This window comes from Azorhizobium sp. AG788 (assembly GCF_004364705.1).
Lineage (GTDB): Bacteria > Pseudomonadota > Alphaproteobacteria > Rhizobiales > Xanthobacteraceae > Azorhizobium > Azorhizobium caulinodans.
Genome location: NZ_SOBM01000003.1, coordinates 559,895 through 616,126 on the forward strand (window position 1 = coordinate 559,895; position 56,232 = coordinate 616,126).

Annotated in this window: 51 protein-coding genes (1 of these 51 running past the window's edge); 39 read left to right on the forward strand and 12 right to left on the reverse strand. The window is 67.5% G+C overall.

What is annotated here, in order from left to right:
- Nucleotides 1-146 precede the first annotated feature (146 nt).
- Complete coding sequence (gene murD, locus DFO45_RS10380) at nucleotides 147-1,547, forward strand: UDP-N-acetylmuramoyl-L-alanine--D-glutamate ligase (protein ID WP_133864776.1); 1,401 nt, start codon at nucleotides 147-149, stop codon at nucleotides 1,545-1,547.
- Nucleotides 1,548-1,591: 44 nt separating this feature from the next.
- On the opposite strand, the gene DFO45_RS10385 is transcribed toward murD, so the two are convergent.
- The gene (locus tag DFO45_RS10385; RefSeq protein ID WP_133864777.1) at nucleotides 1,592-2,332 is read right to left on the reverse strand and encodes a hypothetical protein; all 741 of its coding nucleotides are present in this window, start codon (nucleotides 2,330-2,332) and stop codon (nucleotides 1,592-1,594) included.
- A gap of 316 nt (nucleotides 2,333-2,648) precedes the next feature.
- Here DFO45_RS10385 and DFO45_RS10390 point away from each other — a divergent pair, with 316 nt between their 5' ends.
- The 7 genes from DFO45_RS10390 to DFO45_RS10420 all read left to right on the forward strand — a co-directional run bounded on the left by DFO45_RS10390 (nucleotide 2,649) and on the right by DFO45_RS10420 (nucleotide 11,033).
- Entirely contained in the window at nucleotides 2,649-3,536 is an 888-nt protein-coding gene (locus DFO45_RS10390; RefSeq protein ID WP_133864778.1) for a TIGR01459 family HAD-type hydrolase, read from the forward strand.
- A gap of 95 nt (nucleotides 3,537-3,631) precedes the next feature.
- On the forward strand, nucleotides 3,632-4,585 hold the full coding sequence (locus DFO45_RS10395) for a bifunctional riboflavin kinase/FAD synthetase (protein ID WP_133864779.1): 954 nt from the start codon (nucleotides 3,632-3,634) through the stop codon (nucleotides 4,583-4,585).
- Between the two features lie 197 nt (nucleotides 4,586-4,782).
- Nucleotides 4,783-5,991, forward strand: a complete 1,209-nt coding sequence (locus tag DFO45_RS10400; RefSeq protein WP_133864780.1) for an aminotransferase class I/II-fold pyridoxal phosphate-dependent enzyme — start codon at nucleotides 4,783-4,785, stop codon at nucleotides 5,989-5,991.
- Nucleotides 5,992-6,040: 49 nt separating this feature from the next.
- Nucleotides 6,041-8,449: a DNA translocase FtsK gene (locus DFO45_RS10405; RefSeq protein ID WP_245518026.1), complete on the forward strand. Its 2,409-nt coding sequence runs from the start codon at nucleotides 6,041-6,043 to the stop codon at nucleotides 8,447-8,449.
- A 246-nt stretch (nucleotides 8,450-8,695) separates the two neighbouring features.
- Nucleotides 8,696-9,682 (forward strand): outer-membrane lipoprotein carrier protein LolA, encoded by a 987-nt coding sequence (locus DFO45_RS10410; RefSeq protein WP_133864782.1) that lies wholly within the window; start codon nucleotides 8,696-8,698, stop codon nucleotides 9,680-9,682.
- A gap of 40 nt (nucleotides 9,683-9,722) precedes the next feature.
- The gene (locus tag DFO45_RS10415) at nucleotides 9,723-10,118 is read left to right on the forward strand and encodes a GFA family protein (protein ID WP_012168625.1); all 396 of its coding nucleotides are present in this window, start codon (nucleotides 9,723-9,725) and stop codon (nucleotides 10,116-10,118) included.
- A 90-nt stretch (nucleotides 10,119-10,208) separates the two neighbouring features.
- Nucleotides 10,209-11,033 carry an exodeoxyribonuclease III gene (locus DFO45_RS10420; RefSeq protein WP_043879862.1) on the forward strand — a complete coding sequence of 275 codons (825 nt, stop codon included), beginning with the start codon at nucleotides 10,209-10,211 and terminating at the stop codon, nucleotides 11,031-11,033.
- Nucleotides 11,034-11,054: 21 nt separating this feature from the next.
- Here the strand turns inward: DFO45_RS10420 and DFO45_RS10425 are convergent, their stop codons facing one another.
- The 3 genes from DFO45_RS10425 to DFO45_RS10435 form a co-directional block, all read right to left on the reverse strand.
- Nucleotides 11,055-11,492, reverse strand: a complete 438-nt coding sequence (locus DFO45_RS10425) for a DUF2267 domain-containing protein (protein ID WP_133864783.1) — start codon at nucleotides 11,490-11,492, stop codon at nucleotides 11,055-11,057.
- 15 nt (nucleotides 11,493-11,507) lie between these two features.
- Nucleotides 11,508-11,990, reverse strand: coding sequence for a cyclic nucleotide-binding domain-containing protein (locus tag DFO45_RS10430; RefSeq protein ID WP_133864784.1), 483 nt, complete (start codon nucleotides 11,988-11,990; stop codon nucleotides 11,508-11,510).
- A gap of 78 nt (nucleotides 11,991-12,068) precedes the next feature.
- Complete coding sequence (locus tag DFO45_RS10435; RefSeq protein ID WP_012168621.1) at nucleotides 12,069-12,755, reverse strand: response regulator transcription factor; 687 nt, start codon at nucleotides 12,753-12,755, stop codon at nucleotides 12,069-12,071.
- A gap of 128 nt (nucleotides 12,756-12,883) precedes the next feature.
- On the opposite strand from DFO45_RS10435, the gene DFO45_RS10440 reads away from it, so the two are divergent.
- The 3 genes from DFO45_RS10440 to DFO45_RS24920 all read left to right on the forward strand — a co-directional run bounded on the left by DFO45_RS10440 (nucleotide 12,884) and on the right by DFO45_RS24920 (nucleotide 15,287).
- Nucleotides 12,884-13,423, forward strand: a complete 540-nt coding sequence (locus DFO45_RS10440; protein ID WP_133864785.1) for a L,D-transpeptidase family protein — start codon at nucleotides 12,884-12,886, stop codon at nucleotides 13,421-13,423.
- A gap of 341 nt (nucleotides 13,424-13,764) precedes the next feature.
- A complete protein-coding gene (locus DFO45_RS10445) occupies nucleotides 13,765-14,406 on the forward strand; it encodes a hypothetical protein (RefSeq protein WP_043878704.1) in 642 nt (213 codons plus the stop codon).
- 149 nt (nucleotides 14,407-14,555) lie between these two features.
- Nucleotides 14,556-15,287 (forward strand): thioesterase domain-containing protein, encoded by a 732-nt coding sequence (locus DFO45_RS24920; RefSeq protein ID WP_166657096.1) that lies wholly within the window; start codon nucleotides 14,556-14,558, stop codon nucleotides 15,285-15,287.
- Between the two features lie 14 nt (nucleotides 15,288-15,301).
- Here DFO45_RS24920 and DFO45_RS10460 read toward each other — a convergent pair whose 3' ends face one another.
- The 3 genes from DFO45_RS10460 to DFO45_RS10470 form a co-directional block, all read right to left on the reverse strand.
- A complete protein-coding gene (locus DFO45_RS10460; protein ID WP_133864786.1) occupies nucleotides 15,302-15,610 on the reverse strand; it encodes an AzlD domain-containing protein in 309 nt (102 codons plus the stop codon).
- A complete protein-coding gene (locus DFO45_RS10465) occupies nucleotides 15,597-16,313 on the reverse strand; it encodes an AzlC family ABC transporter permease (RefSeq protein ID WP_133864787.1) in 717 nt (238 codons plus the stop codon). The genes DFO45_RS10460 and DFO45_RS10465 overlap by 14 nt, the downstream gene beginning before the upstream one ends.
- A gap of 65 nt (nucleotides 16,314-16,378) precedes the next feature.
- Nucleotides 16,379-17,314 (reverse strand): LysR family transcriptional regulator, encoded by a 936-nt coding sequence (locus DFO45_RS10470; protein ID WP_133864788.1) that lies wholly within the window; start codon nucleotides 17,312-17,314, stop codon nucleotides 16,379-16,381.
- Nucleotides 17,315-17,475: 161 nt separating this feature from the next.
- Here DFO45_RS10470 and DFO45_RS10475 point away from each other — a divergent pair, with 161 nt between their 5' ends.
- The 7 genes from DFO45_RS10475 (at nucleotide 17,476) to DFO45_RS10505 (ending at nucleotide 25,749) form a co-directional block, all read left to right on the forward strand.
- Nucleotides 17,476-18,969, forward strand: a complete 1,494-nt coding sequence (locus DFO45_RS10475; RefSeq protein ID WP_133864789.1) for an FAD-linked oxidase C-terminal domain-containing protein — start codon at nucleotides 17,476-17,478, stop codon at nucleotides 18,967-18,969.
- Nucleotides 18,970-18,984: 15 nt separating this feature from the next.
- A complete protein-coding gene (gene glcE / locus DFO45_RS10480; RefSeq protein ID WP_133864790.1) occupies nucleotides 18,985-20,196 on the forward strand; it encodes a glycolate oxidase subunit GlcE in 1,212 nt (403 codons plus the stop codon).
- Nucleotides 20,197-20,429: 233 nt separating this feature from the next.
- Nucleotides 20,430-21,050, forward strand: a complete 621-nt coding sequence (locus DFO45_RS10485) for an endonuclease domain-containing protein (RefSeq protein WP_133864791.1) — start codon at nucleotides 20,430-20,432, stop codon at nucleotides 21,048-21,050.
- The gene (gene glcF / locus DFO45_RS10490) at nucleotides 21,047-22,372 is read left to right on the forward strand and encodes a glycolate oxidase subunit GlcF (RefSeq protein WP_133864792.1); all 1,326 of its coding nucleotides are present in this window, start codon (nucleotides 21,047-21,049) and stop codon (nucleotides 22,370-22,372) included. The genes DFO45_RS10485 and glcF overlap by 4 nt, the downstream gene beginning before the upstream one ends.
- A gap of 119 nt (nucleotides 22,373-22,491) precedes the next feature.
- The gene (thiE, locus tag DFO45_RS10495; RefSeq protein WP_133864793.1) at nucleotides 22,492-23,130 is read left to right on the forward strand and encodes a thiamine phosphate synthase; all 639 of its coding nucleotides are present in this window, start codon (nucleotides 22,492-22,494) and stop codon (nucleotides 23,128-23,130) included.
- Nucleotides 23,131-23,201: 71 nt separating this feature from the next.
- Nucleotides 23,202-24,800: a malate synthase A gene (gene aceB / locus DFO45_RS10500; RefSeq protein ID WP_133864794.1), complete on the forward strand. Its 1,599-nt coding sequence runs from the start codon at nucleotides 23,202-23,204 to the stop codon at nucleotides 24,798-24,800.
- A gap of 160 nt (nucleotides 24,801-24,960) precedes the next feature.
- The gene (locus DFO45_RS10505; protein WP_133864795.1) at nucleotides 24,961-25,749 is read left to right on the forward strand and encodes a DUF2076 domain-containing protein; all 789 of its coding nucleotides are present in this window, start codon (nucleotides 24,961-24,963) and stop codon (nucleotides 25,747-25,749) included.
- Between the two features lie 143 nt (nucleotides 25,750-25,892).
- Here DFO45_RS10505 and DFO45_RS10510 read toward each other — a convergent pair whose 3' ends face one another.
- Complete coding sequence (locus DFO45_RS10510; RefSeq protein ID WP_280960281.1) at nucleotides 25,893-26,954, reverse strand: GNAT family N-acetyltransferase; 1,062 nt, start codon at nucleotides 26,952-26,954, stop codon at nucleotides 25,893-25,895.
- A 408-nt stretch (nucleotides 26,955-27,362) separates the two neighbouring features.
- Here DFO45_RS10510 and DFO45_RS10515 point away from each other — a divergent pair, with 408 nt between their 5' ends.
- Nucleotides 27,363-27,971, forward strand: coding sequence for a hypothetical protein (locus DFO45_RS10515; RefSeq protein WP_012168606.1), 609 nt, complete (start codon nucleotides 27,363-27,365; stop codon nucleotides 27,969-27,971).
- 33 nt (nucleotides 27,972-28,004) lie between these two features.
- On the opposite strand, the gene DFO45_RS10520 is transcribed toward DFO45_RS10515, so the two are convergent.
- On the reverse strand, nucleotides 28,005-29,387 hold the full coding sequence (locus DFO45_RS10520; protein ID WP_133864851.1) for a PLP-dependent aminotransferase family protein: 1,383 nt from the start codon (nucleotides 29,385-29,387) through the stop codon (nucleotides 28,005-28,007).
- A gap of 347 nt (nucleotides 29,388-29,734) precedes the next feature.
- On the opposite strand from DFO45_RS10520, the gene DFO45_RS10525 reads away from it, so the two are divergent.
- The 11 genes from DFO45_RS10525 (at nucleotide 29,735) to pnp (ending at nucleotide 40,789) form a co-directional block, all read left to right on the forward strand.
- Entirely contained in the window at nucleotides 29,735-30,217 is a 483-nt protein-coding gene (locus DFO45_RS10525; protein ID WP_012168604.1) for an MSMEG_0572/Sll0783 family nitrogen starvation response protein, read from the forward strand.
- Nucleotides 30,218-30,405: 188 nt separating this feature from the next.
- Nucleotides 30,406-31,476, forward strand: a complete 1,071-nt coding sequence (locus DFO45_RS10530) for a Nit6803 family nitrilase (protein ID WP_133864796.1) — start codon at nucleotides 30,406-30,408, stop codon at nucleotides 31,474-31,476.
- Entirely contained in the window at nucleotides 31,382-32,518 is a 1,137-nt protein-coding gene (locus tag DFO45_RS10535; RefSeq protein ID WP_133864797.1) for an MSMEG_0568 family radical SAM protein, read from the forward strand. The genes DFO45_RS10530 and DFO45_RS10535 overlap by 95 nt, the downstream gene beginning before the upstream one ends.
- Nucleotides 32,515-33,057, forward strand: a complete 543-nt coding sequence (locus DFO45_RS10540) for an MSMEG_0567/Sll0786 family nitrogen starvation N-acetyltransferase (RefSeq protein ID WP_208299775.1) — start codon at nucleotides 32,515-32,517, stop codon at nucleotides 33,055-33,057. The genes DFO45_RS10535 and DFO45_RS10540 overlap by 4 nt, the downstream gene beginning before the upstream one ends.
- A complete protein-coding gene (locus DFO45_RS10545) occupies nucleotides 33,057-34,031 on the forward strand; it encodes a sll0787 family AIR synthase-like protein (protein ID WP_133864799.1) in 975 nt (324 codons plus the stop codon). Before DFO45_RS10540 ends, DFO45_RS10545 begins: the two co-directional genes overlap by 1 nt.
- Nucleotides 34,028-35,203, forward strand: a complete 1,176-nt coding sequence (locus DFO45_RS10550) for an MSMEG_0565 family glycosyltransferase (protein WP_133864800.1) — start codon at nucleotides 34,028-34,030, stop codon at nucleotides 35,201-35,203. The genes DFO45_RS10545 and DFO45_RS10550 overlap by 4 nt, the downstream gene beginning before the upstream one ends.
- Nucleotides 35,196-35,483 carry an MSMEG_0570 family nitrogen starvation response protein gene (locus DFO45_RS10555; protein ID WP_133864801.1) on the forward strand — a complete coding sequence of 96 codons (288 nt, stop codon included), beginning with the start codon at nucleotides 35,196-35,198 and terminating at the stop codon, nucleotides 35,481-35,483. The genes DFO45_RS10550 and DFO45_RS10555 overlap by 8 nt, the downstream gene beginning before the upstream one ends.
- A 37-nt stretch (nucleotides 35,484-35,520) precedes the next feature.
- Entirely contained in the window at nucleotides 35,521-36,801 is a 1,281-nt protein-coding gene (locus tag DFO45_RS10560) for an MSMEG_0569 family flavin-dependent oxidoreductase (protein WP_133864802.1), read from the forward strand.
- Between the two features lie 3 nt (nucleotides 36,802-36,804).
- Complete coding sequence (locus DFO45_RS10565; protein WP_133864803.1) at nucleotides 36,805-37,686, forward strand: Pnap_2097 family protein; 882 nt, start codon at nucleotides 36,805-36,807, stop codon at nucleotides 37,684-37,686.
- Nucleotides 37,687-37,916: 230 nt separating this feature from the next.
- Entirely contained in the window at nucleotides 37,917-38,186 is a 270-nt protein-coding gene (gene rpsO, locus DFO45_RS10570) for a 30S ribosomal protein S15 (RefSeq protein ID WP_012168595.1), read from the forward strand.
- A gap of 428 nt (nucleotides 38,187-38,614) precedes the next feature.
- A complete protein-coding gene (gene pnp, locus DFO45_RS10575) occupies nucleotides 38,615-40,789 on the forward strand; it encodes a polyribonucleotide nucleotidyltransferase (RefSeq protein WP_133864804.1) in 2,175 nt (724 codons plus the stop codon).
- Nucleotides 40,790-40,924: 135 nt separating this feature from the next.
- On the opposite strand, the gene DFO45_RS10580 is transcribed toward pnp, so the two are convergent.
- The 3 genes from DFO45_RS10580 to DFO45_RS10590 form a co-directional block, all read right to left on the reverse strand.
- Nucleotides 40,925-42,949, reverse strand: a complete 2,025-nt coding sequence (locus tag DFO45_RS10580; RefSeq protein ID WP_133864805.1) for a methyl-accepting chemotaxis protein — start codon at nucleotides 42,947-42,949, stop codon at nucleotides 40,925-40,927.
- A gap of 198 nt (nucleotides 42,950-43,147) precedes the next feature.
- The gene (locus DFO45_RS10585) at nucleotides 43,148-45,181 is read right to left on the reverse strand and encodes a HAMP domain-containing methyl-accepting chemotaxis protein (RefSeq protein ID WP_133864806.1); all 2,034 of its coding nucleotides are present in this window, start codon (nucleotides 45,179-45,181) and stop codon (nucleotides 43,148-43,150) included.
- A gap of 276 nt (nucleotides 45,182-45,457) precedes the next feature.
- Nucleotides 45,458-46,792 carry an MFS transporter gene (locus DFO45_RS10590; RefSeq protein ID WP_133864807.1) on the reverse strand — a complete coding sequence of 445 codons (1,335 nt, stop codon included), beginning with the start codon at nucleotides 46,790-46,792 and terminating at the stop codon, nucleotides 45,458-45,460.
- Between the two features lie 241 nt (nucleotides 46,793-47,033).
- On the opposite strand from DFO45_RS10590, the gene DFO45_RS10595 reads away from it, so the two are divergent.
- From DFO45_RS10595 to DFO45_RS10635, 9 genes are all read left to right on the forward strand, one after another.
- Nucleotides 47,034-47,228 carry a twin transmembrane helix small protein gene (locus DFO45_RS10595; RefSeq protein ID WP_012168590.1) on the forward strand — a complete coding sequence of 65 codons (195 nt, stop codon included), beginning with the start codon at nucleotides 47,034-47,036 and terminating at the stop codon, nucleotides 47,226-47,228.
- An 18-nt stretch (nucleotides 47,229-47,246) separates the two neighbouring features.
- The gene (locus tag DFO45_RS10600) at nucleotides 47,247-47,831 is read left to right on the forward strand and encodes a cob(I)yrinic acid a,c-diamide adenosyltransferase (protein ID WP_133864808.1); all 585 of its coding nucleotides are present in this window, start codon (nucleotides 47,247-47,249) and stop codon (nucleotides 47,829-47,831) included.
- Between the two features lie 177 nt (nucleotides 47,832-48,008).
- Nucleotides 48,009-49,433 (forward strand): mannose-1-phosphate guanylyltransferase/mannose-6-phosphate isomerase, encoded by a 1,425-nt coding sequence (locus DFO45_RS10605; RefSeq protein ID WP_043878693.1) that lies wholly within the window; start codon nucleotides 48,009-48,011, stop codon nucleotides 49,431-49,433.
- Between the two features lie 92 nt (nucleotides 49,434-49,525).
- Nucleotides 49,526-50,932, forward strand: coding sequence for a cytochrome P450 (locus DFO45_RS10610; RefSeq protein ID WP_133864809.1), 1,407 nt, complete (start codon nucleotides 49,526-49,528; stop codon nucleotides 50,930-50,932).
- A gap of 134 nt (nucleotides 50,933-51,066) precedes the next feature.
- Entirely contained in the window at nucleotides 51,067-52,281 is a 1,215-nt protein-coding gene (locus tag DFO45_RS10615) for a glycosyltransferase (RefSeq protein WP_133864810.1), read from the forward strand.
- A gap of 53 nt (nucleotides 52,282-52,334) precedes the next feature.
- Complete coding sequence (locus tag DFO45_RS10620) at nucleotides 52,335-52,907, forward strand: SIS domain-containing protein (protein WP_133864811.1); 573 nt, start codon at nucleotides 52,335-52,337, stop codon at nucleotides 52,905-52,907.
- Nucleotides 52,908-52,911: 4 nt separating this feature from the next.
- Complete coding sequence (locus DFO45_RS10625; protein ID WP_245518015.1) at nucleotides 52,912-54,141, forward strand: HAD-IIIA family hydrolase; 1,230 nt, start codon at nucleotides 52,912-52,914, stop codon at nucleotides 54,139-54,141.
- A gap of 90 nt (nucleotides 54,142-54,231) precedes the next feature.
- The gene (locus tag DFO45_RS10630; protein ID WP_133864812.1) at nucleotides 54,232-55,164 is read left to right on the forward strand and encodes an NAD(P)-dependent oxidoreductase; all 933 of its coding nucleotides are present in this window, start codon (nucleotides 54,232-54,234) and stop codon (nucleotides 55,162-55,164) included.
- Between the two features lie 40 nt (nucleotides 55,165-55,204).
- Nucleotides 55,205-56,232, forward strand: partial view of a class I SAM-dependent methyltransferase gene (locus tag DFO45_RS10635; RefSeq protein WP_245518016.1) — the 5' portion only. Its footprint extends 226 nt past the window's final position; the window shows 1,028 of its 1,254 coding nt (coding positions 1-1,028); it begins with the start codon at nucleotides 55,205-55,207; the stop codon falls past the right edge of the window.

Below are 56,232 nucleotides of genomic sequence, written 5' to 3' on the forward strand. Positions count from 1 at the left end.
GGCTCCGTCATCCTGCGAACTCGACGGCGGCGCGCAAGACGGTATTCTCCCGGCCGCTTCGCACGGTGGCCCGCGCCCCGCTGCACCACGACACTCACCGGCGCCGCATCCCGCGCGGGGCCGTCAGCTTTCGGATGTTCGGCGTCATGATTCCCGTCAGCACTTTCAAGGACCGCCGGGTGGCGGTGTTCGGCCTCGGCGGCTCGGGCCTTGCGACCGCGCAGGCGCTCCTTGCCGGCGGCGCGGAGGTGATCGGCTGGGATGACGGCGAGGCGGGCCGCAAGAAGGCCGAGGCCGCCGGCATCACGGTTTCGGATCTGCACGAGGCGGACTGGTCGGGCTTTGCCGCTCTGGTGCTGGCACCCGGCGTGCCGCTCACCCATCCGGTGCCGCACTGGACGGTCGGCCTCGCGCACGCGGCGGGTGTCGAGATCATCGGCGACATCGAACTCTTCTGCCGCGAGCGCCGGGCACTGAAGCCCACCGCGCCCTTTGCCGCCATCACCGGCACCAACGGCAAGTCCACCACCACGGCCCTGCTCTCGCACCTCATGAAGGTGGGCGGGCGTGATGTGCAGATGGGCGGCAACATCGGCACCGCCATCCTCTCGCTGGAGCCATTCAAGGCCGGGCGGGTGCATGTGGTGGAGTGCTCCTCCTACCAGATCGACCTGGCCCCCGGCCTTGATCCCTCCGTCGGCATCCATCTCAACCTGACGCCCGACCATATCGACCGGCATGGCACCTTCGAGCATTACGGTGCGGTGAAGGAACGCCTGATCGCTGGCGTGCAGCCGGGCGGCACCGCCGTGGTGGGCGTCGATGACGCGCCGTCCGCCGCCATCGCCAATCGGGCCGAGGCGGCCGGCATCCATGTGGTGCGCATTTCGGTGAAGCAGCCGCTGGCGGACGGCATCTGGCTCGACGGTGAGACGCTGGTGGTGAGCGAGAAGGGTGCGGAGGTCTTCCGCCTGCCGCTCACCGGCATCGGCTCGCTGCGCGGCGCGCACAATGCGCAGAACGCCGCCGCCGCCATGGCCGCCGCGCGCGGCCTTGGCCTCGCCTATGAGGTGATCGCGGTGGGGATGCAGCGCTTCCCCGGCCTCGCCCATCGCATGGAGCAGGTGGGCACGCGGGGCAAGGTGCTGTTCGTCAATGACAGCAAAGCCACCAATGCGGATGCGGCCGAGCGCGCACTGGCCAGCTTCTCCGACGTGTTCTGGATCGCCGGCGGCAAGCCGAAGGCGGGCGGCATCACACCGCTGAAGCCCTTCTTCCCCCGCGTGCGCAAGGCCTATCTCATCGGCGAGGCGGCGGCGGACTTTGCCGCCACCCTCGGCGGCGACGTGCCCCATGAAGTGGTCGGCACGCTGGACAGAGCGGTCGCCGCCGCCGCGCGGGATGCGGCGGCCTCAAGCCTCGACCATCCCGTGGTGCTGCTCTCGCCCGCCTGCGCCAGCTTCGACCAGTATCCGAACTTCGAGGTGCGCGGCGATGCCTTCCGCCATCTGGTGGAGGAACTGCCGCAGGAGACCGCTCCGGCCTGATCCCGAGGGCGGGCGGAGCGGCCTTCACCAGATCCGGCCCCGTGCTAGCGCGGGGTGATCTTCTGGTAGGTGTTCTTCAGGTCGTCCTGCAGCACCGTCGCCTTGCCGTTTGCGGACAGGATCAGGTCCTGCGCCAGCGTCTTCATGGCATAGGTCCAGCCCGCGGGCAGCTTCAGCTTCGCGCCGAGGCCGGGCAGGTCGGCATAGGTGAGCTTGGGGTCCACGATCTGGGCATAGGACTGCATCACATAGACCGACCCGTCCGGTGAGGTCAGCTCGAACACCGGCTTGCCGGCGTCGAAGCGATAGACGGTGCTGCGGTCGATGGCCCTTTCCTGATAGGGCTTGTCGTGCAGTTCGGCCAAGGTGAGCTGCACTTCGGCGCGCTTTTCCAGCGTGATGCCGTTGACGGTCACCACTTCGCCCTTGGCGGTGGCACCGGAGGCGATGATCTGGTCCATGAGGAAAAAGCGCGGCCCGTTGCGCGCCGTATAGAGCGCGTCGAAGGCCTTGCGCAGTTCGCCGTCGGTGAGGCCGTCCCAATTGGCCTGCGGGCAATCGCTGTGGCCCAGCGTGTTGAACACCTGGGCGCTGACGCCGTTGAGGCCGATGGACATGGGCAGCAGCTCGCAATAGCGCACGTCGCGCAGCGGCCCCGATCCCGACCCCTGACGGGCGGCCGCAGGGGCCGGTGCTGCCGGGGCCGGCTGGGCGTGCGCCGGGGCGGCGCAGACCGCCGCCGCGACAAGACCCGCGAATGCCAAGGCCCGAACACGGCCCGACACGGCATCGCGGCACGTGGGCTCCCGTCTGTCGGTCCAACCCGGGGCTGATGTGCGAAGACCCGTCACTTTCCGTACTCCCTTGCAAATCCGCGCGGATGCTATCCCCCGGCAGGGGGATGGAAAGGGCCGGAGCCGATGGGGCCAGAAAAGAAGCGGCACGCACCTGCGGCACCCGACGCGTCTCCCAGCGCAAGGCGGATGTGCGCGGCTGGGCCTTGTGAAGCCCGGCGCGGCGTGGCACCTCACCGGCGCGCCGGGGCGGTCGTTGCGCCGCGGCACGGGCAGCCCCCTGCCCCCGCGCCGAGGAGATGGGTTCATGAATGACGTCGCGCCGCCCCGGAGTGCCCTGCCGCTCCTGTCCGGCTTTTCCGAGATCGCCGGCAACTACGATCTCATCCTGTGCGACGTCTGGGGCGTGATCCACAACGGCGTCTCCGCCTTCCCCGCCGCGTGCCACGCGCTGGAGCAGGTGCGCGCGACGGGGGCGAGCGTCTTCCTCGTGTCCAATGCGCCGCGCCCCAACGCGTTCGTCATGGCCATGCTGGATGGCATGGGCGTGCCACGCACCGCCTATGACGGCATCGTCACCTCCGGGGACGTCACGCGCAGCGTACTGGCCGATCGGCCTGGCGCCCGCATGTTCCACCTCGGCCCGGCCCGCGATCTCGGCACCTATGCGGGGCTCGACCTTGTCCACACGCCGCTCGGCGAGGCGGAGTTGGTGGTCTGCACCGGCCTCCTCAATGACGATGTGGAGACGCCGGACGACTACCGGCCCATGCTGGAGCAGATGCGCGCCCGCGACCTCGCCTTCGTGTGCGCCAATCCCGACATCGTCGTGGAGCGGGGCGACCGGCTCATCTATTGCGCCGGCGCCATCGCGCAGCTCTATGACGAACTGGGCGGCAGCAGCCTCTATTGCGGCAAGCCCCACCCACCCATCTATGCGGAAGCCCTCAAGCGGACCCTGACCGTGCGCGACAGCGTGCCCGTTCCCTCCCGCATCCTTGCCATCGGCGATGCCCTGCGCACGGACGTGACGGGCGCAGCGGGCGCCGGCTTCGACAGCCTGTTCATCTCCAGCGGCATCCACGCCATCGAGCTGCGTTCGGAACATGGGGCGCCGCCGGACATGGAGCTGGTGGAGCAGCTCTTCGCCGCCGGTCCGAGGCCCAATGCCGTAATGCCCCGGCTCTCCTGGTAGTTGCGCACCCCCGGCTCCGGATCGCCGCCCGCGCTTGACGGGGGCAGCCCCGTGGGCCAAGGGTGACATCCCTTCCCCGAGCCGGCCGGTTGCCGATGCCCGCGTCCCAGTCGTCCTTCCAAGTCGTTCAAGGCATCCGGCCGCTGCCGGAGCCGCTCGCGCGCCCGGTGCTCGCCATCGGCAATTTCGACGGCGTGCATCGCGGCCATCAGGCGGTCATCGCGGCCGCCCGCGCCATGGGCGCGCGCCTCGGCCGGCCGACTCTGGCCCTGACCTTCGAGCCGCATCCGCGCTCCTTCTTCCAGCCCAGCGCGCCGCTGTTCCGCCTGACGCCGGCGCAGGAGAAGCTGGACGCGCTCGAGGCGACGGGCCTTGCGGGCGCGATCGTCCTCCCGTTCGATGGCGCGCTCGCGGCGCTGAGCGCCGAGGCGTTCGTGGCCGAGGTGCTCGTGAGCACCTTCGGCATCGCGGGGGCGGCCGTCGGCTTCGACTTCCATTTCGGCAAGGCCCGATCCGGCTCTCCCGCCTTCCTGAAGGAGCAGGGCGCGCAGCACGGCTTTCCCGTCGAGGTGGTGGAAGCGCTCCTGGAAGCCGACGACACCATCTCCTCGACCGCCATCCGGCGCGCCCTGGAATCCGGCCAGGTGGGCCACGCCGCCCACATGCTGGGACGGCACTGGTCCCTGCGTTCCGTGGTCATCCATGGCGACAAGCGTGGGCGGGATCTCGGCTATCCGACGGCGAACCTCGCGCTTCCGGAAGAGATTCAACTCGCCTTCGGCATCTATGCCGTTAAGCTCACGGTTGACGGTATTCCGCATGATGCCGTTGCAAGTTACGGGCGCCGTCCGACGTTCGACAACGGGCGCGCCCTGCTTGAAGTCCACATCTTCGACTTCTCGGGCGATCTCTATGGCCGGGAGGTGGAAGTGGCCTTTCACGGCTATCTGCGCCCGGAGCTCAAATTCTCCAGCGTGGACGAGCTGGTGCGGCAGATGGATGCGGACAGCCGCGCCGCCCGCGCCATTCTGGCGGCTTCGGGAAGCTGACGGCCTCACGCCGCCCTCCCGCATGTGTGGAGATTGATCCGCCCGGTTGAACCGGCCGGGGCGGTCAACCAGTCTCCAGACATGGATAGACACCGTTTCTCCGATCGGACCGCCCGGTCTGATCGGAGCGTGCCTAACGAACATTGGCCGGGTTAGGCCCCTCTTAACCTTGCCTGAAGCACTCTCTGGCGAACCTGATGCCCGACACCATGCCCACATCCGCGACCACACCCTCCGATGACCGCCGGTCGCCCTTCGTGCGCCTCGCGGATCTGCTCGCCGGTATCGAGCCTGGCCGTCCACCGCTGACCGCGGCCGTGGGCGAACCGCAGCATGCGTTCGCCGACTTCGTGGCGTCCGCCCTCCACGACACGCTGGAAGGCTTCGGCCGCTATCCGCGCCAGGAGGGCACGCCGGAGTTCCGCGCCGCCGTCGCTGAATGGCTGGGCAAGCGCTACACCCTCGCCCGCCCCGTCGACCCGGATCGGGAAGTGCTGGCGCTGAACGGCTCGCGCGAGGGTCTCGTGAGCGCCACCTTCATCGCCCGCCGCCGGGGGCCGGAGCGCAAGGGCGCGCCCATCGTCCTCGTGCCGAACCCGCTCTATGCCGCCTACCGCGCCGGTGCGGAACTCGCCGGCTGCGAAGTGGTGCCTATGCCCACCACCCGAGAGAGCGGCTGGCTGCCCGATCTCGACGCGCTGGACCCGGCGCTGCTCGACCGCGCCGTGGTGCTGTTCCTCGCTTCGCCGGCCAATCCGCAGGGCGCCGTCGCCTCGCGCGAATATCTCACCCGGCTCATGGAGATGACCCGTCGCCACGGCGTCTATCTGTTTGCCGACGAATGCTATTCGGAAATCTATCTTGAGGAAGAGAAGCCCACGGGCGTCCTTGAGGTGGCCGAGGGCAATTTCTCCGGCATCCTCTCCTTCAACTCGCTGTCCAAGCGCTCGTCGCTGCCGGGCCTGCGCGTCGGCTTCGTGGCCGGCGACCCGGTGTTCCTGCGCGACTTCCTCGCCTTCCGCGGCATCGCCTGCCCGCAGGTGCCCGAGCCGCTCCAGGCGGTCGCCGTGGCCGCGCTTCAGGACGAGGCGCACGTGATCGCCTCGCGCATGCTCTACAAGTCCAAGTTCGACATCGCCGACCGCCTTCTCCACAAGCGCTTCGGATACAAGCGGCCGGACGGCGGCTTCTTCCTGTGGCTCGACGTCTCGGACGCCGGCGGTGGCGAGGCGGCCGCCCTGCGCCTGTGGAAGGAGCAGGGGCTGCGTACGGTTCCGGGCGGCTATCTCGCCTCCCGCGACCTCACCGGCCACAATCCCGGCGAGCCCTACCTGCGCGTCGCCATGGTCCACGATCTCACCACGAGCGAAGAGGTGCTGAACCGCCTCATCGCCGGCCTGTCCTGAGGAGAGCGCGCTGATGCCCGTCCGCCGTCGTTCCGCGTCTGCACTGACGATGCGCGCGCATGGCGGGGGCATGGACTTCATTCCGGAGAGCGTCCGCCTCGCCATCCGCCGCCGGTCTTCCGAGATCTGCGGCGTGGTGGTGCTTGGCGCCGCCGCCTTCGCGCTCCTGTCGCTGATGACCTGGTCGGCCTCCGACCCGAGCCTGTCCAACGCCACCAACGCCAAGGTGAGCAACCTGCTGGGCCGGCCCGGCGCGGTGCTGGCCGATCTGCTGATGCAGCTCTTCGGCCTCGCCTCGCTCGCCATCATCCTGCCGCTCGCCATCTGGGGCTGGCGGCTGCTGACCTTCCGCCCGCTCAAGGGCGAGAAGCTGCGCATCGTCGCACTCACCTTCGGGGCGCTCGGCACCAGCGCCTTCCTCGGCGCTTTGCCGGCCTTCGGCGCCTGGCCCATGCCCACGGGCCTCGGCGGCGTGATGGGCGATCTCATTCCGCGCCTGTTCCTGCTGCTCACCGGCAGCTTCGGCTCCTTCCTCGAATCCGCCGTCACCGGCCTTCTCGGTGGCACGCTGGCGCTCGCCGGCCTCTATGTGGCCTGCCGCCCCAATCCGCCGGAAGACGAGGCGGAAGAGGTGGACGAGCCCTACGACGCCGAAGAGGTGGAGCGCGGAGCGATGATCTCGCTGGGCGCCCTCACCCACACCTTCCTCTCGCTCAAGGCCCGCCTCTCCGGCCGCCGCCGGTCGCGCACCTATGTGCCGAGCACGCCGGCCGCGCGCGGGCCGGCCGTCTCCGGCGGCCGCATGGAGCCGCGCTTCGCGGCGAGCGCACCCGCGCCCGTGGTGCCCGAAGCGCCCGTGCCGGACGAAGAGACCTATGTGGCGCCGCCCCCGCGCAGCCGCAGCCACGGCAAGCGCGTGCCGGTGGCCATGCCCGGCCGGCGCGGCTTCTACGAACTGCCCGACCTCGGCCTCCTCGGCGCGCCGCCCCCCTCCAAGGGGCCGACCATGTCGGCGGAAGCCCTGCGGGACACCGCCAAGCTGCTTGAAAGCACGCTGGAGGACTTCGGCGTGCGCGGGGAGATCGTGCAGGTCCGCCCCGGACCGGTGGTGACGCTCTACGAGCTGGAGCCGGCGCCCGGCATCAAGTCCTCCCGCGTCATCGGGCTGGCCGACGACATCGCCCGCTCGATGAGCGCCATATCGGCGCGCGTCGCCGTGGTGCCCGGCCGCAATGCCATCGGCATCGAGCTGCCCAACCAGCGCCGCGACAAGGTCCTGCTGCGCGAACTGCTCTCCACCAAGGACTTCTCCGAGAACGGCCAGAAGCTCGCCATCGCGCTCGGCAAGACCATCGGCGGCGAGCCGGTGATCGTCGATCTCGCCCGCATGCCGCACCTGCTGGTGGCCGGCACCACCGGCTCGGGCAAGTCGGTGGCGATCAACACCATGATCCTGTCGCTGCTCTACCGGCTGCCGCCGGACCAGTGCCGCCTGATCATGGTGGACCCCAAGATGCTGGAACTCTCCGTCTATGACGGCATCCCGCACCTGCTCGCCCCCGTCGTCACCGACCCCAAGAAGGCGGTCGTGGCGCTCAAGTGGGCGGTCCGGGAGATGGAGGACCGCTACAAGAAGATGTCCAAGCTCGGCGTGCGCAACATCGACGGCTTCAATGCCCGTGTGGCGGATGCCCAGAAGCGCGGCGAATCGCTGGCCCGCACCGTGCAGACGGGCTTCGACCACGAGACGGGCGAAGCCATCTACGAGCGCGAGGAGATGGAGCTGGGGCCGCTGCCCTACATCGTCATCATCGTGGACGAGATGGCGGACCTGATGCTGACCGCCGGCAAGGACATCGAGGGCGCCATCCAGCGGCTCGCCCAGATGGCCCGCGCCGCCGGCATCCACCTCGTGATGGCGACCCAGCGCCCGTCCGTGGACGTCATCACCGGCACCATCAAGGCCAATTTCCCCACCCGCATTTCCTTCCAGGTCACGTCGAAGATCGACAGCCGCACCATCCTTGGCGAGATGGGCGCCGAGCAGCTCCTCGGCCAGGGCGACATGCTCTACATGGCCGGCGGCGGCCGCATCAGCCGCGTGCACGGCCCGTTCGTGTCGGACGAGGAAGTCGAGCACGTGGTGCGCCACCTCAAGGCGCAGGGCGCGCCGGACTATGTGGACGCCGTAACCGCCGACTTCGACGAGGATGGCGACGAGGACGGCGCCGTGTTCGACAAGAGCGGCATGGGCGAGGGCGGCGACATCTACTCGCAGGCCGTCGCCGTGGTGCTCCGGGACAAGAAGTGCTCCACCTCCTACATCCAGCGGCGTCTCCAGATCGGCTACAACCGCGCGGCCTCGCTGGTGGAACGGATGGAGAAGGAAGGCCTCGTCGGCCCCGCCAACCATGCCGGCAAGCGCGAGATCCTCGTCACCGACGAGGCCGCCGAATAGGCGCCCGGCCCGTTTCCCCGACACAGGATCGCCATAGGGAATGGGTAGCCAGCTCAGGCTGCCACCGCCGGAACCGGCTGCCCGGCCGATGAAAAGCGGGGTGCGGATGCGGGTCCGGCAGGTTAATGAGAACGAGACTGCTTCGCCCCGGGACGGCCTGTGACCGCCGCCGGGGTGCCAGAGAAAGAGACGTATAAGCGGGGATATGCGCGAGAGCGTGATTCGCGCTGCTGCCGGAAGTGGATGATGCCCCGCCTGTTTCCTCTCCTCGCGTTCCTGACGGTCACGGCAGCGGCACCCGCGGCCCTGGCGCAGGGCGTGCTGCTGCCCCCCGGAGAGGTACCCAATGCCAGCGGCGGCGTGTCCGGCGCCGATCTCTTCTCGCCCCAGCCGATCGCGCCGCAGATGACGCCGCGGCAGCTGACGCCGCCGCAGCCGACGGCCCCGCAACAGATCCCTCCTTCCGCAGCGCCGCGTCCCGCCACCGCCCAGCCGGCGCCGAGCGCGGCGCCCCCTGCCCCCGCCGCTCAGGCCGCCCCCGCGGCACCGCCGGCGTCCGCGCCACTGCCGCAGCAGCGCCCGGCCTCGGCCAACCAGCCACGCCCGCCCGCCGCAGCGCAGGCTCCGGCCGCAGCTCCCACCTCGCCCCGCGTGGCGCCCCCCGCGCAGGCCCAGCAGGCGCTGCCGCAGGCCGGACAGCAGGGCCAGATCGAGCGCGCCAGCCCGGCGACCATCGAGAAGCTGACCACCTACTGGAATTCGGTGCAGACGCTGGTCGGCACCTTCGTGCAGGTGGATGCGGACGGCACCCGCAAGACCGGCGACTTCTACATGCAGAAGCCTGGCCGGGTGCGGTTCGAGTACAATCCGCCGACCCAGATCCAGCTCATCTCCAACGGTCAGAACGTGGCGGTGCGCGACAGGCGCTTGAACACGCAGGACCTTACGCCGCTGAATCAGACGCCGCTGCGCTTCATCCTCGCCGAGCGCATCGACCTCACGCGCAACTCCAATGTGCTGGGCGTCTATCAGGACAATCTCTACATCCAGGTCATCATGCAGGAGAGTGTGCCGATGATGGGCACCTACCGCCTGCAGATCCTGTTCGACGCCAAGGACTTCCAACTGCGGCAGTGGACCGTGACCGATCCGCAGGGCTACGACACCTCGGTCGCCATCTACGATCTCAACTACACCCAGCGGCCGGACCCGAGCCTCTTCGTCATCAACTGACGGATGCTCCGGCTGCGGCCTGAGGTCTGAGGAACAAGCCATGGCCTTCAGAGGCAGTTGCCAGTGCGGAACCGTACGCTACGAGGTGGCCCGGCTGCATTCCGACATTGTGCATTGCCACTGCCAGACCTGCCGCAAGACCCACGCCGCGGACCACATCTCCACGGCCCGCGTGCTGCGGGAGGACTTTCGCTGGCTGGACGGGCAGGACCGCCTGACCGCCTTCGAATCCTCGCCCGGCAAACTCCGGCTGTTCTGCTCGCTCTGCGGATCGCATCTGGTGGCCGACCGGGCGGAGCAGCCATTCGTCATCGTGCGCGTCGGCACCCTCGACGACGATCCCGGCACCCGACCTGTCCTCCACATCTGGGCCTCCCACCGGGTGCCATGGTTGGCGGACGGGGACGACGCGCCCTATTATGACGAGGTGCCCTGAGCGCATCGTTCCTGCCCTTCCCCAAGGCGTGCGGAACACGCCGTGGCGGGCATCCTCGCCTGCCTCCCCCTCCCGCCTGCGGTTGCTGCCTTGTCCCTCACCGTCTGCACCTGGAACATCAATTCCGTCCGCATCCGCCTCGACATCGTGAAAGAGACGGTGGAGCGCCTGAAGCCGGATGTGCTCTGCCTCCAGGAGACCAAGTGCCAGGACGACAAGTTCCCGCTCGCCGCCATCCGGGAGCTGGGCTTTCCGCACATCGCGCTGAACGGGCAGAAGGGCTGGCACGGGGTCGCGACCTTCTCCAAGCGGCCGTTCGATGCCATCGAGAAGCAGGAATTCTGCGGCAAGGGCGATGCCCGCCATATCGCGGTGACGCTGGGCGGTGCAGGCGGGCTCTCGGCGCCCGTCACCATCCATAATTTCTACATCCCCGCCGGCGGCGACGAGCCGAACCCGGAGGTGAACCCCAAGTTTGCCCACAAGCTTGCCTTTCTCGACGAGGCCATCGCCTGGGAGAAGCTCACCGAGGCGGGACGCCCGGCCGGCGCCCACGCCATTCTCGTCGGCGACCTCAACATCGCGCCGCTCGAAACCGACGTCTGGAACCACAAGCAGCTGCTCTCCGTGGTCAGCCACACACCGGTTGAGGTGGACCTGCTGACCCGCTTCCAGGCGGCGGGGCCGTGGATCGACGTGATGCGCGAATTCGTGCCGCCGACCGAGAAGCTCTTCACTTGGTGGAGCTACCGCTCGCCGGACCACACGGTGAACGACCGGGGCCGCCGGCTCGACCATGTCTGGACAAGCCGCAGCCTCGCCGGAAAGGCGAAGGCCATGACGGTGCTGAAGGAAGCCCGCTCGTGGGAAAAGCCCTCCGACCACGTGCCCGTGGCGGTGACGTTCGAGGTCTGAGCCTTCAGAGGCCAGAAGTGCTCAGGTCCGCTCGGGATCGGCCACGTGCCAGAAGGCGACCGCCCCTTCGGGCAAGCTGGCCAGAACCGCCTCGAATCTGGTGACATCCACATGCCGCCGGAGCGCCGTGGCGACATCGGTGATGGAAGCGGCGGTCGCGAAATTGTGGTGGGGACGCAGGGCTTGCACTTCGCGGGTGAGCGTCTCGCGGTCTTCGAACGACACGGCCGGGACCGTCGTGTCCCAGTCGGCGATGAAGATGGCCCGCAGCACCGGCGGCAGCACGTTGGCGAAACGGATCGCCTGATGCACATCGAGCCGGCGCCGGAAGGTCAGCAGCACGCTCTGGACCACCGTGTAGGTCTGGTTGCGCGTGCCGAGTCCCGCAGTGTCACGCGCATCCGCGAGGAACCGCTCGAACGCCTCCGAGGCGTGCTGATATTCCATGGGCATGGGCATGGCGGCGCCCCCCCGTCAGCCCTTGCGGACGGGCGGACGCACCGGCGTCTCCAGCTTGTCGCGCAGGCCGTCGAGGGAGCGCAGCACGGTCTCGACCCGCTGGGCGATCAGCTTGCGCAGTTCCACGGCCGCCTCCGGGAAGCTTTCCAGCACCCGCAGAAAGGTGGTGCGCGGAATGCGCAGCACGGTGGCGGCATCGATCGCCACCGCATCGGCCGGACGCGGGCGTTCGAGGATCAGTGCCATCTCGCCCACAAGGCCGCCGGGCGTCACCTCCAGCCGCTGGGCGCGCCTGTCGCCCTTGGCGGTGAACACCTCGATGCGGCCGGTGCGCACCACATAGCCGCAGTCCGCCGGCTCTCCCGCCCGGAACAGCACTTCTCCCGGAGCCAGACGGCGCTCCTCCACGCTGATGGCAAGGGCGCGCAGAGCCTCCGCCGAGAGCGCCCGGAAGGTGGGTACGCTCTGGAGCAGCACCACATCCTGGTCGAGGCTCACGCGGGGCTCCTGAACTTGGACCGCCGCAACGGCGGGCCGGGATGGCGGATGGATGCCCGCGGCCGAAGCCGCAGGCGATCAGGGAACGAGCTTGTAGCCGCCCGCCTGCGTCGCCAGCAGAGTCGGGTTGGACGGATCGGGCTCGATCTTCTGGCGCAGGCGGTAGATATGGGTTTCCAGCGTGTGGGTGGTGACGCCGGAATTGTAGCCCCACACTTCCTGCAGCAGCGTCTCGCGCGCCACCGGTGTTTTGCCGGCGCGATAGAGATAGCGCAGGATCGCCGTCTCCTTCTCGGTGAGGCGGATCTTCGAGCCGCGATCGGTGAGCAGCATCTTGGCGCCGGGCCGGAAGGAATACGGGCCGATGGCGAAGACCGCGTCCTCGCTCGCCTCGTGGCTGCGCATCTGGGCGCGCAGGCGCGCCAGCAGCACGGCGAAGCGGAAGGGCTTCGTCACATAGTCGTTGGCGCCGGCATCGAGGCCGAGGATGGTGTCGCTGTCGGTGTCATGGCCCGTCAGCATGATGACCGGGGCCTTGAATCCGTTCTTGCGCATCTGGCGCACGGCATCGCGCCCGTCCATGTCCGGCAGGCCCACGTCCATGAGCACGAGATCGATGGCGCCGTTCTTGGCGGCCTCCAGCGCGTCCTGCGCCGTGCCGGCGGAGACGGTCTCGAACTCCTCCTGCAGCGCCAGCTGCTCGATCAGCGCCTCGCGCAGTTCCGGGTCATCCTCGACCACCAGAATCTTCCACGCATTCGCCATGCAAACCTCCGTAACCCTGTGCGCCCTATTTCGGGCTTGCGGGCACGCGAATCGCGCAAGTACATCACGCTCGGGGATTCGCGCAAACTTGCCCAGCGAAACTGGGCGCTCGCGGTATTTAGGTAAATATGACCCGGCAACTTCCTGTGGGGATCGCGACGATCACGGTGCGGCGCCGTCCGGGCTGCCGCCACCAGGGCGTGCTCACGGTGGCGGGCCGCGCCATTCCCGTGGCGCTGGGTCGCAGTGGGATCGGGTATGACAAGCGCGAGGGCGACGGGCGAACCCCTGCGGGGGTCTGGCATCCGGTCCGGGTGCTCTATCGTGCCGACCGCGTGACGCGGCCAGCGACCTCTCTCCCGATCGCGGCGATCCGTCCCGACGACGGCTGGTGCGACGCGCCCGAGGACCGGCGCTACAATCGCCCGGTCGAGCTGCCCTTTCCGGCGTCCCACGAACGCCTGTGGCGCGATGATCGGCTCTATGACCTCCTGCTCGTGATCGACCACAACACCCGCCCCCGGGTGAAGGGACGGGGCTCGGCAGTGTTCATCCACCTCGCGCGGCCCGGCTACCGGCCCACGGAAGGATGCGTCGCGCTCAAGCCCGCCGACCTCTCACGCCTCCTTACAAGGCTTGATGCCCGGACGCGCATCATCATTTCGTGACGGCATCGTTTCGGCCCCGCCGTTCTTTTCACGCACGAAATTCGGATGATATAAGCCGGTAACCGCATCAAGCGGCGCCCGGGATCATTCACCTGTCCGCTCGGACATGGTTGGCGTGGTCCATCACAGAGCTACGGCATCGGATGTCTCCGGGGAGCGTTCCGCCTTCCGGTCCGGTACCTTAGCGGCGCAACAGGACGCGGCAGCGCCGCGACGGGGCCTCCCCGCCGTGCGTGCCAGCCGCGCGACACAGGGATGAGCCCGCCCATGGCGCAGATCGCGACCGCCGTCCGTCACGGACGGTCTCCTTGCCGTTGCCTCCCCTCCCCCCTGATACGCCCATGAGCACCGCGGTCGGCCCGCTGCGCAATCGCGTCGATCCGTTCGGCGACATTGCCGCCCATCCCGCCCGCGGCCTGCTGATGGGCAACCGGGGCGGACGCATCCACGACCCCGGCACCCGCACCCTCACCGGGCGTGCCTGGGTGTCGCGGCAGTGGATCTGCTGCGCCCTCACCTTCCGCGACCGCCGCCGGGCGGTGATGGGCGAGGGCTATACGGAACTCTTCTTCCTCGACGAGGTGGTGGCCTTCGCCGCCGGCCATCGCCCCTGCTTCCAGTGCCGGCGGGTGGCCGCGGATGCCTTCTCCGCGGCCTGGGCCAAGGGCGAGGGACGCCTGCCGCCGGGCGCCGGCGAGATGGACCGCCGGCTGCATGCGGAGCGCCTCGACGGCACCCGCCGCCGCAAGCATCCCCGCCGGCTCGGCGACCTGCCGGACGGCGCGGTGTTCGCCGGCGAGGACGGCCCGGTTGCGGTGAAGGACGGCCGTCTGCTGCGATTCAGCTTCGCGGGCTGGGCACCGCTCCACGGCGGACCGGGCCTGGATGCGACCGTACCGACGCTGACGCCGCCCTCGGTGCTGACCGCGCTGGCGGCGGGATACCAGCCGCTCTGGCACCCCACCGCCCAGCACCGGCCGTGAGGGCGGTTCCCTGACGGGTGATGCAGCGGCGCCACGCTGAGCTTGAAAAGTTGCCGGACGGCCTGCGGTCCCTGGATCGCAGGCCAAGCTTTGGCGTTGCTCCCGGCAACAAATCCCGTCAGAAACGACGGAGACATGACGGTGAGCCTATGACGTTCCGCTTCGGTTTTGCGTCCCTGCGCGTGTTCGCCTGCGCCTTCGCGGCGCTCGTCCTCTCGATGGCCATGGCCGGAAGCGCCAGTGCGCAGACCGGGCCGCGCGTCTATCTCATGCGTGGGCTCGCGAACGTCTTCTCCACCGGGCTCGACGACCTCGCTTCCAAGATGCAGGCCAAGGGCATCTGGGCGCAGGTCTATGAATATGGCCAGTGGCAGCAGCTCGCGGACGATGCGGTGTCCTGGTCGCGCGCCCACAACAAGGCGCCGGTGGTCATCATCGGCCATTCGCTCGGCGCCGATTCCGCCATCGAGATGGCCCAGCGCATGACCGCCATGGGCATTCCGCCCCGCCTCGTCGTCACCTTCGATCCGGTGGGCGTGACGCAGATCGGCCGCTCGGGCGGGCGCTTCGTGAACTACTACCAGTCGCACAACGGCTTCGGCAAAATGCTGACCACCGGCCCCGGCTTCTCCGGCACGCTGTCGAACCGCAGCCAGGATGCCGCCGCCGCGCAGGGCATCGACCATTTCAACATCGAGAAGGCGGACTACCTGCACCAGCAGGTGATCACCATGGTCCGGGCTCTGGGCAGCCGGCCGAAGCCGCGTCCGGCGCCGGCGCCCGCCATGGCCGCGCCTGCGGTTCCCGCGCCCGCCGCGACGCCGGCCTCCGCCCCCGCGAGCGCGCCCGCCGCCTCCACCGCCAGCGCCACCGCGCACTGAGGCGGCGTCGGGGCTCAGCCCACCCAGGCCCGGATCCCGACGCCCACCGCCATCGCCGCCAGAACGGCGATGAAGTCGCTGCGCGTGATCTTCGTCACCACATAGGCCGCTGCGAGACCCGCCGCCATGGCGAGATCGCCATGGGCAACCGTCGGCGCGATGAGCGCCACGAGAACGGCGCCCGGCAGGCAATCGATGATCTTGCGCACGCGCGGGGTCAGCGGGATCAGCCGCATGAGGAAGAAGCCGCTCGCCCGGTTGAAGGCGGTGGCGAGCGCCATCACCACGATGGCGAGGACCGTCTGCGGATCAACGCTTGTCATCGGCGAAGCCTCCCGCGACCGCGCCCGCCACGGCGCCGATGACGATGAACCACCAGCCCGGCAGCAGGAAGGATGCGCCGACCGAGACGGCGGCGGCGACGCCCCAGGTCACGGCCTCGCGGCGGCCCTTCCAGTTCGGCACCAGCATGGCGACGAAGAAGGCCGGTACCACCACGTCGATGGCGAACTTCTTCGGGTCCGGCAGGCCGCCGCCGATCACCTGTCCCGCCGCGGTGGCCGCGACCCAGACGAACCAGGTGATGATGCCGGAGCCGATGAAGAAGCCGGCATCGCTGCCCCCGTTCGCCCGGTAGCGCATGGCGGCCGCCCAATTGTTGTCGGCCATCAGCAGCAGCGAGGGATAGGCCTTCCAGCCCGGAAGCTGGCCGAGCCACGGGCGCATGGAAGCGGACATGAGGAAGTGCCGCATGTTCACCGCCATGGTGAGGAAGGCGAGCGCCAGCAGGCCGCCCGGCGTCCAGGTCTTCGTCCAGCCTTCCAGCGCCACCATCTGGGCGAGACCGGCGAAGACGAGTCCGCTGGAGAGCGAGGCTTCCAGCAGAGAGAAGCCCTTCTGCGCGGCGGCGGCGCCGAAGGCCATGCCGAACAGCACGAGCCCCGGCATCAGCGGGATCATGACGCGGGCGCCTTCCATCATGCCATGGGCCGTGACGGAGACGTGATCTTTCGGGGAATGGGGCATGGATGTCCGGCGGGATGTTCCTTGGGGTTATGCCGAAGGCACAACGCCGCGCCAACCCGATTTCGTCAGGCGCCCGTCTGCGGCTCGAACAGATGTTCAAGCCCCGCATCCCACGGCGGCACGGAGCCGTAGAGCTGGGCGAGGTGATCGATGAAGACGCGGACCTTCTGCGGCAGGAAGCGGCGGGAGGGATAGACCGCATAGACGCCGACCCTGTGCGAGGCACGATAGGCCGGCAGCACCACCTGAAGCGCGCCGCTGTTCAGCTCCGGCCCCACGTCCCAGGTGGAGCGCAGGGCGATGCCCACGCCGGCCAGCACCGCCTCGCGCACCACCTCGTTGGAATTGGTGCGCAGCGGACTGTGGACGCGCTGCGTCACTGGCCCGTCCGGCCCCTGCAGCCGCCAGGGGTCCTGCCCGTGGGTGGCGAGCAGCACATGGTCGGCGAGATCCGCGAAGTTCTTGGGCATCCCTGCGCGGGCGAGATAGGCCGGCGTCGCACACAGCACCCGGTGGACCGGCGCAAGGCGCCGGGCGACGAGGCTCGAATCGGTGAGGTCCGCAATGCGGATCGCGATGTCGAAGCCGTCGCCCACGATATCCACGAAGGCATCGGAGAGTTCGAGGTCCACCGTCAGCTCGGGATTGGTGTCGAGCAGCGGCCCGAGATGCGGCGCGATGTGCAGCCGGCCGAAAGAGGTGGGCGCCGACACGCGCAAGAGGCCCCGCGCCTCGGACGAACGGCGGGCGAGCTGGCTCTCGGCCTCCTCCACGGACGCGAGGATGGCCACCACCCGGTCATAGAAGCCCTGCCCCGCCTCGGTGAGCGTGACCTTGCGCGTGGTGCGCTGGAACAGGCGCGTGCCGAGCCGCTCCTCCAGCCGCTGCACGCGCTTCGACACCACGGGCGGCGAGAGGCCCAGTTCCCGCCCTGCCGCCGAGAGACCGCCAGCGGTGACGATGCGCGCGAAGATTTCGAGATCGCCGAGATTGCCGATCATCGGTCGCACCTCGGGCGAGGAACGGCGGGTTGCGGTGGTGTCTCGGCGGATTGTTTCCATGGCGCTATTTATTTTAGCCGCTGCGGCAATAATCAATGCCGGATTTTCGCATCGAAACGATTATAGTCGCGGCAACGAGAACCATTCTAGGGACGACCGCCATGACGGGCCTCAGGCTTCCGGAAGCGGACGCGAGCGTGCTGGCACGCCGGGACGAGATCATCACCGCGCTGCGCGCCATCGTGCCGGGAGAAGGCGTCATCGATCGCGAGCGGGAGATGCGTCCTTATGAATCGGACGCGCTGACCGCCTATCGCCAGCTTCCCCTCGTGGTGGTGCTGCCTTCCAATACGCAGCAGGTCTCGCAGGTGCTGCGCTATTGCCACGAGAACAACATCCGCGTGGTGCCACGCGGCGCGGGCACCTCCCTCTCCGGCGGCGCGCTGCCGCTTCAGGATGCGGTGCTGCTCGGCATGGGCAAGTTCAACCGCGTGCTGGACATCGACTTTCCCAACCGCTGCGCGGTGGTGCAGCCGGGTGTCACCAACCTCGGCATCACCAAGGCCGTGGAGCACGAGGGCTTCTATTACGCGCCCGACCCCTCCTCGCAGATCGCCTGCACCATCGGCGGCAATGTGGGCGAGAATTCCGGCGGCGTGCACTGCCTGAAATACGGCCTCACCACCAACAATGTGCTGGGCGTCGAGCTGGTGCTCATCACCGGCGAGATCGTGCGCCTTGGCGGCAAGCATCTGGATGCGGGCGGGCTCGATCTGCTCAGCGTCGTCATCGGCTCGGAAGGGCTGCTGGGCGTCGTGACCGAAGTCACCGTCCGCCTGCTCAAGAAGCCGGACACCGCCCGCGCCGTGCTGGTGGGCTTCCCCACCTCCGAGGACGCGGGCGAGTGCGTGGCCCGCACCATCGCCGCCGGCATCATTCCCGCCGGTATCGAGATGATGGACAGGGACGCCATCGCCGCCGCCGAAGCCTTCGTGAAGGTGGGTTATCCGCTGGATGTGGAAGCCCTACTCATCATCGAGCTGGACGGGCCGGAAGCGGAATGCGCGCACCTGCTGGAAGAGGTCGCGGCCATCGCGCGCGGCTGCAACGCCTCCACCCTGCGCGTATCGCAGACGGAAGAGGAGCGCATGGGCTTCTGGGCCGGGCGCAAGGCCGCCTTTCCGGCAGTGGGGCGCATCTCGCCCGATTATCTCTGCATGGACGGCACCATCCCGCGCAAGGCGCTGCCGCTGGTGCTCTCGCGGATGCGCGAACTCTCCGAGAAACACGGCCTCAAGTGCGCCAACGTCTTCCATGCCGGCGACGGTAATCTGCACCCGCTCATCCTCTATGACGCGAACAAAGGCGAGATGGACGCGGCCGAGGCCTTCGGCGCCGACATCCTGCGCCTGTGCGTGGAGGTGGGCGGCGTGCTCACCGGCGAGCATGGCGTCGGCATCGAGAAGCGCGACCTGATGCCGGAGATGTTCGACGAGGTGGACCTTGCCCACCAGCAGCGCCTCAAATGCGCCTTCGATCCGGAAAGCCTGCTCAATCCGGGCAAGGTGTTCCCCACGCTCCACCGCTGCGCCGAGCTCGGCCGCATGCATGTGGCGGGCGGCGCTCTGCCCTTCCCCGACCTTCCCCGTTTCTGACGCCGTGGGCGCATCATGACCGACATTCTCACCGTGGCGGACGAAGCCGGCCTCGTGGAGGCCGTGCGCTCGGCGCTGGAAGCCCGCAAGACGCTGGAGGTCGCCGGGCGCGGCTCCAAACGCGGCCTCGGCCGGCCGACGCAGACGGACGCGACGCTCGATCTCTCCCGCATGTCCGGCGTCACGCTCTATGAGCCGGAGGAACTCATCCTTTCCGCCAAAGGCGGCACGCCCATCGCCGAGATCGAGGCGCTGATCGCCGCGCGCGGCCAGATGCTGGCCTTCGAGCCCATGGATTACGGCCCGCTGCTCGGCACCGCACCGGGGCAAGGCTCGCTCGGCGGCGTGTTCGCCTGCAATCTCGCCGGCCCGCGCCGCATCAGCCACGGCGCGGCGCGCGACCATGCGCTGGGCGCGCGCGCCGTCTCCGGCCGGGCAGAAGCCTTCAAGTCCGGCGGCCGGGTGGTGAAGAACGTGACGGGCTACGATCTGCCCCGCCTGCTCACCGGCTCCTTCGGCACGCTGGCGGTGCTGAGTGAACTCACCCTCAAGGTGCTGCCCCGCCCGCCCATGGCGGAAACGGTGATCCTGCCCGGCGTGCCGCCGGAGACTGCCGCCCGCGCCATGAGCGCGGCCATGGGCTCCTCCTGCGAGGTGTCGGGCGCGGCCTATCTGCCCGCGCCGGTCTCCGGCCGCATTCCGGAACTCGGCACCGATGGCCCGGCGGTGGCGCTGCGACTCGAGGGTTTCGAGCCCTCGGTGAAGGCGCGGCGGGCCATGCTCATCGCCGTGCTCCAGCCCTTCGGCGGTGTCGAGGTGGCGGAAGGGGACGCCTCCGCCCGCCTCTGGGCGGCGGTGCGCGATGCGCTGCCTTTCGCTGGCACCGGCGAGTGGGCCGTCTGGCGCCTCTCCACCGCCCCCGCGTCCGGCCCGCTGCTGGCGGCGGAAATGGCCCGAGACCTTGGGGCCGAGACCTTCTGCGACTGGGCCGGCGGCCTCGTCTGGTTGCTGATGCCGGGCGAAGCCTCGCACGCCGACGAGGTCCGAACCGCCCTCGCCCGCCACGGTGGCCATGCCACCCTCGTGCGCGGGACGGCGGCGGAGCGCGCGAGCGTCCCCGTCTTCCAGCCTCTGGAAGCCGCCCACGATGCCCTCACCCGCCGCGTGAAGGCGAGCTTCGACCCCGTCGGCCTCCTCAACCCCGGCCGCATGCACGCGGGCATGTGATGGAGACCGCGCGCGATATGGCGGGTGCGAGGACGGCGATGGGCCACCTGCGCCCGGCCGTTCTACCCCCCTCCCTGCCCTCCCCCGCAAGGGGGGAGGGTTCTGCCGTACTTTTTGGGGAGGCCCGCCCCCCGCGCAACCCACTCCCTCCCCCCTTGCGGGGGAGGGCTGGGGAGGGGGGTAATGCCGGTCCGAACCAAAACACCCTCTCCGCCATCGCGCCGGAGGCCGATATGCCCAACGAGGAGCGCCCGACCGCCCATCGTCCCATTAGCCCGCGCCTGAATGGAAACGCCAAAACGCTCCGCCGGGAGATGACCGACGCAGAGCGCACCCTCTGGCAGCACCTGCGCGCCCATCGCCTCGAAGGCGCGCCCTTCCGCCGTCAGGCGCCGATGGGAAGGTATGTCGCCGATTTCGTATGCCACCCGGCTCGGCTGATCGTGGAACTGGACGGCGGCCAGCATGGCGGGCCGGAGGATCAGGCGCGCGATAATTGGTTCGCGGCGCCGGGCTACGCGGTGGTGCGCTACTGGAACAACGATGTGCTCGGCAATCTTGGGGGCGTGCTGGAAGATCTTTCGGCGCGGGTGATTGAGCGGGTGAAGGTGGAGAGCGTTCTACCCCCCTCCCCGACCCTCCCCCGCAAGGGGGGAGGGGGTGATGACCTCCCGCTCCCAACCCCCAAGAGGCTAAGGGCACCTCTCCCGCCGGCGCACCGCGACCCCTCCCCCCTTGAGGGGGAGGGCAGGGAGGGGGGTAAGACGGCCGGGCCCGAGAACGCCCGCTCCGAAACGAGCCCCACCCCCATCAGAACAAGAACGCCCGCTCCCACGGGAGGCCACGCCAGATGAAGACTGAATTCTCCCTCGCGCAGCTTGCCGATCCGCACACCAGCGAGGCGGAGAAGATCCTGCGCACCTGCGTGCATTGCGGTTTCTGCACTGCCACGTGTCCCACCTATGTGCTGCTGGGGGACGAGCTCGACAGCCCGCGCGGGCGCATCTACCTCATCAAGGACATGCTGGAGAACGGCCGCGCGGCCACCGAGGAAGAGGTCAAGCATGTGGACCGCTGCCTCTCCTGCCTCTCCTGCATGACCACCTGTCCCTCCGGCGTGCATTACATGCACCTCGTGGACCATGCCCGCGCCCATATCGAGCACACCTATAAGCGGCCCTTCTTCGACCGGCTGAACCGCGCCCTGCTCGCCGCCGTGATGCCCTATCGCGGCCGGTTCCGCCTCGCGCTTGCTGGGGCCGCGCTGGCGAAGCCCTTCGCGCCGCTGTTCGATGCGGTGAAGCCGCTGAAACCGCTGGCGGCCATGCTGCGCCTCGCGCCGGGCTTTCCGCGGGGCCGCTCGCCCAGCGAAGACCCCGGCGTCCATCCGGCCAAGGGGCCGCGCCGCGCCCGTGTGGCGCTGCTGGGGGGCTGCGCCCAGCCGGTGCTGCGGCCGGAGGCGGATGAGGCCGCCATCCGCCTGCTCAACCGGCTCGGCGTCGAGGTGGTGCGCGTGGAGAAGGAAGGCTGCTGCGGCTCCCTCGTCCATCACATGGGCAAGGAGGAGCAGGGCCTTGCGCTGGCCCGCGCCAATGTGGACGCCTGGTGCGCGGAGATGGACAAAGGCGGGCTCGACGCCATCCTCGTCACCGTCTCGGGCTGCGGCACCACCATCAAGGACTATGGCCACATGCTGCGCCTTGACCCCGCTTATGCGGAGAAGGCGCGCCGCGTCTCGGCCATCGCCAGGGACATTTCGGAATATCTCGGCACCCTCGGCCTGCCGAAAGCCGAGAAGCCCATGGGCCGCAAGATCGCCTATCACGCCGCCTGCTCGCTCCAGCATGGGCAGAAAGTGAAGGGCACGCCGGTGCAGTTGCTGCGCACGGTCGGCTTCGAGGTGGCCGAGCCCTTCGAGAGTCACATCTGCTGCGGCTCGGCGGGCACCTACAACATGCTGCAGAGCGAGATCGCTGTGCAGTTGCGGGACCGGAAGGTGGCCAATCTCGGCAAGCTCGCGCCGGACATCATCGCCGCCGGGAACATCGGCTGCATGACGCAGATCGGCTCGGGCACCGACACGCCGGTGGTGCACACGGTGGAGCTGTTGGACTGGGCGACCGGCGGCCCGGTGCCGGCAGCGGTGGCTGCGGCCGGCCTCTCCGTCGCTGCCTGAGAACAATCCCGGCCGGATTATTGCCGGCAGGGCAAAAGTCTCTTGGCCCGCCATCGCGTTTCGTGGCGGACGGCCAAGGTTTATCTCGCCTTCACTTCGCCTCAGGCCGAGGACGTGTCATGCCCCATCCGTTCGACCTCTCCCTCTATCTCGTGACCGACCGCCGGCTGACGGCCGAGCGGGGCCTTCTCGAGACGGTCGAGGAAGCGGTGGCCGGTGGTGTGACGATCGTGCAGTTGCGCGATCCGGAGGCGAAGGGCCGGGCGCTGGCGGAAGAAGCCCGCGCCCTCATCGGCCTGCTGCGGCCGAAGGGCATTCCCCTCATCATCAATGACCGGGTGGATGTGGCCGCCGCCGTGGGTGCCGAGGGCGTGCATCTGGGGCAGGACGACCTTGATCCCGCCGCCGCACGCGCCATCCTCGGGCCGGACGCCATCATCGGGCTCTCGGTGGGCTCGCTGGAGGAGCTGTCCGCCTCCGACCTAGGGCCGGTGGATTATGTGGGCTGCGGCCCCATCAACGCCACCGGCACCAAGGGCGATGCGGGCGGGGCCATCGGCATCGGCGGCTTCGCCTTCCTGCGCTCCCACATCGCCCTGCCGATGGTCGGCATCGGCGGGCTGAAGGCGGAGGATGCCGAAGCGGTGATGCAGGCGGGCGCTGACGGCATCGCCGTCGTCTCGGCCCTGTGCGCCGCCCCCGACGTGACCGAGGCCGCCCGCACCCTCAAATCCATCGTCGAAGCGTCCCGCCGCTGAGCGGCCGATCTGTTTTCCCAGCGTCCCAGTTTCAAGCGTTCCAACGACAGTCCCTCAAGGAGACCGACATCATGTCGACCCCCGCCCTTCCCTCAGGCGTCGCCATCACCGGGGCCATGGCGCCCCGCTTCGAGGAAATCCTCACCCCCGAAGCGCTGGCTTTCGTCGCCGAACTCCACCGCACCTTCAACGCCACCCGCCTCGCGCTGCTCGCCAAGCGCGCCGAGCGGCAGGCCCGCTTCGATGCCGGCGAACTGCCGGACTTCCTGCCCGAGACCAAGTCCGTCCGTGACGCGGAGTGGACCATCGCCCCGCTGCCTGAGGATCTGCTGGACCGCCGCGTGGAGATCACCGGCCCTGTCGACCGCAAGATGATCGTGAACGCGCTGAATTCCGGCGCCAAGGTCTTCATGGCGGACTTCGAGGATGCCTCCGGCCCGCAGTGGACGAACATGATCGAGGGCCAGATCAACCTGAAGGACCGCTGGGCCGGCAAGATCGACTTCCATGATCCGTCCAACGGCAAGGACTACAAGCTCGGCGCCACGCCCGCCGTGCTCATCATCCGCCCGCGCGGCTGGCACCTGCCGGAAGCCCATGTGACGGTGGACGGCGAGGAAGTCTCCGGCGCCCTGTTCGACCTCGGCCTCTATGCCTTCCACAACGCCAAGGCGGCGCTGGCGCAGGGCTCCGGCCCCTATTTCTACCTGCCCAAGACCGAGAGCCATCTCGAAGCCCGGCTGTGGAACGACGTCTTCACCCTCGCCGAGACCCGCCTCGGCCTGCCGGCCAACTGCATCAAGGGCACGGTGCTCATCGAGACCCTGCCGGCCGTGTTCGAGATGGACGAGATCCTCTACGAGCTGCGCAACCATGTGGCGGGCCTCAACATCGGCCGCTGGGACTACATCTTCTCCTTCATCAAGCGCCTCGGAAAGAACGCCCGCTTCCTCACCCCGGACCGCGCCCGCATGGTGATGAGCGAGGCCTTCCTGAAGGCCTATGGCGCGCTGCTGGTGAAGACCTGCCACCGCCGCAAGGCCTTCGCCATGGGCGGCATGGCCGCGCAGATCCCGGTGAAGAACAATCCGGAAGCCAACGAGGCCGCCTTCGCCAAGGTGCGCGCGGACAAGGAGCGCGAAGCCGGCGACGGCTGCGACGGCACCTGGGTCGCCCATCCGGACCTCGTGCCGGTGGCCATGGAAGTGTTCAACCGCCTGATGCCGAACCCGAACCAGCTCGACAAGCTGCGGTCCGACGTGAGCGTGTCCCGCGACGACCTGCTCGTCGTCCATCAGGGCCCGCGCACGGAAGGCGGCCTCAGGGAGAACATCCGCGTCGGCGTGCAGTATATCGAAGCGTGGCTGCGCGGCCGCGGCGCGGTGCCGCTCTACAACCTCATGGAGGATGCGGCCACCGCCGAGATCAGCCGCGCGCAGATCTGGCAGTGGATCCACCTCTCCGCCAAGCTCGACGACGGCCGCACGGTGACGGGCGAGCTGTTCACCAGCCTGCTCGATGACGAGATGGCCAAGCTGCGCGAGACGCTGACCCCCGCCGTCTATGACAAGGGCCGCTTCCCCGAGGCCATCAAGCTGTTCTCGGACATGACGCTGGCCGACACCTTCGAGGAATTCCTCACCCTGCCGGCCTACCGGCTGGTGGCCTGAGACCAACGTTTTCCGGGGCGGCGTCGCAGCCGCTCCGGACCCCGCTTTGTTACGAAAAATTCATGCGCAGCGCCCTACCGGCGGCGTTTTCCCGTGCGCATATCCGGGTCGTAGCCCGCACGCCGATCAGGCAGAAGCGGACAACCGACCGGAGATCACCATGACCCCCGAGGAACGTGCCCTCATTGACGGTCTCTTCGACCGTATGCGTGCGGTTGAAGGCCAGCCGCGCGATGCGGAAGCCGAGGCCCTGATCGCACGCCGGAGCAGCGAGGCGCCGCACGCGACCTATACGCTCGCCCAGACCGTCCTCGTTCAGGAGCACGCGCTCCAGCAGGCCGCCGCGCGCATCCAGGAGCTGGAAGCGCAGGCGCAGAAGGCCCAGCAGGCCGCGGCCCAGCCCACCAGTTTCCTCGGCGGCCTCCTCGGCAGCCGCGGCACGTCCGTGCCCACTGCCGGCGCACGCAGCGACGGGCCCATGGGTCTGCCGCAGGGCTACAATGCCCAGCAGGCGCAGCCTCCCGGCTATGCGCCCCAGCCCGCCCCGCAGGGCTATGGCCAGGCGCCCGGTCCGTGGGGCCAGCAGCCCCAGCGTCCCGGCCTCTTCGGCGGTGGCGGTGGTGGTGGCGGCGGCTTCCTGCAGGGCGCGCTTGCAACCGCGGCGGGCGTCGCCGGTGGCGCGCTCCTCTTCCAGGGCATTCAGGGCCTGATGTCCCACGGCACCGGCCCCATCGCCAACCAGGCCGCTTCGCTTCTGGAGCAGCCGGCGGCTGCGGCGGGTGATCTCGCCAGCCAGGCGCAGGAAGCCCTCGGCGGCGCGCCCGACACCAATGTGGCCGACAGCGGATCGCCCGATCCGTGGAACACCGCGAGTGCCGACCCCGGCTATACGGACGCCGGTTACGATGACGGTGGCGATTTCGGCGGCGACGATTCCAACTGGGCCTGAAGCTCAGGCCGCGCCCATCGGGAGCCCGTCTGGCGGGCTCCCATTCCTGTCCCGGAAGGGGCGATCAGACGCATGGACTGCCCTCCCCTCGCGGGGAGGGCTTTTTTTGGTGCCCGTGTTCAGGAAGCCCGAGCCCGCACCGCTCAGATGGCGTGACGGTTGGCTGAAGGGCCGAAGTGCTCCACATAGCGGGGCGAGATCACCGACACCGGCAGCACCACCAGAACGTCCGTTGTGCCGAACTGGTGATCCACCACCGCGCCCTCGCCGATGAAGCCGCCAAGGCGCAGATAGCCCTTCACCAGTGGGGGCAGCGAGAGCAGCGCCGCCTTGGGATTGATGTCCGCCTTCGCCATGCGGTTCATCTCCACATAGCGGCTCGGCAGCGCGCGGGCGCGCCATTCCTCGGGCGCCAGCGCATTGTGGTGGAGGAAGGAGAGCGGCAGGGCCAGCTTGTCGGGATCGGTGCCCTCAAGGCTGGCGCAGCCCAGCATGGCGTCGATCTTGTTGCGCAGGACATAGGTCCAGATGCCGTGCCAGAGCAGCTCGACCGTGCGCTTGTTGCGGTAGGGCTTGAGCACGCAGGAGCGGCCCAGCTCCAGGAACTTCAGCGTCGGATGGGCGGAGACGATGCGGCCGACATCGAACTCGCCCTGCGAATAGAAGCCGCCGTGACGGTTGGCGACCTCCTGCCGCAGCAGGCGATAGGTGCCGACCACCTTCGGCTTCTTGCGGCCGAGCACCATCTTGCCGGCGTCATGATCAAGCACGAGGATATGCTCGCAGACCGCGTCGAAGGCATCGAAATCGCGGCGGGCGAGGCGCGACGGCGTGTCGGGCACCGCCGACATTTCCTCATAGAACACCTTGTAGCGCAGGCGCTGGGCACGGCGCACATCCGCCGCCGTGCGCGCGAGCCGCACTTCCAGCGCACCGAGCCGGCCGAGCACGATGGGCTCGCCGAAGGGCACCGCCTCGCGATGGCGGATACCGCTGATGGCGCGGAAATCGGTCACCAGTTTCTGCGAGGCCGCAGGCAGGGTTCCGGGCATGAAGATGGGCTTGGCATCGGACACGGCGTCCCGCGCAAAGGGCAGGTCGCGGGCGAAGGGCAGCTTGGCGAAGCCCTCCTTGGCGACGCCCATGCTCTTGCCGAGCAGGGCCGGGAGGCTGAACGGCGCCTCGTCCGGAATGTCGCGCTTCATGGCACAGCCCCCACTTGCGGCGGCTCGGACAAAGCGCCCTCCCGCCTGTCGCCAGTCCCCGGGACCGATCGGCGCACTGCCTCAAGGGCAGCCGGCGCCGACGCTGGCGCGCCGGAATGCTTCGTGAACGACACCTTCACCATAGTTTTCGGAAGGCAATGTGACAATGGACCCGCACGCTGACGTTGCGGCGAAGCACGATTGCGACGCGCGGCGGCACCATGTTAGAGCCGATGCGGCGGGGGCGCTGCCTCCCGCCGTGTTCGAGCGGCGCTTCGGCTTCTGGATCAAGGACTTACCGTCCCCGATTCCGGCCGAAGCGGCACGGAAGTCTGGGGCGACGCCGTCCCGCTTGCCGCTCGGCACCCATCGCCGGGCCTCGGCGCCCGGCCCGCTACGGGGGTTTCAATGTCCGATCGTCTGTCCCGCCGCACCGCGCTTCTTCTCGGCGCGGGCGCCCTTGCGAGCGTCGCCGCGCCGGCCACGGCGCAGGTGATTGCGCCGACCGCCAACACCGTCTTCGTCCTGCCGGGCGTCGGCCAGGTAACCACCCTCACCTACCGGGCCAAGGTGGTGAGCGCCAATCCGGCCACCCGCCGTGTCGTGCTGGAAACGCCGAACGGCAAGCGCTGGGCCGTGAAGGCGCCGCTGATCGTCGGCGACCTGTCGCTGCTGCGCAATGGCGAGACCATCATCGTCCGCCTCGTGCCCGGCCTCGTGACCGCCCTCGGCAAGGCCCGCCAGGGCGTGCCCGGCGAGGTGATCAACGATGTCGGCCTCAATGACGGCCTGCCGGGCTGGCCGGAAGGCTTCGGCGTGCGCCGCGTCACCATCACCACCATCCTCGTCAACATCGACAAGGTGGGCGGCACCATCAGCTTCGAGGGGCCGGACGGCTATGTCCGCACCATCAAGGCGGCCGACCAGAAGGTGCTGGCCGACCTCGCGCAGGTGAACATCGGTGACCTGTGCCAGATCACTTACGTGGAGGCGATGGCCTTCAACGCTCTGCCGTGAGCCGTCAGGCGCGGGGCCCCGCCCCGCGCCACCTCAAAGAACCGTCGAGGCCGCAGCCGGCGAATGCGCCAGGGCGTGGGCCATATATTCCAGCGCGTGCCGAACCTTGTCGCGCCCCACGGGGCCGCCGAGGCACACCCGCGCCGCTTCCGGCGGATTGCCGTCCGTGCAGAAGGCATCGCTCGCCACGATGCCGATGCCGGTCGCCTGCATGTGCCCGACGAAGGCCGAGCGCGTCCAAGGCTCGGGCAGTTCCACCCAGAGATTGAAGCTCAAGGGATCGGCCCGGAATGTGCCCTTGGGCAGGATGTCCGCCGCCAGCGCCTGACGGGCCGCCGTCTCGGCGCGGATGAAGCGCAGGATGGTGTCGGCCGTGCCGTCCTCGATCCAGCGAGTGGCGAGCGCAACGGTGAGCGGGGAGGCCATCACGTTCGCCGCCCGCAGCGCCGCCGCAAACGGCCAGCCCGCCTTGGCCTCGGGCGCGATTACATAGGCGGCCCTGAGGCCGGCGCCGATGCATTTCGCAAGTCCCGCCACGTGCCAGGTGAGATCGGGCGCCATGGCGGCCAGCGGCGGCAAGCCGTGGGCGGGAATGAAGCCATAGGCGTCATCCTCCACGATCTTCAGCCCCATGCGCCGGGCCACCGCCACGATGGCGGCGCGGCGCGTTTCCGGAATGGTCAGCGTGGTCGGGTTCTGGAGCGTGGGATTGAGATAGAGCGCCTTGGGCTTGTGGCGCTTCACGGCATCCGCCAGCGCATCGGGATCGATGCCGTCCGCGTCCATGGGCAGGCCGACGAGCGTGAGGCCGAGCTGGGCGGCAATGGAGCGGGCGCCGGGATAGGTGAGCGCCTCGCACAGGATCACATCGCCGGGCTTGGCCAGCAGCGAGAAGATGCCGACCAGCGCCGCATGGGCACCGGGGGTCACGAACACCCGCTCCTGCGCCGGCACGAGCGCGCGGCGCCCGAGCCAGGCGGAGGCGGCATCCTTGTCCGCCGGCGCACCGCCGAAGCTCTGGTAGCGCAGCAGCGCCACGAGATCGCGGCTCACCTCCGCCAAGCCGTCCTGCATCCGCGCCACGAGCTCGGGATCATCCGGCTCGGGGGGCAGGTTCATGGTGAGATCGACGAGATCGGGGCGCGCCGTCCGGGGGCGCGGCTCCGCACGCGGGAGGCCCCGCACAAAGGTGCCTTGCCCCACCCGGCTTTCCACGAGCCCGCGCTTCTGCGCCTCCACATAGCCGCGCGCGACGGTGGTGAAATCAATCTCCAGCCGATGGGCGAGCTTGCGCTGCGGCGGCAGGCGATCGCCCACGGAAAGCCGCCCCGCCCGGATGTCCTCGGCAATGAGGTCGGCGATGGCGAGATAGCGGGGCTTGTCGCTGCGGGCGAGGTCGGGTGTCCAGTCGAGCATGATCACAAATGGGCCGAAACGCGTTCGAAGCATTCCTCCGAACCTGGATTGACTGTATAGTGTTGCACAGCGGCTCTGTCACGGGTCCGGCTGCTGCGTCACGGCGTATCGGGGCCAACTCGCCCCCTTCATTTGACCATCAATTACGCAACATTCTGGCGCGGAATCGCGCAAGCGCTTTTCGAATAGGCACCGACAACTGCTCGGTTTCTGTCTCGGATTTGAATGCATTTTTGAATGCATTCATTCAGCAGCAATGTCTGCATTGAATGCCGGCACATCTGGCACATTGATTGCAAATCTCTCCTGGACCGCCCCCAGCACGCGGTCCCAGCAAGGAGAGCCCGATGCCCGCCGTCACCGCCCCCGCCCACCAGAAGGGTGATTTCTTCGTCGATTACGAGGACAAGAAGTTCGAGGACGTGAAAGCCCTTCCCGGAGAGAAGGCGCTCGTCACCTTCCACACGGTGGCCTTCGAGGGCTCCATCGGCTTCGTGAACCTGCTCCAGGCCACCCGCCTCAAGCGCAAGGGCTTCGAGACCTCCATCCTGCTCTACGGTCCCGGCGTCACGCTCGGCGTGCAGCGCGGCTTCCCCAAGCTCGGCGACGAGGCCTTTCCCGGCCACATGAACTTCAACAACCAGCTCACCAAATTCATGGAAGAGGGCGGCAAGGTCTATGCCTGCCGCTTCGCCCTGCAGGCGCTCTACGGCCACGGTGAGCCCTCGCTCATTCCCGGCATCACCCCCATCAGCCCGCTCGACGTGCTCGACCTCGTGCTGCTGCACCGGCGCGACAACGCCTTCATCCTCGACACCTGGACGCTCTGAGGCACCTTCAACGTCCTCCCCCCTTGCGGGGGAGGGTTGGGAGGGGGGTAACGCGGGCGCCGCCCGAGCACCGCCGGAGGGCCCCTCTCCACCCATCCGCTCGGCAGAGTGGATGGGGCTTCACCCCCCTCCCCAGCCCTCCCCCACAAGGAGGAGGGAGCTTTGCGACCCGTTGAGTGGAGAAGAGTATGTCCACACCCGAAAAACGCATCGTGCGCGCGGCCGCCGTGCAGATCGCGCCCGATCTCGACGACGGCATGGGCACGCTGGAGCGGGTGCTGAACGCCATCGCCGAGGCGGCCGGCAAGGACGCGGATTTCATCGTCTTTCCCGAGACCTTCCTGCCCTGGTATCCCTATTTCTCCTTCATCGCCCCGCCGGTACTTACGGGCGGCGAGCACATGCGCCTTTATGAGCACGCGGTCAGTGTGCCCGGACCGGTGACGGACGCCATCTCCGCCGCCGCACGCCGTCACGCCATGGTGGTCGTGCTCGGCATCAACGAGCACGACCACGGCTCGCTCTATAACGCCCAGCTCATCTTCGATGCCGACGGCACACTGAAGCTCAAGCGCCGCAAGATCACGCCCACCTTCCACGAGCGCATGATCTGGGGCCAGGGCGACGGCGCCGGGCTGCAAGTGGTGGAGACGAAGGTCGGCCGCGTCGGCGCGCTGGCCTGCTGGGAGCATTACAATCCCCTCGCCCGCTATGCGCTCATGGCGCAGCACGAGGAAATCCACGCCGCCCAATTCCCCGGCTCCATGGTCGGCCCCATCTTCGCCGACCAGATGGAAGTGACCATCCGCCACCACGCGCTGGAGAGCGGCTGCTTCGTGGTGAATGCCACCGGCTGGCTCACCGAGGAGCAGATCGCCCGCATCTCGCCGGACGAGAAGCTGCGCCGGGCGCTCACGGGCGGCTGCATGACCGCGATCGTGAATCCGGAGGGCAGCCATCTGGTGCCGCCGCTCACCTCTGGCGAGGGGATGCTGGTGGCCGATCTCGACATGAGCCTCATCACCAAGCGCAAGCGCATGATGGACAGCGTCGGCCACTACGCACGGCCGGAACTGCTCAGCCTCCACATCGACAATCGTCCGGCCGTGCCCATGCAGTCGGTCGCCGCCGTTTCCGCCCCGCCCGCCTTCGGGAGTCCCCGCGATGAAGCAGACGCATCCGACCGCCGCGCCCATCACCCCGCTGCCGACAGCGGAGCTGATGACCGAGTTGCAGTCCTTCGGGGTCCGGCTCGCTGATCCGGACGGCGCGGGCGCGCAGAGCCGCCGTGGCGGCGCCGGCCCCTCCGACCACAAGGCCATGACGCTGGACGGGATGACCATCATGGTCCCCGTCCACACCGCACCGGCCGCCCAGAGCCCCTATGAGATCGAGCGCGGCGCGAACGGCGCCACGCGCATCCTGCGCGACGGCCTGCCGCTGACGGAAGTCTCCTTTCCACTGCGCCCGCGCTTCTATGACCGCGTGACCGCAGACGGCGTGCCCTACTGGAAGATCGCCACGCTCCATGGCCGCGACGTGCTCGCGACCACCGTGCTGCAGGAGTGCGTGCGCTACCAGAGCCGCGCAAAGACCTGCCAGTTCTGCGCCATCGGCCAGTCGCTGGAGGCCGGCCGCACCATCGCCCGCAAGACGCCGGAGCAGCTCGCCGAGGTGGCGAAGGCCGCCGTGGATCTGGATGGCGTGACCCACATGGTGATGACCACCGGCACACCACCCGGCAAGGATCGCGGCTGCTCCGTCCTCATGGAGAGCACCTCCGCCGTGAAGGCGGCCGTGGACCTCGCCATTCAGGTGCAATGCGAGCCGCCGGACGACGACATCTGGTTCAAACGCATGCACGAGGCCGGCGCGGTTTCCCTCGGCATGCACCTCGAGGCCGTGACGCCGGAGGTGCGCGCCCGCATCATGCCGGGCAAGGCGCAGGTGCCCATCGCACGCTATCTCTCCGCCTTCGAGGCCGCCGTGCCGGTGTTCGGCAAGGGGCAGGTCTCCACCTATATCCTCGCCGGGCTCGGCGACACGCGCGAAGCCATCCTTGCCATGTGCGAGGAACTGCTGAAGCGCGGCGTCTATCCCTTCGTGGTGCCCTTCGTGCCCATCTCCGGCACGCCGCTGGAAGGCCATCCCGGCCCGCAGCCCGCCTTCATGAAATCCGTGCTCCAACCGCTGGCGGAAATGGTGCGCGCGGCGGGCCTTCGGGCCACCGACATCAAGGCCGGCTGCGGCAAGTGCGGCGCCTGCTCGGCCCTCTCCACCTATGAGCGGGGGGTCGCCTGATGTTCGATCCCTTCAAGCCCTTCACGGCGTCCGAATTCCAGGTGAAGTTCGCCACGGAACACTGGGAGCGGGACGGCGCCGCCGCCTTGCGCCGCCGCGTCTTCTGCGCCGAACAGGGCCTGTTCGCGGGCGATGACCGCGACGCCATCGACACCCATGCCATCCCCATCGTCGCCCTGTCGCTGTGGGGCGTGGCGGCGGATGCGGTGGTGGGCACGGTGCGTATCCATGAGGCCGAGCCCGGCACATGGTGGGGCTCGCGCCTCGCGGTGGCGGAAGACTATCGCCACGTCGGCACGCTCGGCTCCTCGCTCATCCGCCTTGCGGTGTCCTCGGCCCATGCGCGCGGCTGCCGGCGCTTCCTCGCCCATGTGCAGAGCCAGAATGCCCTCCTCTTCCGCCGCCTGCGCTGGCGCACGCTGGACGAGGTGGAACTGGTCGGCCGGCCCCATCATCTGATGGAGGCGGACCTCTCTTATTATCCGCCCTTCGCGGCAGCCGAGACGGGCTTCCTCGCCTTTCCGCGGCGGGCAGCCTGATGGAACGCGCCCTCGAAAGCCTCGCGCAAACGCTGCGCGCCAGCTCCGGCCTTGCCGCCAAAGCGGACATTGCGAATGTCGCCGCCCGCCTCGGCCTTAATGGGGCGAGCGCCGTGCCGGTGGGCGATGACTGCGCCGCCATTCCCGATGGCGAGGGCTATCTGCTGCTGGCCATCGAGGGCTTCATGAATGCCTTCGTGGCGGGCGATCCGTGGTTCGCCGGCTGGTGCGGGGTAATGGTCAACGCCTCCGACATCGCCGCCATGGGCGGGCGCCCGCTCGCGGTGGTGGATGCGGTGTGGGCGGATGGGGAAGAGGGCGCGCAGCCGGTGCTGGAAGGCATGGCCGCCGCCTCCGCCGCCTTCGGCATTCCGGTGGTGGGCGGGCACACCAACATCCGCAATGATCGCGGCCAGCTCTCCGTCGCCATTCTCGGGCGGGCGAAGCGCCTGCTCACCAGCTTCGATGCCCGGCCCGGACAGACGCTCGTTGCCGCCATCGACCTGCGCGGCCGCTATCGCGAGCCCTTCTCCAACTGGGAAGCGGCCACGGACGCCCCGCCCGCGCGGCTCAAAGGCGATATGGCGCTGCTGCCCGAGATCGCGGAAGCGGGCCTCTCCCGCGCCGCCAAGGATATCAGCCAGGGCGGGGCCATCGGCACCGCCGCCATGCTGGCGGAAAGCTCCGGCACCGGCGTGCGCATCGACCCGTTCGCGATCCCGCGGCCCGAGGGCGTGGACCTCGCCCGCTGGCTCACCACCTTCCCGAGCTTCGGCTATCTGCTGGCCGCCGATCCGGCGGACGTGCCGGCACTCATCGCCCGCTTCACCACGCGCGGCATCGCCGCCGCTGCCATCGGCGAGATGACCGCCGAACGGCAGGTGGTGATCGCCCACGGGACTGAGCGCGAAATCATCTGGGACTTCGCCCGCAGGCCGCTCATCGGCTGCGCCCTGCCGGAGGCCGCCGCATGAGCCTCTCCATCGCCCTTCTCGCCCATTCCACCAATCCGCGCGGCGGCGTCGTCCATGCGCTGGAGCTGGGCGAGGCGCTCGATCGGCTCGGCCATCGCGCCACCGTCCATGCCCCCGACGCGAAGGGGGACGGCTTCTTCCGCCCCGCTGCCTGCGCCACGCACTGCGTGCCCGCCGCCTTCGTCAGCGGCGGTACGACGGCGCTGGTGGAAACCCGCATCTCCGACTATGTGCGCCACTTCGAGGATGCGGCGCACCGGGACTTCGACGTCTTCCATGCGCAGGACGGCATCTCCGGCAATGCGCTGGCGACCCTGAAGGCGCGTGGCCTCATCCCCGGCTTTGCCCGCACCGTCCATCACATGGACGCCTTCGCTGATCCGCGTCTTGCCGCGCTCCAGCACCGCTCCATCGTGGAAGCGGACACGCTGTTCGTGGTGAGCCGGGCCTGGAAGGACCGCATCGCCGAGACTTTCGACCGCGAGGCGACCCTGGTGGGCAATGGCGTCGACACCGCCCGCTTCTCGCCCGCGCCGGACGGCCGAGAAGGCCCGCTGCGCACCCGCCTCGGGCTCGGGGCGGGGCCGGTCATCCTCGCGGTCGGCGGCATCGAGCAGCGCAAGAACACACTGGCGCTGCTGGAGGCCTTCATCCAGCTCCGGGCGCTGCACCCGCAGGCGCAACTGGTCATTGCCGGCGGCGCCTCCCTGCTCGATCACGACAGCTATCGGCAGGCGTTCCGCCATGCCCTGCGGGCGAGTTCTTTGCCGCCCGGCGCGGTCATCATCACCGGGCCACTGCCGCAGGCGGACATGCCGGCGCTCTATCGCATCGCGGATGTGCTGGCATTCCCCTCGCTGAAGGAGGGCTTCGGCCTCGTGGTGCTGGAGGCCATGGCGAGCGGCGTTCCCGTGGTCGCGCCCGCCATCGCGCCCTTCACCGAATATCTCGGGGCCGATGATGTGGCGTGGTGCGATCCGCTCGTTGCCCATTCCATCGCGGACGCCCTGCTCTCGGCCCTCTCGCCGGCCCTCCGCGCCCGGCTCGTAGCTGCGGGCGCAAAGGTCGCCCGCGCCCATGGCTGGGACACGACCGCCGCCGCCCATCTGCCCGCTTATGCCGCGCTGGCGTTCGGCGGGCCGCACCGGATCAAGGACATAGCCTATGCCTGAGATGCGCTTCCACATCCGCTGGCCCGATGGGCGGGCGGAGGCCTGCTATTCGCCCTCGCTCGTCATCAAGGAGCACCTTGATGTGGGAGCCTCCTATCCGCTGGTGGATTTCCTCGCCCGCAGCCGCACGGCGCTCACCATCGCCAGCGACCGGGTGGAGGCCAAATACGGCTTCCCCTGCTCCCGTGCGCTCGGCCAGCTCGCCCGCATCGAGGCGGCGGCCCGCGCCTTTTCCGACACGCCGAACCCCTGCGTCCATGTGGACGCCTTCGAGGAATGACCGCACCCGCGCGGACTTGAGATCAGGAGACGAGACCATGCCCGAGGCAGCCAATGAGAGCGTTCCCCATCACGCGGTGGTGGTGGTGGGTGGCGGACAGGCGGGCCTGTCCATCAGTTATTATCTGAAGGCCCGTGGCCTCGACCACGTGGTGTTCGAGAAGGACGTGGCCATGGGCGCCTGGTCCAAGCAGCGCTGGGACAATTTCTGCCTCGTCACGCCCAACTGGCAGTGCCAGCTCCCCGGCCACCCCTATGAGGGTCCCGAGCCGGACGGCTTCATGAAGAAGGACGAGATCATCGCCTATCTCGAGGCGTTCAAGCGCAAGGTGGACGCCCCCCTGCGCGAAGGTGTGGCGGTGAAGCGGGTGAAGGCCCGCGCCGGCGGCGGCTTCGAGGTGACGACCAGCGCCGGCACGGTGACGGCCGATCAGGTGGTCGCGACTTCGGGCGGCTATCACACGCCCATCATCCCGCGCCTTGCCGAGCGCCTGCCCGCCTCCATCCGCCAGCTCCATTCCGAGCAGTATCGCAATGCGCAGAGCCTGCCGGACGGCGCCGTGCTGGTGGTCGGGTCCGGCCAGTCCGGCGCGCAGATCGCGGAAGACCTGCATCTCGCCGGCCGCACCGTGCATCTTGCGGTGGGCGATGCGCCCCGCTGCGCCCGCTTCTATCGCGGCAAGGATGTCGTCACCTGGCTGGCGGAGATGGGCTATTACGACATGCCCGTGGAGCGCCACCCGCTGCGGGAAGGGGTGCGCGACAACACCAATCATTATGTCACCGGCCGTGACGGCGGGCGCGACATCGACCTGCGGAAATTCGCCACCGAAGGCATGAAGCTCTACGGCCTGTTGGACGGGCTCGACAGTACCACCCTCACCTTCGCCCCCACGCTGAAGAGCGCGCTTGCGGAAGCCGACCGGGTCTATAACGGCATCAACGCCGCTATCGACAAGCACATTGCCGAGAAGGGCATCGCTGCCCCGCCGCCCTCCGTTTACGAGCCGGTGTGGGAGCCGGAGGCGGACCCGGTGGCGCTGGATATGGCGGCCGAGGGCATCACCTCCATCATCTGGTGCATCGGCTTCCAGCCGGATTTCCGCTGGCTCGATGCGCCCGTCTTCAATGGCGCCGGCCATCCGCAGCATTATCGCGGGGTGACGCAGGTGCCCGGCGTCTATTTCCTCGGCCTGCCGTGGCTGCACACCTGGGGCTCCGGGCGCTTCTCCGGCATCGACCGGGACGCCCGCTATGTGGCGGACCGCATCGAGGAACTGGCGAAAGGCGAAACCGCGCCGCTCAAGGCGGTCGGCTGAGCCATGTCGGTCATCCCCTTCCCCCGCCGCAGCACCGCGCCGGATGTCCGCTCCGGCGCCGTCCCCGGCCTTGATCCCGAGGTGATGGTGGGGATGCCGCATCTCGGCTTTGGCGGCCTGTCGGAGACGTGGCTGCTGAAGGAATGCGGGCACCGCCACTGGCTGGCGCTGGCGCAGGCGGCGGGGCAGCGGGTGCCGGACTTTCGTGACGCGAAGGGAGCGCCCGTCTATGCCGCCTTCTGCGGGGTGAGCCTCGCCAACGCCCGGCTCGACCGGGTGGCGGAGAATGACACACTCATCTTCGCCTCCACCCTCGCCCGCATCTCGGCGACGCAGTTCGTGAGCCGGCACAGTGTTCGTGCCCCTGATGGTGTCGTGGCCGAACTGGAACTCGTGTCCGTCTTCGTGAAGCGGCAGGTGGAGGGTCGCAACCGCTCCGTCGCCCGCGTGCGGCCGGAAGGCCTGCCTCCGCTTGACCCCGGAGAGGTCAGTCGCACCTCGGCGCTTGCCGCCGCCCTGCGCGGGGGCGAGTGGGACACGCACATGGGCTTTGCCCGCACACAGGCGCATGAGCGCGCCCGCCTGATGTTGAACCCCACTCCGTCGCAGGACTTCAACGGCGCGCACTTCCTCTATTTTGCCGCCTTCCAGGCCTTTGCCGACCGGGCGGAATGGGAGCTGCTCGCGCCGCCCGCCGGCACGCTGACGCTGGCCCGCGATCTCGTCTATCATGGCAATATCGAGCCGGGAGAACGGCTCGCCGCCGGCCTCCTTGGCGTGCGGGAGACGCCGAGCGAACTGGCCCACTGGTTGCGGCTGGCGCGCGAGGACGGCACACCGCTCGCGGACATCTTCACCCGCCGCGCCCTGCCTCCCATCCGCTAGGCCCGCGCTCGGATCCTTGACCGGCAAGGCTTTGCCGCGCCTCCCGGCAGAGCACTGGCAGGATGCGCGGTTTTCTGTATAGTGCGCGCCGCAGGCGAAAGCCGGCATCATTTCCGCTCGTGCATGACCGCGCTGGACGACATCCCGGCCCGGCCATCCCTGCGGCTTCAGGCGAACGGACGGCCCTAGGGCACCCCTCGCCATCTACTGACCCAGAAAAGGACGTTCCGATGTCGATTACGCCCGAGCGCAAGCAGGCGCTTATCTCCGAGTATGGTGCGAAGGCCGGCGACACGGGTTCGCCGGAAGTGCAGGTTGCGATCCTCTCCGAGCGCATCTCCAACCTGACCGAGCACTTCAAGTCCCATAACAAGGACAACCACTCTCGCCGCGGGCTCCTGAAGCTCGTGTCGCAGCGTCGTAGCCTCCTCGACTATCTGAAGAAGAAGGACGAGGGCCGCTACAAGACGCTGATCGGCCGCCTCGGCCTGCGTCGCTGAGGTCCGACGTCCGGACGCGCCGTGGGCTTCCCGCCCCGGCGCAGGGTCCGGATGGAGTGGATGGGCTTGCCGCGGTGGTCCGGCTCCCGGTCGCCGCGGTTCCGCCCGCCGGATAGGCCCCACAGGACCGTCCGGTTTCGGCAGGACCCACGGAGCAGGCGGGAATCGGATGCAGGACATCCGGTTTGCCAAGGCTCCGGCGCGTTGAACCTGCCAGAGACGAAACCGCCGGACGGCGCTTTCGTCGGGAGCCACAGACGCAGCGGGCATGGGGCTCGCCGCGCATCGCGAAGACTTAAGGAAAGTCATGGCAGGATCGCCGGACGCATGCCGTGCTCCCCTCCGCCCCCTGCGGCGGTCGGGCGGCGCGTGCGTCCCGCCGTCTTGCTCATGGCTCTCCTTCTTCGTCTGAGAAGAAAGAGACTTTCATGTTCGACATCCATCGCGAAGAGCTGGATTGGGGTGGCCGCACGCTGGTGCTGGAGACGGGCAAGATGGCCCGTCAGGCCGACGGCGCCGTCTTCGCCTCCTATGGCGACACCACCGTCCTCGCCACCGTCGTCTCGGCCCGTGAGCCCAAGCCCGGCCAGGACTTCTTCCCCCTGACGGTGAACTATCAGGAAAAGACCTACGCGGCCGGCCGCATTCCCGGCGGCTATTTCAAGCGCGAGGGCCGTCCCTCCGAGAAGGAGACGCTGGTCTCCCGCCTCATCGACCGCCCCATCCGCCCGCTGTTCGCGGACGGCTACAAGAACGACACCCAGGTGGTGGTCACCGTTCTCGCCCACGACCTTGAGAACGATCCGGACGTGCTGTCCATGGTCGCCGCCTCCGCGGCCCTGACGCTCTCCGGCGTGCCCTTCATGGGCCCCATCGGCGGCGCCCGCGTTGGCTTCGTCGGCGACGAATACGTGCTGAACCCCACCATTGAAGAGCTGAAGGACAGCGCCCTCGACCTCGTGGTCGCCGGCACCTCCGACGCCGTGCTCATGGTGGAATCCGAAGCCAAGGAGCTCTCCGAAGAGGTGATGCTCGGCGCCGTGATGTTCGGCCACCGCCACTTCCAGCCGGTGATCGAGGCCATCATCCGCCTCGCCGAGAAGGCCGCCAAGGAGCCGCGCCCCTTCGAGCCGGTGGATCACTCCGCCCTCGAGGCCAAGATCCGCGAGATCGCCGAGGCCGACCTGCGCGCCGCCTACAAGATCAAGCAGAAGCAGGCCCGCTACGAGGCGGTCGGCGCTGCCAAGTCCAAAGTGAAGAAGTATTTCGAGCAGCTGGCCATCGACGGTCAGGAAGCCCCGAAGGCCCAGGACGTGGCCGAGGTGCTGAAGGGTCTCGAAGCCAAGATTGTGCGCTGGGCCATCCTCGATGACGGCATCCGCATCGACGGCCGCGACGTGAAGACCGTCCGCCCGATCGTGTCGGAAGTGGGCATCCTGCCCCGCGCCCACGGCTCGGCCCTGTTCACCCGCGGCGAGACGCAGGCCCTCGTGGTCGCCACGCTCGGCACCGGCGAGGACGAGCAGTTCATCGACAGCCTGGAAGGCACCTACAAGGAGCACTTCCTGCTGCACTACAACTTCCCGCCCTTCTCCGTGGGCGAGACCGGCCGCATGGGTTCGCCCGGCCGTCGTGAGATCGGCCACGGCAAGCTCGCCTGGCGCGCCATCCACCCGATGCTGCCGGCCAAGCACGAGTTCCCCTACACCCTGCGCGTGGTGTCGGAGATCCTCGAGTCCAACGGCTCGTCCTCCATGGCCACCGTCTGCGGCACCTCGCTGTCGCTGATGGACGCCGGCGTGCCGCTGAAGAGCCCCGTCGCGGGCATCGCCATGGGCCTGATCCTGGAAGGCGACAAGTTCGCCGTCCTGTCCGACATCCTGGGCGACGAGGATCACCTCGGCGACATGGACTTCAAGGTGGCCGGCACGGAATCGGGCGTCACCGCCCTCCAGATGGACATCAAGATCGCCGGCATCACCGAGGAGATCATGAAGGTCGCCCTCGCCCAGGCGAAGGATGGCCGCGCGCACATCCTCGGCGAGATGTCCAAGGCCCTCACCTCGGCCCGTGCGGAACTCGGCGAGCACGCCCCGCGCATCGAGGTGATGAAGATCGCCGTGGACAAGATCCGCGAAGTGATCGGCTCCGGCGGCAAGGTGATCCGCGAGATCGTCGAAAAGACCGGCGCCAAGATCAACATCGAGGACGACGGCACCATCAAGATCGCTTCCGCCTCCGGCGACAGCATCAAGGCCGCCATCAACTGGATCAAGTCCATCGCCTCGGAGCCCGAGGTCGGCGCGATCTATGACGGCACCGTCGTGAAGGTGGTGGACTTCGGCGCCTTCGTGAACTTCTTCGGTTCCAAGGACGGCCTGGTCCACATCTCGCAGCTCTCCAAGGAGCGCGTGGCCAAGAGCTCTGACGTGGTCAAGGAAGGCGACAAGGTCAAGGTCAAGCTGGTCGGCTTCGACGAGCGCGGCAAGACCCGCCTGTCCATGAAGGCGGTCGACCAGACCACCGGCGAGGATCTCGAAGCCAAGGCCAAGTCCGAGAAGGACGCCGCCAAGGAAGGCGACGAGGCCGGCGCTGCCGAGTGACGTTGACGGCTCCGGGCCTACCCGGAGCCTCTTCGGCCGCTGGATGACGCGGATGAATCAGAAAGGGCGGTCCCTTCCGGGGCCGCCCTTTTTTGTCTCCTGAGATCCTCAGGTCGCTCGGGGGCCAGCGCCCCCTCAGGCGGCGCGCACCGTGCTCAGGAAATGCTGCACCTCGGCGCGGAGCGCATCCGCCTGCCGGGTGAGGCCGGTGGCGGAGGACAGCACCTGCTGGGCCGCCTGGGAGGAGGCCTGCGCCGCCCGCTCCACGCCGGCGATGTTCGACGTCACCTGCGTGGTGCCGCTCGCCGCCTGCTGGATGTTGCGGGAGACCTCGGCGGTTGTGGCGTTCTGCTCCTCCATGGCGGCGGCGATGGCGGTGGTGCCCTCGCTGATCTCCGCAATGGTCTGGGCGATGCCGGTGATGGCGCTCAGCACGTCGCCGGTCGAGTCCTGAATGCCGTGGATGCGGCTGGAGATGTCGGCGGTGGCCTTGGCCGTCTGCCCGGCCAGTTCCTTCACCTCCTGCGCCACCACGGCAAAGCCCCGGCCCGCCTCGCCGGCGCGGGCGGATTCGATGGTGGCGTTCAACGCCAAGAGGTTGGTCTGCCCGGCGATGGTGTCGATCATGCCGACGATGTTGCCGATCTGGTCGGCGGAGCCGCGCAGTTCGGTCATGCGGCCGTTGGTCTGGTCGACCTCGCTCACCGCGCGGCCCGCGACCTCGGTGGAGCGGGAGAGGCGATGGCCGATCTCGTTCGCCGCGGCCGAGAGTTCCTCAATGGCCGCCGCCACCATCTGCACGTTCGCGGTGGCCTCATTGGCCGCCGCAGCCACGGCGCTCGCCTGATTGGTGGTCTGTTCGGCGGTGGTCGTGAGCGTCTGGGCGGCGCCCTGAAGCTCGGAGGCGGCCGAAGCCACGGTCTCCACCACAGCGCCCACCGCCGCCTCGAACCGGTCGGCGAGGGCGTGCATCTCTTCCTTGCGCCGCTCGGCGGCGGCGCGCTCTTCCTGCGCCCGCTGCTCGCGCAGTTGTTCGGCCTCAGCGAGGCCGTCGCGGAACACCGCGAGCGCCCGCGCCTGGTCGCCCACCTCATCGCCGCGCGTCTCATAGGGGATCTGCGCCTGGAGATTACCGCCGGAGACCTCCTCCATGGCGGCGCTCACATGCTGGATGGGGCGGGCGATGCCGAAGACGGAATAGAGCGCCGCGCCGATGGCCGCGAGGATGGCGATGATGGAGAAGATGAGGATCTGCCCCATGCCGCTGTCCAGCGCGGCGGTTGCCGCCGCGTCCGCCTCCTGCGACTGCTTCATGCCGTCGTCCGTGGCCTCCTGAAGCATCTTGAGCGTCGCGGCCATGGCGGGCACGGCCTTTTCCGCCACGATCTTCTGGCGGGCCTGGGCCTGAGCGATCCCGTCGCGGATCGACTTGATGTAGTCGTCGAAGGCCTTCCGGGCGGCGGCAAGATCGCTCGCCACCATAGAGATGCCGCCCAGCCGCTCCTGAATGGCGTCCAGCGCCTTGTGGCCGGTGTCCTCGTTCACGGAGATGATGTTGAGCTGCTTGGTGTCCTCCTCCACGAGGAAGCTCCAGGACGCCATGTTGACCTGCTCCAGCATGGCCTCCAGCGGCTCCACCTCGCGGGCCGCATCCGCATCGCCCACATTGGTCAGCTGGGTCGTGAGATTGGCGAAGGCAACGCGGGCGGCCATGCGGATGCCGGGACGGGCATCCACCGCGTCGAGCTGGTCGGCCTCGGTCTGGTAGACGGCGGCGGCGGCCGCGCCCATGTCGTCGAAGAGCGCCTTCAGCTTGCGGAACGAGGTGCGGTCATCTTCATGCGGCTCAACCGCAATCGCCTTGTCCAGGCGCTCCTTGGCCGAGGCCACGTCCTTCTTGATCTGCTTGAGGTAGTTCTCATTGTCGAGATTGGCAAAGGACAGGCGCATCTCAGCGGTGTTCACACGGATGCGGCTCAGCAGCAGATGGATTTCCTGCAACAGGTCGAATACCGCCTGCTGCTGCCGTACTTCGGCATTGGCTTCGCGGATCTCTTTAATGGCCACCTGGCGGCTGACGATGACGCCGCCCGAAAGAAGAACAAGAACGACAGAGGCAATCCCGAGCTTCAGCCCGATACCAACCTTGAATTTGGCCATGGCAACGCTTCCACCCAGCTGAGAATTCGAAACACTGGGGATCGCGTAGCTTGCTCGGGCCTTGCAGGTGTTTTTCCGGCAAAAGTGATGTTGAGATTCAACGCTTATTCGATTTGTCTCGGCGGTAACGCAGAAAGGGGTCCAATATATGGACCCCTTTATTTTGTATTGCTTACATATTAATCGGGAGATGGAAGGTCAGGCGGCCCGCACGCTCCGCAGGAAATTCTGCACCTCCGCGCGCAGCGCATCGGCCTGATGGGACAGGTCGGTGGCCGAGGAGAGCACCTGCAAGGCGGCGTCGGAGGACGCCTGCGCCGCCCGCTCCACGCCCGCGATGTTGGAGGTGACCTCATTGGCGCCTGCCGCCGCCTGCTGGATGTTGCGCGACACCTCGGCCGTGGTGGCGTTCTGCTCTTCCATGGCGGCGGCAATGGCAGTGGTGCCCTCGCTGATCTCCGCGATGGTGTGCGCGATGCCCGTGATGGCCCCCAGCACGTCGCCGGTGGAGTCCTGGATGCCGGATATGCGCTCGGAAATGTCGGCCGTGGCCTTGGCGGTCTGGCCCGCCAGACCCTTCACCTCCTGCGCGACCACCGCAAAGCCCCGGCCCGCCTCGCCGGCGCGGGCGGACTCGATGGTGGCGTTCAGCGCCAGAAGGTTGGTCTGGCCCGCGATATTGTCGATGAGGCTGATGATGTTGCCGATCTGGTCCGCGGACGTCCGCAGTTCGGTCATCTGGCCGTTGGTGTGATCGACCTCGCTCACGGCGCGGTCGGCCACCTCCGACGAGCGGGACAGACGGCTGCCGATCTCGCGCGCCGAAGCGGAGAGTTCCTCGATGGCGGCGGCGACGGTCTGCACATTCACCGTGGCCTGGTTGGCGGCGGCGGCGACGGCGGTCGCCTGCGCCGTCGTCTGCTCGGCGGTAGAAGTCAGGGTCTGGGCGGCCGTCTGGAGGTTGGTGGCGGCAGTCGCCACCATGTCCACCACCGCACCCACCGCACTCTCGAAGCGGTCGGCGAGATCGTGCATCTCCGTCTTGCGCTGGAGCGCGGCGAGGCGCTCCTCTTCGGCCCGTTCCTCCCGCAGGCGCTCGGCCTCGATGAGGCCGTCGCGGAACACGGCGAGCGCCCGCGCCTGGTCGCCCACCTCGTCGTTGCGCGTGCCATAGGGGATTTCCGCCGCAAGGTTGCCGCCGGAAATCTCGTTCATGACCGCGCTGACGCGGCGGATCGGCAAGGCAATGCCGAAGCCGGAATAGGCCCAGGCCACGATGGCGGCGACGATGGAAATGCAGGAGAAGACGAGGATCTGGAACATGCCGTCCGTCCGCGCGCTTTCGGCGGCGGCATCGGCCTGCTTGGAGCCGCTGGCGGCATTGCTGCTGGCCTGCTGGATCATCTGCGCCACTTCACGCGAGGCCGGCGTCAGGCGTTCCTCAAGGATCTTGCGCTTCAGCATCACCTGATCGACGCCGTCCTGCACGTATTTGAGGTACTCCTCAAAGAAGGTGCGCACGGTCTTCACCGGCCCTTCCGTGTTGGGATCGGTACCGGCGGTCTGGAGGACCGAATCGAGCGTCGCGCGGCCCGCCTTCGCATTCATCTCGATGACCGGGAGCTGCTTTGTGTCCTCGGTCGCGATGAAGCGCCAGGAAGCGAGGTTGATCTGCTGCAGCTTGCGGTCCAGCAGCGACAGGTCGGAAATGGCGTTCTCACCGAGGCGGGAGTTGAGGTCGAGAAGTGAGGCCTTGGCGTCGTCCAGCGCGCCATCCCAGCGCACGGTGATGCCGGTGCGGCGGTCGAAGGATTCCAGCTCCAGCTTCTGCGCCTTGGCGATTTCGGTCACGGCCTTGCCGATGTCGCCGAAGCGGGTGCGGATGGCCTTGTAGGCATCGCGGGTGGCGGCGGCCTGGGTCAGGTCGGACGCCTCGTCCATCAGGTCCATGCCCTTCGTCACGTCGGAGCTGACGCGGCCGAGAAGACCATCCACCTCATTGGCGGAGAAGGACAGGCGGATATCCTTCGCATTGGCCTGGATGCGGGTGATCGTGGCACCGGCGGCCTCGATCTTCTGAAGGATGGAATCCTGGACGTCGGAGGCTTCGGTCGCCGCCTGGATGCGGCTGGAAGCAATCTGTCGGCTAATAATGACGCTGCCGGAGAGAAGTACCAATATACCGGATACAATACCGAGCTTGTAACCGATGCCCAGTCGAAAGCGCGACATTGGCACACCCACCTTTAACCCAAGAAATTCGCTTTGCGAGCAAAGTAATCATAGCTTGCGCGAAGCTTGCAAGATTCGGCAGTCGGCCAGAAAGTAGGCATATTGAGACGAATTTCAGCAGACGCAGCCGCATCTGTGCAAATTGTTGTCACGTATTTTTTGACGCATTTCCCCACTTCACAACGCAAGATAGAAGCGCTGGCGCGGCGGCGGGCATGAAAAAGCCCGCCCGCGGGAGCGCGGGCGGGCCGGAAGCCGATGGCGGATCGGCGCGTGTCAGGCGCGGGCGCCGACGCGCTCGGTCTTGGCAGCCGCATGGCGCGGCGGGCGCACCATCAGCCCGACCACGACGCCCAGCGCCGCGATGAGCAGCAGATAGTGCGCGTGGGCCAGCGGATCGAGCTGCATGGCCAGCGAGATGAACAGCGGCGTGAGGCCGCCGAAGATGGCGTAGGCCACGTTGTAGGAGAAGGACACGCCAGTGAAGGCGACCGCCGGCGGGAAGGCCCGCACCATGATGAAGGGCACGGCACCGATCACGCCCACGGTGAAGCCCGCCGCCGCATAGAGCGGCACCACGAGATCCGGACGCGCCGGAACAAGCGTGTAGAGGGCATAGGTGGCGATGCCGAGCAGCACCGAACCCACCGCCAGCACACGCCCGCCGCCCAGCCGGTCGCTCAGCGCGCCGGAAAGCACGCAGCCGATGGACAGGAAGAAGGTCGCGGCGACGTTCGCCTCCAGCGCCAGCGGCGCGGAAATGCCATAGGGCGGCTTCTGGAGCAGGGTCGGCGTCATGAGGATCACCACCACGATGGCGGCGGTGAGGAACCAGGTCACCAGCATGGAGATGATGACCGCCGGCGTGTGGCGATGCAGGACCACCTTGAGCGGCAGTTCGGCGGCCAGCTCCTTGCGGGCCTTCATCTCCTTGAACACCGGGGTCTCCTGCAGCCAGCGGCGCAGATAGACCGAGGCGAAGCCGAAGACGCCGCCCAGCAGGAAGGGAATGCGCCACGCATAGGAGAGGATGTCGGCCGGGGTGAAGATCGTGTTGATGGCGGTCGCCACCAGCGAGCCGAGCAGGATGCCGCTCGTCAGGCCGCAGGTGAGGATGCCGCAGGCAAGGCCCACATGGCGGCCCGGCACGTGCTCGGAGACGAACACCCAGGCGCCCGGCACCTCGCCGCCGATGGCCGCGCCCTGGAGCACGCGCATGGACAGCAGCAGGATGGGCGCGGCGTAGCCGATGACCTGATAGCTCGGCAGGAAGGAGATGCCGAGGGTCGACAGGGCCATCAGGAAGATGGAGAGCGTGAACATGCGCTTGCGGCCGGCCTTGTCGCCGAAGTGCGCCATGACGATGCCGCCGAGCGGGCGGGCGAGGTAGCCGGCCGCGAAGATGCCGAAGGCCTGCAACTGCACGAGCCACTGGGGCATCTCGGGCGGGAAGAAGAGCTTGCCCAGCACCACGACGAAATAGACGAAGATGATGAAGTCGTAGAACTCGAGCGCGCCGCCGAGCGCGGACAGGACGAGGGTTCGGATGTCCTGGCCGGACAGGGGAAGCTTGGCCTGATGATCAGGACCGGTGGACGGGAAGGAGGTCATTGGGGCGGCTTTGACACTGGCGCGCGGGGCGCGGGTTGAATTGGGTGTTGTCCGTGCCCGGTTGCACCGCAACATTCAAGCGGGAAATGACATTTCGGCGACATTTAGCGCATATCCGATCTGCGGCACGCGCAATGTTCGTAAAGGCACGCTGACCGATTGCCGGGATGCATCGTCGCGGGAGGCCGCCTATGCTCCCGGGCAACGGAGGGATCGCCGCAGCGTCCCCGGGAGGATCGCCATGATGAACTGGACCATCTATCTGCTGATCCCGCTCGCCCTGGCGGCCGTAGCGGGTGTGCTGATCCTCGGGCTCGTCAATCTCGCCGCCGGAGGATCGCCGCAGCGCTCGCAGAAATTGATGCAGCTGCGCGTGCTCTTTCAGTTCGGCGCGGTGGTGCTGGTGATGATCACCATCTATGCCATGCGCCACTGACGTCGGTTCGGGGACAAGATGGTCAAGCTGAACAATATCTACACGCGGACCGGAGACGATGGGTCGACCGGGCTCGGCACGGGCGAGCGCGTGCGGAAGGATGATCTGCGTGTCGCAGCCTACGGCACGGTGGATGAGACCAACGCCACGATCGGTCTTGTGCGACTGCACCTCGCAGCCTATCCGCAGGTCGACGCCATTCTGGCCCGCGTCCAGAACGACCTGTTCGATCTCGGCGCGGACCTCTGCGTCCCCGAGCGGCCCGGCGCGCCGCCTCCGCCCTACGAGCCGCTGCGAATCACCGCGCCGCAGGTCCGGCGGCTGGAGGAGGACATCGACCGGCTGAATGCCGAACTCGATCCCCTGAAATCTTTCATCCTCCCTGGCGGCACCCCGGCCGCCGCCCACCTTCACCTCGCGCGCACCGTCGCGCGGCGGGCGGAGCGGGACATGGTGACGCTCGCGGAAAGCGACGGCGAGCGGGTGGGCATGGAGGCACTCAGATACATCAATCGTTTATCCGACCTGCTTTTTGTCGCCGGGCGCTACGTCAACGGGCACGGAGCCAACGACGTGCTCTGGGTTCCCGGCGCTCATAGGTGAAGATCAAGGCGGCTCAGGGCTCCGGACACGGTGCCGGAACGGGTGCATCCGTTAGCCTGCGATGTATCTAAAGCCGCCGCCGAGGCTTTACAGCGCCCGAAGAACCCGCTTTGGTGCGACGCACGCATGTGCGCGAAATAGCGTGCGATTTAAAAATACAGACTGCAGGGGCCTTTGATGGTGTCGCGACACAAAATCGTGCCTGTGATCCTTGCGGGAGGAACCGGCACCAGACTGTGGCCACTGTCGCGCCAGAGCTTACCCAAGCAGTTCATCGCCCTCGTCTCGGAAAATACGCTCTATCAGGACACCCTGTTGCGTGTCGCCGAGAGCGACGTGTTCCTGCCCCCCGTCGTCATCACCGGAACCGACTTCCGCTTCTTCGCCAAGCGGCAGGCTGCCGAGATCGAAATCCATCCGACCGTCCTGCTGGAGCCCGTGCGCCGGGACAGCGGCCCCGCGCTCCTCGCGGCCGCCGCTTATGTGCGCGACCAGCACGGCCCCGAGACACTGGTGCTGGCCCTCGCCGCCGACCATGTGGTGTCCAATCCCGACGCCTTCCGCGCCTGCGTGAACAGCGCGGCCGAAGCCGCATCCAAGGGCCATATCGTCACGTTCGGGATCCGTCCGCAGGGCCCCAGCACCGCCTATGGCTACATCAAGCCGGGCACCGTGGTGGAGGGCACCGATGCGGCGCTCGTGGACCGCTTCGTGGAAAAGCCCGACGCCGAGACCGCGGCCCGCTATGTGGCCGATGGCTATCTCTGGAACTCCGGCAACTTCCTCTTCCCCGCCGGCCTGATGCTGGAGGAAGGGGCGCGGCTCGAGCCCGAAATGACCGCGCACGCGGAGGCCGCCATCGCCAAGGCGAAGCCGGACCTCACCTTCCTCAACCTCGACAGCGCGGAATTCTCCGCTTCCAAGGCCATCTCCATCGATTTCGCGGTGCTGGAACACACGCAGGCCGCGGCGGTGGTGGCCGGCGACTTCGGCTGGTCCGATATCGGCGCCTGGGACGCGGTCCATGACGTGAATGCGCAGGACGCGCATGGCAACGTGACCCACGGCTCCGTCTCGCTGATGGATAGCCGCAATTCCTACGTCTATACGGACGGCAAGCTGGTGGCCGGCATCGGCCTCGACGGCATTTCGGTGGTGGCCACCGACGACGCCATCCTGGTGATGCCTTCCGAGCGCAGCCAGGACGTGAAGAAGCTGGTGAGCGAGCTCAGCTCCGCCAAGCGGAACGAGGTGAACGAGCACCTCAAGATGCACCGGCCCTGGGGCACCTACCAGACCATCTGCCGCGGCGACCGCTTCCACGTGAAGAAGATCGTGGTCGAACCGGGCGGCAAGCTCTCGCTCCAGAAGCACTATCACCGCGCCGAGCATTGGGTGGTGGTGCGCGGCACCGCCGAGGTGACCGTGGACGACAAGGTGTTCACGGTGAACGAGAACGAATCCACCTATCTGCCCTGCGGCAGCGTGCACCGTCTCGCCAACCCCGGCCGCATCCCGCTGGAACTCATCGAGGTCCAGACCGGCTCGTACCTCGGCGAGGACGACATCGTGCGGCTGGAAGACGTCTACAGCCGCCAGTGACCTTTTCCATCCGCACGGCCTTATTGGTGCCGTGCGGATGGGCGAAATCACCCACCATCGCCGGCCCGGGGCCGGGGATTTGAAGCGGACCCATGCTGCAGCTCTTGCAAAAGCCGGCGCCGATCCTGGAAGAGCGGGGACCAGACTGGTTCGCCCCCGCCCGTCCGCGTCCGCACGACAAGCGCCTGCCGCCGCTCGACCTGATCCTCGCCGCCAAGCGCAACCTGATCTCGCTCTGGCACGTGAACGACTACCGTCCGACCCATGGCGACATGCGCCTGTTCGGCCGGCAGGTGTTCCTCGCCAATTCCCCGGAGACCGTGAAGTACGTCATGGCCACCCGCCATGACAATTACGAGCGCAAGAGCCCGCAGATGCGTCGGGCGTTGGAAAATCTGCTCGGCGACGGCCTCTTCATCTCCGACGGCGAAACCTGGCGGCGGCGGCGGCCGCTGGTCAGCGACATCGTGCACAAGAACCGGGTGCCGGCCTTCGGCCTCACCATGGAAGCGGTGACGCTCTCCTTCGTGGAGCGCTGGCGCGCGCGCCCGGCCGGGGAACCCTTCAACGCACTCACCGAGATGGCGGAGCTCACCGCCGAGATCATCTCGCGGGCCGTCTTCGGCAACGAGCTCGGTGCCCGGGCGGCCCATGACGTGGTGGACGCCTTCACCCGCTATCAGGGCCTCATCGACAATTTCAACATCGGCTATTTCCTCGGTGCCAACGAGGGCCTGCCGGTGTTCCGGGGCCCGCGCCTGCGCCGCTCGGTGGCTCAGCTCGACCGGGTGATCGACAAGGTGGTGACGGACCATCTGGAAGGGCGCGGCGAGCATGATTCCATGCTCGACCTGCTGGTGAAGCGCCAGCAGAAGAGCCCCGACCTCGGCCTTGACGTCTCCGCCCTGCGCAACGAGGCGGCGACCATCTTCATGGCCGGTCACGAGACCACGGCCGGCGTGCTCACCTGGGCGTGGTATCTCATCTCGAACGCGCCGTGGGTGGAAGAGGCTGTGCTGGCGGAACTCGACCGCGTCTGCGGCAGCCGCACGCCCACCGTGGACGACGTGGCGCAGCTCGACTGGTGCCGCGCGGTCATCGAGGAGACGCTGCGCCTGTATCCGCCGGTGCCCATCCTGGCCCGGCAGGCGAAGGACGCCGACACCATCGCCGGCATCGACATCGACCCGGCCGCGCTGGTGGTGGTGGTTCCGTGGCTGCTGCACCGCTCCGAGGGCCTGTGGGACCAGCCGGAGCGCTTCCGCCCCGAGCGCTTCCTCACCGACCGCCCGACGCCCTACACCTACGTTCCCTTCGCCATCGGCCCCCGCATCTGCGCGGGCCTCGCCTTCGGGCTCACGGAAGCCATCCTGTGCTTCGCCATCCTCACCCAGCAGTTTCGCATCCGCGTGGTGCCCGGCACCAAGGTCGAACCGGTCAGCCGCCTGACGCTAAGGCCAGCGGGCGGGTTGCCGGTGACGGCGGAGGTGCGTGGATGAGAACGCACTCACACTTCGGGCCACCGCTTCGGCGATGCGACCACATACGTTAGCGACCACCTTTAGATCGCTTCTGGCGGGATAAGCGGACCGCGCACCACGACAACTTCTTTCGATCAGATCAGAGACCACACATGTCGAGCGCCTACGGCAGGTATTTCTTATGCGACCAGAGTCTGATCGGATTTTCCGGTCACTGCTATGCCTACTTTGAGCCCATCAAGAAGGTTCTGGAGCAGGAAGGTCGCGACGTTTTCGTCATCGGTCACAGATTTCGCGATCTTGCTTTGGCGGAGCTGGGTGTTCTTTCAGCTTTTACGTTCTGGTGCGACGAGAGGAATGTGGGACAGCCCACGGGATTGCCGGAAGAGGAAAATCTTGCGGCGATCAAAGCCGGGCATGATCGCGCCATCATGGATGACCTGCGGCGGCTGGACGAACAATTCAGCTTTTCGTCCTCCGACAAGATCATCATCAATTCGATACGCCATTGGGCCATGTGCGGTGTCGTGGACTGGCTGGAGCAACTGCCGGAGACACGTCGGCCGCATGTCGCCCTCCTGCTCCATTTCACCGCCGAGCCCGAGCGATTCCAGTACGATCCATCGCTTCCTTTTTATATCGAATCTTTCCGCAGGATCGAGAACAGCCCATGCGGCGAGAACATACATCTTTATGCGGATGCAGAGACATTGATTGACGAGTACAAGAACTATACTCGTCTTCAGGTGGAATTATCACCGTTTCCACACTCGCATTTTGCTGAACCCCAGACCGCTGCGAACACTGGTGACCAGCGGATCCGTGTGGGATACGTGGGCGAGGCTAGGTATCACAAGGGGTATCAACTTCTGCCGTTCGTCGTGGAGCAGATCGCCCAGACCGATATCGCCGACAAGGTCGAGTTCCATTTTCATTCGTTCATTCACGACAAGAATGCCGAATTCTTTCACAGATCAATAGCGGCACTTCAACGATTTGATAACGTGCACCTCTATCATGAGGCGTTTGACAGCGATGAGTATGACAAATTCGTGCTCAACTGTGATGTCATCATGGTTCCGTATCTTTTGACATACTATCACAGCCAGACATCTGGTATTTACGCGGATGCGACCGGCGCAGGCATACCTGTGATCGTCCCTCGCGGTTCCTGGATGGCTGAGAAGGTCAAGCAATTAGGCGGCGGCGCCCTCGCGTATCCCGATGACTATCTGAGTTTTGCAGAGGCGCTTTATCAGGTTTGCTCAAATATCGAGACGTACCGTGCGGCCGCAATGCAGGCACGCGAAAAATGGCGCTCCTTCAACACACCCAAGCGCTTGGTCGAGATGTTTGAAAGCTGGTGAGCATCCTAAAGGCGTGCATACGAAACACACAGGCTGTAGGGGGATTTCTCGTCATGACCGATCTGAATGGGTGGCTCGCCGATGCCGAGCACGTCTTGTCCCAGACGCGTGCGCTCGCCCTCGGTCAACGTATGGCAGAGGCGATTGCCGCAACAGCCGCGGCGCTTGGCAAAGAGCGCCCGCTCCTCGTTTGCGGCAATGGCGGATCTGCAGCGGACGCCCAGCATATCGTCGGCGAGATGGTGGGGCGCTTCCTGAAGGAGCGTCGCGCGCTGAAGGCCATCTGCCTGTCCTCGAACCCCGCTGTGCTCACGGCGTGGAGCAATGACTACAGTTTCGAAACAGTCTTCAGCCGCCAGGTCGAAGCGTACGGTGAGGCGGGCGCCGTGATCCTTGGCCTGTCCACGAGCGGCAATTCGGCGAACGTGGTTCGCGCGTTCGAAGTTGCCCGGCAGGCGGGAATGACCACGATCGCCCTGACCGGCGAAGGCGGCGGCAAGCTGGCTCCGCTTTCTGATTACCTCTTTGCCGTCCCCAGCCGGTCAACGCCTGCCATTCAGCAGGTTCATCTGTGCCTCTATCACTATTTCTGCGCGGGTGTCGAAGCGGCACTGTCGGAGGGCTGAAGACGTGCGATCCCGGGTTCAGCAGGCAGTGATCCTGGTGGGTGGCCGCGGCACGCGGCTTGGCCCGATCACGGATGACACCCCTAAGCCGATGGTGCAGGTGGACGGACGCCCCTTCCTCGATTGGCAGATCGAGGAGGTGGCACGCTTCGGCTTTGAACGGATCACATTGCTGGCCGGTTACAAGTCCGAGCAGATTCGCGAGCGTTATGAGGGCAAGACCATTGGCTCTGCCAGCGTGGAAGTGCTGTGCGAGCCGGAGCCCCTGGGCACCGCCGGTGGTCTGCGCCTCTTCCAGTGCCATCTGGATTCCCGATTTCTGCTGCTGAATGGCGATACCCTTTTTCCCATCAATCTCATGGATCTGCCGCTCCATACTGGCGATGCCCTGGCGACCCTGGCTTTGCGCCGCACCGCCCCGGGCGACCGCTATGGTAAAGTGGAGATAGATGGTGCGGGGCAGGTGACCGGCTTTGCCGCGCGCGCACCGGGAAACCCTGGGCCGATCAACGGCGGAATCTATTGCCTGGATAAGGGCATCCTCGATCATATCGGGGACGGCCCGGTCTCTCTGGAGGGTGAGGTCTTCGTCCAACTGGCGGCGGAGCGGCGGATTCGGGGTGCCCTCTATGACGCGCCTTTCATAGATATCGGCGTGCCTGAGGACCTGAGCCGGGCCCAGCATGAAATTCCCGCCATGGCCCGACGTCCGGCCGTGTTTCTGGATCGCGACGGCGTCCTGATCGAAGACACGGGCTATCCTCATGACCCCGCGCACGTCAGGTGGATTCCGGGCTCTTCACAGGCGGTAAAGGCGCTGAATGACGCAGGCTTTTACGTGTTCGTCGTGACCAATCAGGCCGGTGTTGCTCGCGGGTACTACCCCGAAGCCCAGGTCGGTGTGCTTCACCGATGGATGCAGGACCAACTGGCTTCGTCTGGTGCCCACGTAGACGCCTTCGAATATTGCCCGCACCACCCCGACGGGGTAATTCCCGAGTACAGCGTCCATTGCCATCGCCGCAAGCCGTCACCGGGAATGATCAATGATCTGATCGGGAAGTGGCGTGTCGACGTTGAGAACTCATTGATGATCGGCGATCGGGACAGCGATATGGAAGCGGCACATGCGGCCGGTATTTCTGGGAAATTATTTACGGGTGGAGACTTGAGCGTCTTTGTGTCGGGAATAATTCACGGCACGCTTCCCCGACGTGACGCGCACGCGGGATAGAGGCGTGGCAACTACTAGGATTGCCCCGCCTGCGGGCATCCTCTATGCAACCATCGAGACACGTTTAATCCGGTAAGGGCGGGAGAATCGATGCGGATTTTGATCACTGGCGGCGCTGGTTATATCGGCTCCATCCTGGTACCGACTCTGCTTGAGCGCGGCCACCACGTCACAGTTCTCGACACGTTCGCCGCAGGGGACACCTATCTGGCCCAGGTTTGCGCGAACGCGAATTTCGAGCCGGTACGGGGTGATGCCCGCGACATGTCTGTTGTCGAGCCCCTCCTTGCCAAAGCGGACATCGCGATCCCGCTGGCGGCCCTCGTTGGCGCTCCGCTCTGCGCGCGCGACAAGATCGGTGCCACCACGCTCAATCGGGATGCGGTTGTCGATCTCGTGAAGCGCACCTCTGCCGACCAGCGCGTGATCTATCCGACCACGAACAGCGGCTATGGCATCGGGGCCGCCGACGCATTCTGCACGGAAGAATCGCCGCTCCGCCCCGTGTCGCTCTACGGCGTCACCAAGGTTGAGGCCGAACAGGCCGTTCTGGAGCATGGCAACGGCTCGTCCCTTCGCCTCGCGACCGTGTTCGGCATGGCGCCGCGGATGCGGCTTGATCTGCTCGTGAACGATTTCACGTGGCGGGCCGTGAACGACAAGGCCGTGGTGCTCTTCGAGGCGCATTTCCGGCGGAACTTCATTCACGTCCGAGACGTGACGAAGGCCTTCGTCCATGTCATCGACAATTTCGAATCCATGAAGGGCGAGGCCTATAACGTGGGTCTCTCTGAAGCAAATCTGTCCAAGGCCCAGCTCTGCGCTCGCATTGCCGAACACGTGCCCGGCTTCACCTACATTGAGGCGCCCGTCGGCGAAGACCCCGACAAGCGCGATTACATCGTCAGCAACGCCAAGCTCGAGGCCACTGGTTGGCTGCCCGATCATGGGCTTGATGCGGGCATCAAGGAACTCATCAAGGGTTACCGGATGCTGCGGAACGGGCGGTTTAGCAATGTCTGAGGCCGCGACTTCCCACCTGCACGTGCCCACGGAAAAGGTCATGCTCGACATGGCCTGCCGGTGCTGTGGCAGCAGAACCGTGGAACTGGTTGTCGACCTTGGCGACCAGCCCCACTGCAACCGACTGGTGGCGCAGGATCTGACACCGGGCGTCGAGCCCCATTATCCGTTGCGCGTGGGCTTCTGCCACACGTGCACGATGGTTCAGATCGACCATACGATTCCCAAGGAATCGATGTTCTCCGACTACCCCTACGTGTCGGGAACCACCAAGACGCTGCCGGCGCATTTCGCGGAAACCAGCCGTCGCATTGCGGACGCCTATGGTCTCGGCCCGCAAGACCTCGTGGTCGATATCGGCAGCAATGACGGTACCTGGCTCAAGCAATACGCCCCGTATGGCTGCCGCGTTCTCGGCGTCGAGGCCGCCGGAAACGTTGCCAAGATTGCACAGGATGCCGGCGTTCCCACGTGGAACCGCTTTTTCAACGAAGACTGCGTCGCGGACATCCTCAAGGAATTCGGGCCCGCCAAGGTTGTGACCGCCGCAGGCGTCTTCTTCCATCTGGAAGAACTTCACAGCGTGGTGCGCGGGATCGAGGCTCTTCTGACATCGGACGGCGTCTTCGTCGTGCAGGCCATATATCTTGGCGGCATGGTGGAAAACACCGCGTTCGATCAGGTTTATCATGAGCACCTTTGCTACTATACGCTGAAGTCTCTCTCCGCCCTGCTAGAACAGCACGGCCTCGAGGTCTTCGAGGCGAAGCTCGTTCCTATTCACGGCGGCTCCATTGAGGCTCACGTGGCCCGGAAGGGCTCTCGTCCTGTGGGCGATAGCGTCCGGGACATGCAGGCGGAGGAAATCCGCAAGGGGTTTGGGGACATTGCCACCTATCAGCGGTTCGCTGGCAACGTCGTCGAACTGCGGGACCGGCTCCTGGCCCTGTTGCAGACCTACAAGTCCGCAGGGCGTTCAGTCTGGGCCTATGGCGCCCCGGCGAAGGGGGCAACGCTCCTGAACAGCTTCGGGATCGGCCCGGATCTCGTGCAGCAGGCCGTTGAACG

Excerpts from the sequence above, each read along its gene's own strand:
- murD (WP_133864776.1), top strand. The coding sequence starts at position 147 with ATGATTCCCGTCAGCACTTTCAAGGACCGCCGGGTGGCGGTGTTCGGC.
- DFO45_RS10390 (WP_133864778.1), top strand. The coding sequence starts at position 2,649 with ATGAATGACGTCGCGCCGCCCCGGAGTGCCCTGCCGCTCCTGTCCGGC.
- DFO45_RS10395 (WP_133864779.1), top strand. The coding sequence starts at position 3,632 with ATGCCCGCGTCCCAGTCGTCCTTCCAAGTCGTTCAAGGCATCCGGCCG.
- DFO45_RS10400 (WP_133864780.1), top strand. The coding sequence starts at position 4,783 with ATGCCCGACACCATGCCCACATCCGCGACCACACCCTCCGATGACCGC.
- DFO45_RS10405 (WP_245518026.1), top strand. The coding sequence starts at position 6,041 with ATGCGCGCGCATGGCGGGGGCATGGACTTCATTCCGGAGAGCGTCCGC.
- DFO45_RS10410 (WP_133864782.1), top strand. The coding sequence starts at position 8,696 with ATGCCCCGCCTGTTTCCTCTCCTCGCGTTCCTGACGGTCACGGCAGCG.
- DFO45_RS10415 (WP_012168625.1), top strand. The coding sequence starts at position 9,723 with ATGGCCTTCAGAGGCAGTTGCCAGTGCGGAACCGTACGCTACGAGGTG.
- DFO45_RS10425 (WP_133864783.1), bottom strand. The coding sequence starts at position 11,492 with ATGCCCATGCCCATGGAATATCAGCACGCCTCGGAGGCGTTCGAGCGG.
- DFO45_RS10435 (WP_012168621.1), bottom strand. The coding sequence starts at position 12,755 with ATGGCGAATGCGTGGAAGATTCTGGTGGTCGAGGATGACCCGGAACTG.
- DFO45_RS10440 (WP_133864785.1), top strand. The coding sequence starts at position 12,884 with ATGACCCGGCAACTTCCTGTGGGGATCGCGACGATCACGGTGCGGCGC.
- DFO45_RS10445 (WP_043878704.1), top strand. The coding sequence starts at position 13,765 with ATGAGCACCGCGGTCGGCCCGCTGCGCAATCGCGTCGATCCGTTCGGC.
- DFO45_RS24920 (WP_166657096.1), top strand. The coding sequence starts at position 14,556 with ATGACGTTCCGCTTCGGTTTTGCGTCCCTGCGCGTGTTCGCCTGCGCC.
- DFO45_RS10460 (WP_133864786.1), bottom strand. The coding sequence starts at position 15,610 with ATGACAAGCGTTGATCCGCAGACGGTCCTCGCCATCGTGGTGATGGCG.
- DFO45_RS10465 (WP_133864787.1), bottom strand. The coding sequence starts at position 16,313 with ATGCCCCATTCCCCGAAAGATCACGTCTCCGTCACGGCCCATGGCATG.
- DFO45_RS10470 (WP_133864788.1), bottom strand. The coding sequence starts at position 17,314 with ATGATCGGCAATCTCGGCGATCTCGAAATCTTCGCGCGCATCGTCACC.
- DFO45_RS10475 (WP_133864789.1), top strand. The coding sequence starts at position 17,476 with ATGACGGGCCTCAGGCTTCCGGAAGCGGACGCGAGCGTGCTGGCACGC.
- glcE (WP_133864790.1), top strand. The coding sequence starts at position 18,985 with ATGACCGACATTCTCACCGTGGCGGACGAAGCCGGCCTCGTGGAGGCC.
- DFO45_RS10485 (WP_133864791.1), top strand. The coding sequence starts at position 20,430 with ATGCCCAACGAGGAGCGCCCGACCGCCCATCGTCCCATTAGCCCGCGC.
- glcF (WP_133864792.1), top strand. The coding sequence starts at position 21,047 with ATGAAGACTGAATTCTCCCTCGCGCAGCTTGCCGATCCGCACACCAGC.
- thiE (WP_133864793.1), top strand. The coding sequence starts at position 22,492 with ATGCCCCATCCGTTCGACCTCTCCCTCTATCTCGTGACCGACCGCCGG.
- aceB (WP_133864794.1), top strand. The coding sequence starts at position 23,202 with ATGTCGACCCCCGCCCTTCCCTCAGGCGTCGCCATCACCGGGGCCATG.
- DFO45_RS10505 (WP_133864795.1), top strand. The coding sequence starts at position 24,961 with ATGACCCCCGAGGAACGTGCCCTCATTGACGGTCTCTTCGACCGTATG.
- DFO45_RS10510 (WP_280960281.1), bottom strand. The coding sequence starts at position 26,954 with ATGAAGCGCGACATTCCGGACGAGGCGCCGTTCAGCCTCCCGGCCCTG.
- DFO45_RS10515 (WP_012168606.1), top strand. The coding sequence starts at position 27,363 with ATGTCCGATCGTCTGTCCCGCCGCACCGCGCTTCTTCTCGGCGCGGGC.
- DFO45_RS10520 (WP_133864851.1), bottom strand. The coding sequence starts at position 29,387 with ATGCTCGACTGGACACCCGACCTCGCCCGCAGCGACAAGCCCCGCTAT.
- DFO45_RS10525 (WP_012168604.1), top strand. The coding sequence starts at position 29,735 with ATGCCCGCCGTCACCGCCCCCGCCCACCAGAAGGGTGATTTCTTCGTC.
- DFO45_RS10530 (WP_133864796.1), top strand. The coding sequence starts at position 30,406 with ATGTCCACACCCGAAAAACGCATCGTGCGCGCGGCCGCCGTGCAGATC.
- DFO45_RS10535 (WP_133864797.1), top strand. The coding sequence starts at position 31,382 with ATGAAGCAGACGCATCCGACCGCCGCGCCCATCACCCCGCTGCCGACA.
- DFO45_RS10545 (WP_133864799.1), top strand. The coding sequence starts at position 33,057 with ATGGAACGCGCCCTCGAAAGCCTCGCGCAAACGCTGCGCGCCAGCTCC.
- DFO45_RS10550 (WP_133864800.1), top strand. The coding sequence starts at position 34,028 with ATGAGCCTCTCCATCGCCCTTCTCGCCCATTCCACCAATCCGCGCGGC.
- DFO45_RS10555 (WP_133864801.1), top strand. The coding sequence starts at position 35,196 with ATGCCTGAGATGCGCTTCCACATCCGCTGGCCCGATGGGCGGGCGGAG.
- DFO45_RS10560 (WP_133864802.1), top strand. The coding sequence starts at position 35,521 with ATGCCCGAGGCAGCCAATGAGAGCGTTCCCCATCACGCGGTGGTGGTG.
- DFO45_RS10565 (WP_133864803.1), top strand. The coding sequence starts at position 36,805 with ATGTCGGTCATCCCCTTCCCCCGCCGCAGCACCGCGCCGGATGTCCGC.
- rpsO (WP_012168595.1), top strand. The coding sequence starts at position 37,917 with ATGTCGATTACGCCCGAGCGCAAGCAGGCGCTTATCTCCGAGTATGGT.
- pnp (WP_133864804.1), top strand. The coding sequence starts at position 38,615 with ATGTTCGACATCCATCGCGAAGAGCTGGATTGGGGTGGCCGCACGCTG.
- DFO45_RS10580 (WP_133864805.1), bottom strand. The coding sequence starts at position 42,949 with ATGGCCAAATTCAAGGTTGGTATCGGGCTGAAGCTCGGGATTGCCTCT.
- DFO45_RS10585 (WP_133864806.1), bottom strand. The coding sequence starts at position 45,181 with ATGTCGCGCTTTCGACTGGGCATCGGTTACAAGCTCGGTATTGTATCC.
- DFO45_RS10590 (WP_133864807.1), bottom strand. The coding sequence starts at position 46,792 with ATGACCTCCTTCCCGTCCACCGGTCCTGATCATCAGGCCAAGCTTCCC.
- DFO45_RS10595 (WP_012168590.1), top strand. The coding sequence starts at position 47,034 with ATGATGAACTGGACCATCTATCTGCTGATCCCGCTCGCCCTGGCGGCC.
- DFO45_RS10600 (WP_133864808.1), top strand. The coding sequence starts at position 47,247 with ATGGTCAAGCTGAACAATATCTACACGCGGACCGGAGACGATGGGTCG.
- DFO45_RS10605 (WP_043878693.1), top strand. The coding sequence starts at position 48,009 with ATGGTGTCGCGACACAAAATCGTGCCTGTGATCCTTGCGGGAGGAACC.
- DFO45_RS10610 (WP_133864809.1), top strand. The coding sequence starts at position 49,526 with ATGCTGCAGCTCTTGCAAAAGCCGGCGCCGATCCTGGAAGAGCGGGGA.
- DFO45_RS10615 (WP_133864810.1), top strand. The coding sequence starts at position 51,067 with ATGTCGAGCGCCTACGGCAGGTATTTCTTATGCGACCAGAGTCTGATC.
- DFO45_RS10620 (WP_133864811.1), top strand. The coding sequence starts at position 52,335 with ATGACCGATCTGAATGGGTGGCTCGCCGATGCCGAGCACGTCTTGTCC.
- DFO45_RS10630 (WP_133864812.1), top strand. The coding sequence starts at position 54,232 with ATGCGGATTTTGATCACTGGCGGCGCTGGTTATATCGGCTCCATCCTG.